This is a genomic window from Agrobacterium sp. M50-1 (genome assembly GCF_049843495.1).
Classification (GTDB): domain Bacteria; phylum Pseudomonadota; class Alphaproteobacteria; order Rhizobiales; family Rhizobiaceae; genus Agrobacterium; species Agrobacterium radiobacter.
This window is the reverse complement of the sequence record NZ_JBBHZH010000007.1, coordinates 115,344-171,288: the sequence shown is the minus strand read 5'-3', so window position 1 is coordinate 171,288 and position 55,945 is coordinate 115,344. Positions and strand designations below refer to the sequence as shown.

The window sequence follows — 55,945 nt, the reverse complement described above, 5'->3', positions numbered from 1 at the left end:
CTCCCACGGATGATCATGGGATCATTGCAACGACGGCTGCGCTCTCCAGCATGCCGTTCCTCCCGGCTCGATCAAAACAGGCGGCCATGCGCTTCCTGCAGTGGCGTGGCGGCGCGCTGATGGGCCGTTTTGGTCTGATGGATTCCTTCGAGCCGTCTACCGGCTGGGTTTCAAAAACGCATCTCGCCATCAATCAGGGCCCGGTGGTTGCGATGATGGAAAACCATCGCAGCGGCCTTATCTGGGATTTGTTCATGAACGCGGCGGAGGTGAGCAGCGGGCTGGTCAAGCTGGGCTTTCGGACGGACAGATACCGGGAAGCAGGCGATCTCCTGGAGGTCCGGTAATCGTCATCCGCCATTTGCGATGACGCCTGCTCAACTTTTTCCAACCCCGACAGATTGATTTTAATCACCTGGTGAGGGTCGTTTCACGCCTCGCTTGACCGCTTCCAGATCAAGGGCTGCCGAAATGTTGTTGCGAACGTTCGGTCTGCCTCACCCCCAGAGAAGAAGCAGATTGCGCAACGCGGTTCGGTGCTCTCATTGTGCAACGACTACCTGCCAGCATCCAAAACGTCTATCGCGGCATTCGAGCAAATCCCTTTGCGAGAATCGGCCCGGTCGGCCTGCCGCTTGGTGAACCACCCGCCTGCTCAAGGGTGATTTCATAAAGCTGATCGCTTCGGGGTGCTGGCAGCGCCGGCCCTTCCAGCTGCGCTGAACGCGTGCCTTCGATCAATCCGAGCGAAACGGGACCAACCTCCTTCGAGGGCAAAGTCCACAGCTGTATCGTCTTGTCTTGCGGAACTGCAAAATCAGCCAGAATCCGAACGGTTGCCTTGTCGTTTCCGAAGTCCTCGACAACCGCCTGGACCTGGCCGCTCTCATCGAGGAGAACAGCGATTACGAGCGGATCGCTCGTGCGCGTAAGACTGAAGGCTAGGCCGGTGGCTAGGAGGAGGCTTGCGGCAATTGCAGAGAGAGCGATGCCACGCCAGCTGTTGGACCTGTTGTCATTTGCCGTCCCGAGCGACGCATCGTGTGCGTCTCTGGTCTGCGGCATCAGGCGAGCCTCAATTTTTCCCCACAGATCGTCTCTGATGACGGCGGGTTCAACGGCAGTATCAAGGGGAAGAAAACGCTCCCGGCTTCTGGAGACTGCCGCCCGCAGAGCAGCATCATGCAGCATTGCAGCGTCAATGGCCTCGGCCTCGTGGGCGTCCAGCAACCCCAGAACGTAATCGTCGGCAAGATCGGGTATGTCTTTGCGGTCAAAGTTCATGCCATGCACTCCCGCAGAGCCATGAGCCCTCGCCTTATCCAGGATTTCGTCGTTCCCAGAGGAATGTGAAGTCTGCCGGCGATTTCACCATGGGAGTATCCCGCCACATAGGCCATCAATATTCCCTGCCGTTTCGTCTCGTCGAGGTTGCCGAGACATTCATAGAGCCGCGAGTTCCTGTCGAGCTTTTGCCATGCGGCAATCACCTCGGTTGCCTCTTCACCATCTCGAAGCCTCTCGACATCCTCAACGGTGATTTCACGTCTCGTATCACGGACAAGATTGAGTGCCCGGTTGCGAACGATCGCGTAAATCCATCCTCGCGCCGATCCCTGGTCGGCCCGGTACTGATGAGCATACGTCCAGATTCGCACAAAGCTCTCCTGAACAACCTCCTCTGCCAACTCGCGCCGTTTGACGATGCGTTGGGCGACGGCAACCAGACGCCCGGCCTCGCGATCGAAAATCAGGCGCAAAGCGTTTCTGTCACCTTTTGCGCAAGCAGCGAGCGCTCTGTCGAGATCGTTCGGCACGGAGCCCATCTGAATCCTTTCCACTCGCGATCGAAAACGCGGCCAGCACCGCATAATACCCAATAGGCAAGTTTATGGATGCAACCTAAAAATTATTTTTCTTTCTGCATCCAAATGCGCTGCCCGCCGTGTCTTGTAGACGGAAGCGTTCAAGCGACGCCATTCCGAATGGTTCAACTCACGGGAGAAACACATGCGCACTATCCGCCTTACTCTGCTCGCCTCCATGGCCCTGACGGCATCTGCAGGCATCGCCGTTTCGGCGCCGGCCCTTGGCCTGACGGGAGACAAGACCCTCGTCATGTTCGATACGCAAAAGCCTGCGGTTACAAAGACAATGGATGTGACCGGCGTAGACAAGCTTGTCGGCATCGACTTCCGTCCGGGTAACAAGACCATCGTCGGCGTAACGCCGGATCATCGCATTGTCACCATCAACCTTGAGACGGGTGCTGCAACCGAGGTGGCCAAGATGGACAAGATGCTGCCCCTTGCCGACGCGCCTGTCGTCGTTGATTTCAACCCCGCCGCCGACCGCCTGCGTTTCATGACGGGCACGACCAATCACCGCGTGCATCCCGACACCGGGGCCGCCACGGTGGATGGCGTACTCGCCTACGAGGATGGCGACATGCACAAGGGTGAAACGCCAAACATCGTCGCCGCGGCCTACAGCAACTCGATCGGCAAGCCCGAGAAAACCGCGATGTACAATATCGATGCCACCATCGGCGCGCTGATCCAGCAGACAAAGCCGAATGACGGAACCCTGAAGGCGATTGGCAAGCTGGGGCTGAAGGAAGCACCGGCAACCTATGCGTTTGATATCCACGGGGAAGAAGGTGGAAAGAACACTGCCTATCTCGCCGCCGGAAAACAGCTTTACACCGTCAATCTGGAAACAGGCGCTGCGACCGAAATCGGCCCCATCACCGGCGTCGAAAGTGATCTACGCGATATTACCATCCTGCCCGCAATGTAATCCTCTGTCGGCAAAGGCACTAAAAGAAAGGGCTGGCTCCGAAATGGAGTCAGCCCTTTTAATTTAGTTGGTCGTAGGGTCACGTTTTCGGAAACAGAACCTTTTCGATGACGTGAATGACGCCGTTTGACGGCTGACGAGCTAAAGACGCCATCGGACGCCCATACCCAGTTCTCGGTACGTCTCAGAAAATTCGCCCGTGCACGCCCTTGAGCGTCAGGCCACCGTGGTTATCTTGCTCCAATTATAGCGGTCACACACGTATTGAGGAGTACGCGGCTGCTTTCGGGGAGGATCTCATGAAGTTTCTGTTGGCCGTTTCGCGCGCCATTGATGCCGCCAATTCAGCCATTGGCAAAGGTATTTCCTGGCTGCTTCTGGCGGCCATCTTAATCAGTGCCATCAATGCCGTCATGCGCAAGGCGTTTTCGATGAGCTCCAACGCCTGGCTTGAATCGCAGTGGTATTTGTTTTCTGCGGTGTTTCTTATCGCTGCCGCCTACACGCTGCTTAACAACGAGCACGTGAAGGTCGATCTGGTCTACGGAAATCTTCCGCGCAAAGGGCAGCTGTGGGTCGACATTCTCGGGACCATCTTCTTTCTCATGCCCTTCTGCCTCATCACAGTCTATCTCTCCTGGCCGGTTTTTCTGCAGAAACTTGCTTCCGGTGAGGTTTCAAACAACACGGGCGGCCTCATTCAATGGCCCGTCTGGGCGCTGATACCGATTGGCTTCAGCCTCCTCGCCGTTCAGGGCGTTTCGGAACTCATCAAGCGTGTCGCGATCCTGCGCGGCGATATTCCCGATCCGGTTGCAGCGGCCGACGCCGCAGCGGCACTGCTCTGATCGAAGGAAAGAACAATAATGGCATTCATTGCGGAAAATCTCGCGCCCATCATGTTTGCGGCGCTCATCATCGTGCTGTTGCTCGGCTATCCCGTGGCTTTTGCTCTGGCCTTTGTCGGCTTTTTCTTCGGCTTTATCGGGATAGAACTCGGCCTGCTGCCAGCAACGCTGTTCCAGGCCATCCCCGATCGCATATTTGGCCAGATGTCGAACGAAACGCTGCTGGCGATACCGTTCTTCACCTTCATGGGGCTCATTCTTGAAAAGAGCGGTATGGCGGAGGACTTGCTGGATACGATCGGCCAGCTGTTTGGCCCGGTCCGCGGCGGCATTGCGTTTGCCGTCATCTTCGTCGGGGCAATTCTGGCCGCCACCACCGGCGTCGTCGCCGCCTCGGTTATCTCGATGGGCCTCATCTCGCTTCCCATCATGTTGCGCTATGGCTATGACCGCAAGGTTGCCGCCGGCACGATCGCGGCTTCCGGCACATTGGCGCAGATCATCCCGCCCAGCCTCGTGTTAATCGTGCTGGCCGACCAGCTCGGTCGTTCGGTGGGCGACATGTACAAGGGCGCGCTGGTCCCGGGTCTCATGCTCGTGGCAGCCTATACGCTCTATATCATCGTGACCTCGATCATCAGCCCCGCGAAAGTCCCGGCCCTGCCGCTGGAGGCGCGGACCCTGCGCGGCACCAAGCTGCTGTTCAAGGTCATCACCTCGCTGGTGCCGCCGCTCGTACTGATATTCCTCGTGCTCGGCACAATCTTCCTCGGTATCGCCACCCCCACGGAAGGCGGCGCCATGGGTGCTGTCGGCGCGCTCGCCCTTGCGCTTGCCAACCGCAAGCTCAATTTCGGTCTGATCCAGCAATCGCTCCACGCCACGGCAAAGCTGTCGTCCTTCGTGCTACTCATCCTGCTCGGCGCGCGCGTCTTTTCCCTGACCTTCTATGGCGTGAACGGCCACGTCTGGGTCGAGCATCTGATGACTTCCATTCCGGGCGGTGAGATCGGCTTCCTGATCGTCGCCAACCTGCTGGTGTTTTTCCTGGCCTTCTTTCTCGACTATTTCGAGCTGGCCTTCATCATCATCCCGCTGCTGGCGCCGGTCGCCGATGCGCTTGGCATCGACCTGATCTGGTTTGGCGTGATGCTGGCGGTCAACATGCAGACGTCGTTCATGCACCCGCCCTTCGGTTTTTCGCTATTCTTCCTGCGATCCGTCGCACCGACGCGGGCCTATAAGGACCGGATCACGGGACAGACGATACAGCCGGTCACCTCGTCCCAGATCTACCTGGGCGCCATTCCCTATCTGTTCATCCAGCTGACCATGGTCGTCATCATCATCACGTTCCCCGGCATCGTGATGCACTACAAGTCAGGCGCCAAGCAGGTCGACCCTTCCGCCGTCCATATCAATGTACCGATGCCCAGCATCGGCACGGACGCCGATCCCTTCGCCAATCCTTTCTCGGCACCCGGCAACAGCGCACCGAGCTTCGGAAAGCCGTCTACCCCATGACAATCGGTCGGGCGCAAAAGCGCCCGCCGCAACAAAAATCGCTGACGTTCAATAGGAGGAGGTAATCTATGAAGGTCAACCCAGGTCGCAGACAACTCTTGTCGGGCGGCGTACTTGCAGGGGCTGCTGCGGCTGCTTCGGCACTTGCGACACCCGCCATAGCCCAGTCTTTGCCAACCGTTCGCTGGCGTCTCACGTCCGGCTTCCCGAACAATCTGGACACGATCTATGGCGGCGCCGTCGTCATGGCCAATGCATTGAAGGCCATTACAGGCGGCAAGTTCGAAATCCAGGTCTTCCAGGCCGGTGAAATCGTTCCCGGCGCCCAGGCCATCGACGCCGTAAAAGCCAATACCGTCGAGATTTCCCATACCTGCGGCTACTATTTCACCGGGAAAGATCCGACATTCGCCATCGGTTCGACCATCCCCTTCGGCCTGAACGCCCGCCAGCAGAACGCATGGCTTTACCACGGCGGCGGCAACGAGGCTTACAATGAATTCCTTTCCGACTACGGCGTCATCGGCATTCCCGGTGGAGCAACGGGCGCCCAGATGGGCGGCTGGTATCGCAAGGAGATCAAGAGCGTCGAGGATATCAAGGGCCTCAAGATGCGTATTGCCGGCGTCGCGGGGCAGGTGCTCGCCAAACTTGGCGCGGTGCCGCAGCAGCTTCCGGGCGGCGACATTTATCCGGCGCTGGAACGGGGCACCATAGATGCCGCAGAGTGGGTCGGTCCCTATGACGACGAAAAGCTCGGCTTCTACCAGATCGCGCCATACTATTATTACCCCGCGTTCTGGGAGGGTGGGTTGACGATCCACTTCTTCGTCAACAAGGACCAATATGCAGCACTGCCTGATGAATACAAGGCAGCGCTCGACACCGCCTGCAAAGCCGCCAACATCAACATGCAGGCGCTTTACGACGTCAAGAACAAGGATGCGATCCGCTCGCTGGTTTCCAAGGGCACGCAGCTTCGTCCGCTGCCCCGCGATGTGCTCGACGCCGCCTATAAGGCGACCTTCGAGCTTTATGACGAGTACACGCAGAAGCATCCCACATGGGCCAAGATCTATCCGGGCTGGAAGAAGTTCCGCGACGAGAGCTTCGAATGGTTCCGCGTTGCCGAGTATACCTATGACAGCTACGGCTATGCCATGCAGACGGCCGGCAAATAAGCCGACATAGAACTTTACCAAGGCCCTTGGATGGCGACATTCAGGGGCCTTTGGCCTTTGCGGCTATTCTTTGATAAGCCCGTTATCGATCGCATAGCGGATGAGACCGGCAGTCGTCGCTATATCCAGCTTCCTCTTGATGTTCTTGCGGTGGGTTTCCATCGTGCGCTCGGCGATGTCGAGCGCAAGCGCAGCGTCACGATTGCTCTTTCCGCGCGCAATCAGCAGCAGAACTTCCTGCTCGCGCGTCGTCAGCGCCTTCAGCCTGCCGGAAGACCCCTCCATCAGCACATCGCGAACACCCGAGGAAAAATAGGTGCCGCCGGCAGCCACCGTTTCGATTGCCGCGACTATTTCTTCGGTCGCCACGTCCTTCAGAATGTAACCGGCCGCACCATACATGACCGAGGTCGATATATATTCCCGGCTGTCATGCATCGACAGCATCAGCACCCGGGCGGAAAGCTGCTTTTCCTTGAAGAGTTCCAGGGCGTCGATGCCATTGATCTGCGGCATGTTGATATCCATCAGCACCACATCGGGCCGCGTGGCGACAGTCGCGTCGATACCGGCCATGGCGGACGCCGCGGTTCCAACGACTGCGAGATGCTCGTACGTCTCGAGCACGGCCCTCAACCCATCCAGAACCAGAGGATGGTTATCGATCAGCAGCACACGAATCGGATGAACGGTCACTCGGCGGCCTCCTGTAAGCCGCTATTGCTGTCCTTCATGGCGGTGATGGGCAGCACCGCCCGCAGAATGGTTCCCCTGGCGGAGCTTTCGACATCCAGCCTGCCCCCGAAATGCGTCAAACGTTCCTGCATGTTTCTCAAACCGAGCCCCTTGCTTGCCGGCATCCCGTTCTCGGTCCTAACCGCCGGAAAGCCGCGGCCATTGTCGCTGACATCCATCTGGACCCGTTCATCGCGACTGGAAAACCTGATGGCGACCTGCGTCGCATCCGCATGGCGCTCGATATTGGTCAACGCCTCCTGTGCGACACGGTAGAGCGCAACCCGTGCCTCCGGGACAAGCATATGCTTGAAGGCCACGGATTCAAGCGTTGCCGCAATTCCCGTGCGTTCGGAAAAACTCGAGATCAGCGATTCCAGAGCTGCTGTCAGCCCCAGATCGTCAAGGACACGCGGGCGAAGATCGTGCGAGATGCGGCGGACTTCCTTGATTGCTTCATTCAGCGCAATGGCGCCTTTGCCGATTGCCTCGACAGCACCGGCATTATCCGGCGTGACCTTGCGTCGCGCCAGATCGATCGCAAAACGCACGCCGACGAGATTTTGGGAAATGCCGTCATGCAGTTCCCGCGCAATGCGCAGGCGCTCCTCCTCCTGGGTATCGATGATCCTTTGCATCAATTCCTTGAGCCGGCCATCCGCCAGCCGCTGCTGACGCAGATTGAGCAGCATACAGGTGGCAAACACCAACAATACGGCGGGAACCGCAAACAGGGCGACGATCAGGAAGTTCCAGGTGATTGAATGCCGCAACTCCTCCTTCGCCGCCGCCGTCGTCGCAAACACGTCGTCGAGGTAAACGCCTGTACCAATCATCCAGCGCCATTTGTCGAGGCCGGCCGCAAAGGAAAGTTTGTCGGCCATTTTTTTGGTGGAAGGCTTTTCCCACTTGTACTGGACCAGCCCTCCCCCCTTTTTCGCCTCGACGATGAGATCATAGATTACCCGGTTACCATCGGGATCATGGAGATCCAGCCAATTGTTCCCCGGACGGAAATTCTGTCGCGGATGGACCACGTTCAGCCCGTCATAGTCATAGACGAAGAAATAGCCGTCAGTACCGTAGTCGAGACCGGTCAGGATGCGCTTGACTTCTTCCTTCGCAGCCTCGTCATCAGGCCCTGCCCGGTCATAGACTGAGCGGATCGCCGAAAGGGCAAGATTGGTGAGGTTGAGGAGTTCAGCCTCCTTTGCAGCAAGCATGTTCCGCTCGAACGCATCGATGCTCGTGCGCGCAAGCGTCATTGACTGCCACGTGATCAACGCGGTGATAATGATAATCACAAGAACAAGAGGCCCGATGGCCAACGCAAGAATCTGGCTCCTGAGTCTCATGCGGCCCCTCCGACACATTCGCTCTCGTGTAGGCTCACCTAACAATACTTCGTGCGGTAAGTCGAGCCTATCGGAACTGGATGGGGTGGGACGTCACCACAGTGGCTGACCCGGCTTCGACGCTGGATTTGGGCAGTACCGAGCAACATGTGGGCATCGCCGTCTCAGTCTCGCGCTCCGTCTATGAATATCGCAACCTGAACACATCCCTTCGGGAACATCGGCAGGGACCAAGGCGAGCGAAGGTGCCGCCCTAGTTCTTCGTCTCCCCAATCGAGACCGTCGCAGTCCGTCCCGCAACCAGCCGAACCGTTGTCGGGGCGTCGTCGATCTCGATCCGCACCGGAATTCTCTGGGCCAGTCGGACCCATGAGAATGTCGGCGCCACGCTTGCCAGCGAGCCGGCAGTATCGCTTCTTTCCCTATCCTCGATCCCCGCAGCAATTCCGGCGACGTGTCCGGTGACCGATTGAGCTTCGCCCATGATATTGATCGTAACTGGATCACCGATGTGGATTCTCGGCAGTTTTGTCTCTTCAAAATACCCTGCAAGGTAGATGGATTCTTTTTCCATAAGGACGCCCACGGCAGTTCCAGCCACGACATAGTTACCCCTGCGCAGGGAAAAATTCGTAATCGCCCCGGATGCCGGCGCCCTCACCGTTGTTCGTTCAAGGTTCAGCTTTGCCAGATCCCGCGCGACCAGTGCAGATCGATAGGCGGCCTCTGCCTGATACATCCGGCTTTCTGCTTGCTGCCGCTCCTTGAGGCTGGCTGCTTCCTTTGAGGCAAGCAGTTGATATCGTTCGAAATCGGTTTTCGCCAGCTCCGCCGCCGCCCTCGTCCCTGTTACCTGCGCTTCTGCCTCGCGCAGCGCAAGTTCGAAGCGATCCGTTTCGATGCGAAACAATGGCGTTCCTTTCTCAACCTGTGCATTGTCGGACACCAGAACCTCGGTGACAGGCCCGGAAACATCCGGTGCAAGCCGAACGATATCCGCCCGGAGATGGGCGTCACGCGTCCATGGCGCTTCCATGTAGAAGGACCACAGGTGCCAGCCCAACACCACAGCGCAACCCGTCATGGACAGGGTCAGAAGGACTTGACCCGCGGTGAACGTCAGATTTTTCATCATCATCAAAACCAGTCGATAGCGGCAGAAAATCCGCCGAAAAGAGTAATGTACAGGGCGAGGTTGAACAGAGAGCGGTGCCAAACCGCCCGGTAAAAACCGATCTTGCCGAGAAGGGAAGCGAGAACGCGTAACCCGACATAAGCAAACAGGGCGAGCGCTGCGGACGACGGCAAAAAGACGCCATAAAGATCGAGTTCTCCCATCATGCAGCGTTCCTTTCCGAAACCGGAATTCCGGGAACAGGCCTGTCAGCCTCCGGAGCTATGCAAAGGCGAAGAGCGACGGCTTGCAGCAGAAGCTCGATATCCATGTCGGTGGTGGCCGTAGTCGAAAGGATCAGATCATCGAGCGCCCGCAAGGCGTTTTCCAGCGAAGCCCCTCGTTCAGCCGGAAGGCCGTCATATAAGGGCGCGACTGCGCGGAAGACCGGTTCCACGGTGAGGCGGAGACCCTCCGAAACTTCTGCAATGAGCTCCTGCATAGCGACCAGATGCAGCCCCACCCGGATATCCCTTAAAAGGTCGCGATCATAGACCTCCGAGGTCGGCGGGAGTCTTGCCGCTCGTGAGGCGAACAGGCCGGCAACGTCAATCATGCGATGTCGCGTGACAAGACCATCGGCGTGTTTGCCAAAAGCGATATTTGCGACATGTCTCCGGGTAACGGAAAAAAGCCGTCTGGCATTTGTTTCGGTTTGCACGGATCGAAAGATGCCGCAGACCGCTATCGTCCAGACCATTGCCAGCATGGTCGCGGCCGCCGCATTCGTGAATGTGGCAAAATCGGATCCTGGATGTGCCTGGAGCGTGAGAAGAAGAGGGAAATTGATGCAGAGCCCCATACCAACCAGCGCAAGCGAGGGCACTGCGAGACATATGCCCGCGGGTATCAAAAACAATCCAAGAGCAGCGACAAGTGGCGCAAAACCGTCGATGAGCGGAAGGATCGCAAAGCCGTAGATGAATGTGGCAATGGCGGCGCCGATCGTCACATTGGCAAATTTGCGCATGGCAGGGACCGGGTCGTCCATCGTGGCAAGGAGGCAGCAAAGGACGCCCGATATCTGGGCGAGGGTCATTCCGTCGGACCAGCCGGTTGCGATCCAGAAGAAGAGTGACGTCGCAACGCAGATCGCGACTGTCAGCGATGACAGCAACGCCATTCCGATATCACGATGCGGTGCGGGCGTTCTCTCAGGAGCGCGGGCCGCTCTTGCTCCACTTTCATCTTCAATGGATTTTCGAAGAGTGAGGCACTCCGCAGAAAGTCGAGAAACAGTCCGCAGCTCGCGGGCATAATTGGCGAGAAGAAGTTTTTCCCATGTCGGAGGCGCGGCGAAAGAGGCGATTGCATCGATCGCGATCGTCCGGGAGGAGCTTTTCGGATCAGAACCCGCCTCCCTGATCATCGCCAATGCCTTTTCGTGGCCGCAGGGGTCTAGCCTGCCCAGTGATCGTCGCAAATCCTCCAGCTCGCTCAGCAACGGGAGGAAGGACACCATCCGATGATGCAGCGACTTCACCAGTGCCACTCTATTTCGGTATCTGGATCCGTCATATTGAAGATGAACCGCAAACGAACGCAGATCGGCCGCCTCCGCAGCCAGTGCGCTGCGCTCCATCCTGCTTTGGCTTCCTTCCAACTCGCCGGCAGTTATCGCTTCGAGGAGCTTCCGCACCCTCGCCATCCAGCCGTCGATCCGGTTGAGAAGAGTTGTTCCTACGTGAACCGGAAAAACAATGTGGCTGACGATCGAGGCGCATATGATCGCGAGCCCGATCTCCTCTGTGCGGGAAACGACAATATCGAAAGCGTTTGCCGGAGTGTTGACCAGCGGCAATCCCGCAAGAAGCACGGTATAGCCCGCCAACAGCGAAACATAACTGCGAGGCGTGCGATCAAGCAGACTGAAGAAGGTGCATGCAGAAACCCATACGACGATCGCGCCGGAGAGCAATATCGGCTCGTTCACAAGGTTCGGGACCATGAGAATTGTCGCGCCACCCCCAATCAGTGTTCCGAGAAGCCGATAGACCGACTTTGACGAGATCGCGCCGGAGAGCGGGTGGGCGACAATATAAACGGTTGCAACTGCCCAGTACGGCCGGTTCAGATCAAAACTGAGGGCTACGAGATATGCCAGCATGGCTGCGCCGAACGTCTTCAGCGAAAAGATCACGTTCCCCCTGGTAACGACTGGTCGGACACTCAAATGTCATCTCCCGGCCTGGAGATGTTCTGCTCCGCGCCTTGTTCATCACAGGTGACGCTGTTCGGCAGGCCATAGATCGCTGGCGAGACATAACAAAAGAACGGTGCGGCGAGGCAGGCGTGCAGGTAGGCTTCGGCCTGGTCCGTGCACGCACCGGTAGACACGGCCCCCGGTTGACGGCCGAGAAGCGCGCGGGCTTTCGAAAGGAGACCGGTCGTGATTCTTTTAAAGCGGCCGGCGCGCGGCGACTTTGTCCGCGTTCGGGGTGGAGTCAAAATGCAAAGACTGCGAGGCTCTTTGAGGGGCAAACGAATTTCAGTCCTGACAATGTCAGACCACCAACGGTCGTCGAATTTTTGAAGTGCCATGATCGTTCTCCAGCCTGTTCGCCGGGTGTGACCCTATCGACAAAGCACGCGGAAGAATTTAGATATACCATCAGATGATCACTAAATTCCACCAGTCGCAAATATCCCTCTCCGGCGCCTTGGCCGACCACGAGCTCGAAAGCTCCCCTGCGCCCGCGCGCGCAGTCAGGATCGACGTGTCGCAAAACGAACGCGAGGCGCCCGAACATCAACACCGCAAGGGCCAGCTCGTCATGCCCCTGCGCGGTGGTGTGACATGCAGGGTTCCGAGCGGCATGTGGATGGTTCCGCCTCACTGCGGCGTCTGGGTGCCAGGAGGCATGCCTCACAGCAATGTCGCCACTGCCAACGCGCGCTTGTTCTTCCTGTTCGTTGAACCGGGGGCTGCCGATCTGCCGAACCGGTGTTGCACGCTTTCCCTCTCGCCACTCGTCAGGGAACTCATCATCGAGATGGCCGATCAGTCCGAGGTTGCGACGGCTCACTCGGAACTCGTGACGACGCTGCTTCTGTCGGCCTTGTCACGGATGCCGGTAGAGTATCTTCATCTGCCGCTGACGGATGAATCGCGGCTTGTGCAGATTGCGTCGGAACTGGCGAATAACCCGTCCGACCGCAGTACGATGGCGCAGTGGGCAACGCGAGTGGCGATGAGCGAGAATTCGCTCGCACGTCTCGTTCAGCAGGAGACCGGCCTTACCTTTGGCCGCTGGCGCCAACAGTTGCAATTGATCGTCGCAATCCGAAGCCTTTCAGCAGGGGCGACAGTACAGCAGGTTTCGGGCGACCTCGGATATGAATCGGTGTCGGCGTTCATTACCATGTTCAAGAAGGCTCTCGGAACGTCACCATCAAGATATCTAAGAAACTTCGACCGCTAAAAGTCACGAAAACGGACGGGCAGTCCAGAGGAGATAAAACATGTTCACCCACGTCATGATCGGCAGCAACGATCTGGAGCGCGCGAGAGATTTCTATGATGCCACCTTCGTCGCTCTGGGCGGCAAGCCCGGCGAGATGGACGCCAGAGGCCGACTGATCTACGCCCATGAAGGAGGGCGGCTGATGATCACGACACCCATTGACGGCAAACCGGCGACCGCTGCCAACGGTGGAACAATCGGTATCGCGGCGACGACCCCCGACCACGTCCTGGCGTGGCACGCCGCCGGTGTCGCACACGGCGGAACGGCAATCGAGAGCCCGCCCACGGCACGTCCGAACGGGGCGTTCGTTGCATATCTTCGTGACCCCGACGGAAATAAACTGACTGCAAGGACGCCTCAGACGCAATGAGGCAGACAGCCCCATACACGGTTGGTTTCATGAAATAGAGTTAATCGGTGGTGGGTCCTGATCGGAATTTAATGGGCCAGTTGATCGCGCAAGCGGGGCGTAATCCAATCCAGGAAGCATCGAACCTTCGTTGGCAATGGATCGGCTGGTCCGTAGACGACATTCACGGGTAGCGGGGCCGGCGCAAACTCCACAAGTACTTCCTGCAGGGCGCCAGAACGTAACTGGTCTGCAATCTGGTAGGAGAGTACGCGGATGATGCCGATACCCGATACGGCCGCCTGAATTGCGGCCTCTGTCGTGTTGACCGCAAGCCTCGGGCGGGGTTCGACATTGAAGGTCGCCCCGTCGCGGCGATAACGCACTTCAGGCGCGGTCGCGAAGCCCTGAAAGCTTATACCGTCGTGCCGGACGAGGTCCTCGGGGTCAAGCGGAACGCCCCGCCGGGTGAGATAGTCAGGGCTGGCGCACACGACCCGGCGGACTGCACCAACACGTGTTGCGATCAGCGCGCTATCGGTCAGATGTCCGATGCGAAGGGCGATATCAACATGGTCGTCCGACAGACTTATCTGGCGGTCCGTCAGCGTCAGCCGCATATCGATTTCGGGTTGCTCCTTGAGGAATTCCAGTGCAATTGGCAAAACGTGACGCTCGCCGAAAATAATTGACGCGGTTACATGCAGCCCTCCGCGCAGCGCGCCGTAGTCGCCGCTGGCCTGCCGCTCTGCCGCCTCCAGTTCCTCCAAAATACGCCGTGACGCGGCGACGTAATTTCGTCCTTCATCCGTCAAGGTCAGGCCGCGGCGCGTACGCAGCACCAGACGGGCGCCAAGGTGCTTTTCGAGGTCGGCGACCTTGCGGCTGACCGTGGCGAGCGGCGCCTGCAAACGCCGTGCCCCCGCCGAGAGGCTGCCGGCGTCGACCACCGCGAGCAGGACTGACATCGCTTCGAACCGATCCATTCTATCCTTCCATAAAATGAGAGGGAATCTCCCAGAATCGCAGGATACCGTATCAGTTTTGGATATCCTAGTTTTCATGATGTCGAGGGACCTTCCCTCATCGCCAGAACAAGGAGAAAGACGTCATGCCCAATCTTTCGCGCCGTGCCTTTGCCAGCGCTCTTCCTTTTGGCCTCCTCGGGGGAGGACTGATCCATGGCGCGCAGGCCCTTGCCGCAACACCGGAACCGGTCACGACGCTGGCCAGCGTAACGCCGCTGGCGCAGATCCGGATCGGCCGCTTCACGGTGACCGCGCTGGCGGACGGCTATGCAGATATGCCCTACACCTTTTTTCCCGGGCGTGACCCGGCCGAGGTGGAACGGCAGGCAGTCGCCCAGTTCACCGCCAGGCCAAGCGGGGTGCGGTTTCTGTTCAACCAGTATCTTGTCGACGATGGCCAACGTCGCATCCTGATTGATGCAGGCGCAGCGGGCTCCATCGGGCAAACCGGCAACCTGCCGCAAGCCCTCGCCAGGCTTGGTCTGCAGCTTGATCGGATCGATGCGGTCATCGTGACGCACATGCATCAGGACCACATGGGCGGCCTGATCGCCGGCGGCAAGAACAATTACCCGAATGCGGAGGTCTATATTGATCGGCGCGACGTCAGGCATTGGACTGACCCCGCCAAGCGCAGCGGCGCACCCGAATTCCTCCAGACGAGCTTTCAGATGGCGGAAGAGGTCGTGCGACTCTACCCCAGACTTCAAGCGATCGATGGAGAGCGTGAAATTATGCCCGGCGTAACGATTGTCGACCTGACCGGCCACACGCCCGGCCATATCGGCGTTCGGGTGGAAGATGAGGGAAAGAGCCTTATCATGGTCTCAGACATGATCTTCCCTGTCGTACATCCAGCAGCGACCGACGTGTTCTTTCTGTTCGAGCAGGACCAGGCAGCCGCCAAGGCAATGCGTGACCGCTTTTTCCCTCGCGCCGCGTCGGAAGGCGCACTGATTGCCGCCACGCACATGCCGTTTCCGGGGTTGGGCCATGTCGTTGCCGACCGTGGACAAATCCGTTGGCAGGTTGCGGATTGGGCTTTGCAAGACTGAGGCCGGTTTCGGCCGCCTGGAGAGGCAGATGGAAAATGAGCAAATATCTTGATATTGCAACAACGTCCTCCGTGGCGGCCGCACAGGATCACTACGGAAGCGCCGAACAATGGGCGCGCATTGCCGCGCGCGGTGGCGCCGATGAGACGCCCGCAAGCCAGCGCCTCGGCCCCGCAGAAGCAGCCTTCATTCGGGAACGCGACGGTTTTTATCTCGCCAGTGTTTCAGAAACGGGCTGGCCTTACGTCCAGTACCGGGGCGGGCCGGCCGGTTTCCTCACCACACTCGACCCGACACTGCTGGGTTTTGCCGACTTTCGCGGTAACCGGCAATATATCACGACGGGCAATGTGCAGGTGAACGATCGCGTCTCGCTGTTTCTGATGGATTACGCGCATCAGCGCCGCCTGAAGATTTTCGCCCGTATGCGGATCATCGACGCAGCAGATGATCCATTGCTGGCAAAGAGGTTGACCATGCCAGACTACCCTGCCCGGGTGGAACGTCTTGTCCTCATCGCCGTGGAGGCATTCGACTGGAACTGCCCCCAGCATATAACGCCGCGCTTCACACTTGCCGAGCTGGAACGTTGGCGCATGGACTGACCAGCGCCGCGTTTTCAGGGCTTCGGGAATTTTGTCGAGCCGACGGGGACGGGACATAACCCGCTTCGTCCATCCCCGCGTGTATGTAGGACGATCCGGTCAGGATTGGACTCACTGGTTTTCCGGAGTTCATGCTGCAGCCTTTGATACGAACGGGAATTCTCTACCGTTCCCCGGACATCCGAGGGGCGCATTTGTTGCCTCGTGCGACATTGAATATCGGTCATGCGCGTCTCGCCCAAGACGCTTTCATGCGATCGTCTAAATACTGAGATAAATATTGACGATTGAGACATTGATGTGGTCTATTCTTCTTTTCGTCGTTAGGTCAAAAAGGGGAACAAAATGACCATTGACACTGCGTATCGTGAGGAAGTGACTTCATCGAGTCCGAGTGAAGTGGATGGAAAGGCCAAGAAGGCGATGCTGGGCGCCGCTATCGGTTATGCGATGGACGGGTTCGATCTGCTGATCCTCGGGTTTATGTTGAAAGCGATTTCGAGCGACCTCTCCCTGAGCCCGGGTCAGGCGGCATCGCTCGTTACCGCGACGCTCATTGGCGCCGTCATCGGGGGCGTTCTGTTTGGCATGCTGTCCGACAGACTGGGCCGTGTTAAAGTTCTGACCTGGACCATCGTGCTTTTTGCCGTCTTCACTGGACTTTGCGCCCTTGCACAGGGCTATTGGGACCTTCTTTTCTACCGGACGATGGCCGGCCTCGGCCTTGGCGGTGAGTTCGGCATCGGGATGGCCTTGGTGGCCGAGGCCTGGCCGGCAAACAAGCGCGCCAGGGCGTCATCCTATGTCGGTCTGGGGTGGCAGCTTGGTGTCCTGGCAGCGGCGATTGTGACGCCAATGCTCTTGCCTGTGATCGGGTGGCGGGGGATGTTCGCGATCGGGATTTTCCCGGCTGTCGTTGCCTATTTCATTCGAAACTCCTTGCACGAGCCCGAGGTTTTTGTCGCAAACAAAGCCGGAAAATCTACCAAATCCTCGCTTCGACTTCTGGTGAAGGACTGGGACACCACAAAACTCAGTATCGGGATGGCTATTCTCTGCTCGGTTCAGAATTTCGGCTATTACGGCGTCATGATCTGGCTCCCGAATTATCTTGCTACCCGGTTTGGCTTTGCACTGACACAATCGGCGATCTGGACGACCGTGACGATTGCGGGGATGGCGCTGGGCATTTTTATGTTTGGTCACATTGCAGACCGGATCGGTCGTCGTCCTGCCTTCTTCGGGTACATGTTCATGGCCGCTGTTATGGTCGTGATCTACTCGCAACTGACCGACCCATATGAATTGCTGGTGGCAGGTGCAGTCATGGGATTCTTCGTCAACGGAATGCTTGGCGGTTACGGCGCCCTTATCAGCGAGCTTTTTCCGACCGCGGCCCGCGCTACCGCACAAAATGTCCTCTTTAATGTCGGACGTGGTGTCGGTGGATTTGGTCCTGTCGTGGTTGGCACTATTGCTTCGTTCTACGGATTTGAACTGGCGATCGCGCTGTTAGCGACGTTGTATATTCTCGACATGGTCGCCATGTGGCTCCTGATCCCGGAACGGCGCGGACGTGAGCTTTCCTGACGATTGAGCGAGCATCAACGGCTGCAAATTCGACACCCTGCCGCAGAACGCGGCAGGGTGAACCCGACTGGCAAGCGGAGCGAAATGCTGAAATGATGCCGCCCATGCGGCGTTTTCGGCGCAACAGGAAGATGCATTGATTTTTTTCGCAGCATAATTCCCGCCTGCCCGTCACTGCAAGGTTCAACGGTCGTCCCATCGAGCGATTGTTTGGCGGTATTTTATCGGGGGGTCTAGAAGTTTAGATTTGTATAAATACCATGCAGGCATTGTGGCATGTTGCCCCGATCCTTCCGGTATGCGAACGGTATCGCTCATGTATTAGTCTTTGAAAGTTGGCGGCGGCATCAGGATGACTGACGAAACTGCATATGATGATGTAATTCGGATCGACGAGATTGGTGCGCGATTGCAGGCCTATCGTATCGGTCACGGTCTTTCGCCGGAGGAAATGGCGAAACGTCTCGGCATTTCCCGTGCCGCCCTTTATCGCGCGGAGAAAGGGGAGATTCTCAAGATAGAGCTGCTCGTCAGCATCACCAAGGTGTTGGGCGTTTCTATCCAGAGCCTCCTTGGCGTTGACATTGAATATATTGACACCGCCGGCTCCTTCTTTGAGCGCATGCGTCAGCTCGAGGAGAAGAGCGAGCAGATCATCGGTTTTTTTGGCCCGATCTCTTATCTGCTGACCTCCGAAGTCTACGATGAGATGCTTCAGGAGGTCTTCCTCGATACAGCTCCCATGGATGACGCGACCAAAGACGCAATCCGCCGGTTGATCGATACGTTGAAGGGACGAAAGAAAAACTACCGATTGCGCCGGCCTTTGCTCGTTAGCCTGATCGCCTCCTCAGATCTTGAGCGTTTCCTTCTCCATGGCCTGATTGGTCGCCAGGATTTGCCGGAAGAAGTTCAGAGGCGCCGCCGTGTCATGGCATGCCGGGAAGTGCGCCACATCAGCAGCCTGTTTCGAAAGCAGCCCCTGGGGGTGCAACTGGGGATTCTTCCGCAATCGGTCCCCTCGACCAGCTTCCAGATTTTTCGTCAGGCCGATCACTCGGTGTTGGCGATCAGTCCGTTCCGTTTGGGGGAGCAGCCAAATATTCGCGTCGGGGTCGGTCTGATAACCACCTCCCAGGACGGCGTGCGACTGCATGAAGACATTTCACGTCAAATGTGGGAGCAGGCGCTGAAGGCGACCGAAGCGGCGGACTTCATCGATAATCTGATAGCCAAATACGGTTTGGACGACGACCGGTAGGGTCGAGTGGAACCTCCGGTCTTTCGACGACGCCGCGTCCCGCGCGGGTTCCTGTCGCGGAGTGGTTTGCATCAGCCACTGTAGTTCTCCGGCGGCTGATGGTCTGTGAACCGATCCGGCAACTGCCGGAGCGCGCAGCTAACGGGAGAAGCCGTCCACAAATGGAGACGGCTTTCAGGGTCAGTTCAGCACAGCCGTGACCGCCTGGACGGGATCCTCGGCGTTATAGATCGCCCGCCCGACGATGGAATAGGTGCCCCCGGCTTGCATAACCTCGTTGTGCTTGCCGCCCTGGGCTCCGACGCCGCAGCAAACGATGACCGGGTCGGGACCAATAATGTCTCTGATTTCTGCGATCCTGTTGGGTCTGTTGCCAGGCGCCTGGGTGCCGTAGACCCCCATGTCAGCTGCAAGCCGGGCCATGTCGTTGGCAATTGGAGCGGTAAATAATTTCCCACCCGGATTCGTCAGTTCCAACTGGACAATGATGCCCACGTTATCGCCGGCGGCCTCCATGCATTCCGAAATCCCGTCGGGACCGACAAAGCCGTGCACCATTACGGCTGAACCGCCGTTGTCCGCCACGATTTTCACGATCTGGGCACTCGTATGCGGAACGTCGGCGACCTTGAGGTCAGCAAACACAGGCTTCCCGTAACGGTCTGCCAGTTTGCGGATCGTTGCAGCGCCCTCCCGCATTACCAGAGGGTTACAGACCTTGATAACATCGACATATTCACTGATGACATCGAGTACCCGGGCATTCTCATCGAAAGAGGGCAAATCCGCCGCGAATATAAGACCGGTGCGTTTTTCTCCCAGAAACTTGCTCATTATTGCAACTCCATTCTCGTGATCAGGTCGTGAAAAAATGCAAGGCCGGATTGCGCGTCGATCAGCCGCGAGAGCGAGAATTCGCATTCCGCGTTCAGCGTGAGCAATTCTCCGTCCGGGCCGTGCGCCACCAGTGCGGCGGGCTGCCTCAGTCGCAAGGTTCGCCAGCGGTCCTCGAGCAGAAGCGTGGCGATCTCGTCGAGTGTCGTTGACCTTAGATGGCCTACCAGGTGGATACGGTCGGGCTCCTCTGCGCAGGGGCGTGGTTCTTCGATTACAAGGCGATCGGATCGATATAGCGTCATGGCCGACCCGTCTCCTCTGCGACAAAGTCCGCAAATATCTGCACAGCCTCTACAGCGCTACGGATCTCGTCTTCACGAGTGAACCGGCTGATGCTGAAGCGGAGGGTGCCGACGTTTCCCAGACCCAGTTCTTCGTGAATTGTCGGGGCACAGTGAAGCCCTCCCCTGGCGATTATGTCCTGGCTGCGCAGAAAGGGAATCCAGTCAGCTTCCGGTGAGCCCGGCAGCTTGCAGGCGACAACGCCTGAACGCTTCTGATAGGGTCGCCGCCCGAGAGGCTGGATGCCGGGAACCGACTGAAGTCCGCTCCACAGCATCTCGGTGAGGTTTTCGATCCGACGGCGAATGTCGTGAGCACCGTCATTCTGCTCTTCAAGTGCTGCGCCCAGTGCAAGTATCGCCGGTAAATTCGGTGTGCCAACCTCAACGAAATTCCCGCCAGTATCGCCGAGCGCGAGTTCAGCTGAGTTGCTGCCTGTACCGCCGAGAATAAACGGAACAAGCCTGCGGCGTGCCACAAGCACGGCCGCACCAGGCATTGAATGCAGATGCTTGTGAGCCGGAAATACGATGAAGTCAGCGTCATCCAGATCGTCAATGGGGCAAAAGCCGACCGATTGTGACGCATCCACGAGCACAGCCGCTTTCGGAAATCGCGAGCGGATGCGCCTGATGAGCGTCGTCACATCGTAAACAGAACCGGTGACGTTACTGGTGTGGGTCAGGCAAACCAGTTTTGGCTCGTCAATGACGTCGAGAAAAGAAAAGTCGGGTTCCTCGTGAAGATCATGAACCCGAGCAACCTGCCAACTTACGCCCGGTATTCCGTTGAGTGTTCTCAGAACCGCGTTGTGCGACCGGTTGTCGGTAACGCAATGGTCTCCCGCGCCGACATATCCCCGGATTACGGCATTAAGCGCCAGCGTCGCATCCGAAAGGAAGAAGAGATGCGTGTGGTCCACTCCCAGCAGCGAGGCTATGCGCCCCCGCACCAGTTCGATTTGCGGCTCAGCGCTGTGACGCACATCCGATGGTATCGATTGCAGCGCCGCGGAATAGGCCTCTACCGCAGAGATGGCCTTTGGATATCCTGTGGTGGCGTTGTTAAGGTAGACTGACATGATACACCGGCTGCGGAGAGGTGAAGGAGGGAACAGCTGATTGCGAAAAACGGTCCTGTAGATCACGCTCACAGTTGCGGCAGTTGACGCACAGCGCCGGATATTCCTTCCATATGTGCGGCATAGGGATGCGATCCAGCGCCCAGGCGGTGACGCACACGGATGAATGGAAAAGCGGCACGAGGCCCTGTGCCTTTACGGCGGCGACGAAGGTATTGAAATCGTCATCCAGCGGGCGCGCAGTGAGACTGGCGTGCACAGGATGAGTATAGGCCGAGTCCTGTTGCTGCGTGGTTGTGTAGAGCATCCCGACACAGATCGCATCGGGTCGTTCCGCCTCCAGAACCTGGAGGACATGATCCAGGTCCTTCAGCGTGGCAGGCAGGAATGGCTTCAGATACATGCAGACGAATACACCGTGCTTGCGCGCCAGGGCGAAATTACGAATTCGATCGGCGACAGGGGCAGCCCGTGGCTCGATTTTGCCAGCCTTGGCGAGTGACGAGAAAGAGGTGAAGAGCACGACCTGATTAGGGTAGGCATGGGTGCTGATCACCTCCAGCGCAGCCTCCGGAACCTTTTCCTTCGTCGGAATCTGTACCGGATTGCCAAGTGAGAGCACTGCGCGCAGCACACAGAGAACCTTCTCTGTCGATCGTTCGTCCTTGAAGGGTTCGGAATCCGGGCAGAGCGAGACGATCGTGCCGTTGCGACCCGGCCGGAAATAGGGGGACTGAAGCAAGGCTTCGGCGCTGTTGGAAAGTGCGGCATCATCGACGAACACCTGGGGTCCCGCCGGGGAGATGATATAGCAATAGGAACAACCGCTACCGCAGCCCCGCGTCGTGATATTGATGAACACCCGGTCACCCGGCTCATCGCCCTGATTGAGAAAATGGATGTGGTCTGGAAAAGGCATTCGCAACTCCTACAAGGCAGATGACCGACTGGCGGTCTGCAAGCGGTTCTTGGATCAGGCGAATAATGGCAAAGATGCCCTCAGAGCCCGCTCGATGCGTGCGGACAGGTCGGACCAGTCAATCTCCGCGTGGGAAAGACAGAAGAAGGATGGGTGCCCCTGAAGGAGCAATATGCCGTGATCGGCAAAGATGCGGGGTATCTTCGCCCGCAGACCGAGATTGTTTTCTATGTCTTCGCTGAAGCGTAATTCAAACAGCGATCCCCCGAGTATCAGCTCGACATAGATCTGGTCTCCAAGGCCGACGTTTGCTGCAGCGTTGGTGAATACATTGACGAAGCGCTCGGAAATTTCTCCAAACATCGAATATCCATGCAGCTCTTCCATGAGCTGATGCGTCGCCGAGGCGGCGAAAACGCCCAAAAGCTCCTTGCAATAGGTTCCGCTTATCTTCGCCTCGAGGTAATCACTGGACATGGATGGCGGGCCGACAAGCAAAGAGACCGGTGCGCCGTTTCCGATTGCCTTGCCAAGCACGACGTAATCCGCGTCAAGACCGACTGCGGCGAGCGCTCCCATAGGTGAGACCCGTCCTGCGGTTTTTGTTTCATCCGCCACGACCTGAACACCACGATCGCGGCAGAGTGCAATCGCTTCGGAGAGATCCGCCGGCGACATCAATGACAACTGATAGGCGTCAAATAACAACGCGGCATAGGTATCGGGCGCATCGTCAAGAATCTGTCTCAGGCTGTCAATCCGCAGATCAATCCAGTTGACCACGGGTTCGCTCTCGCTCATCCCGCGAGTGAAAGAATTGGGGCGGATTTCACTGCGGTGCGGCGATGAAAGCCGCTCGTGCCATCGTGGACTGTTGCCGATCTGTGCGTCGTGCCAGCCTATATAGCCGCATCGGATCAGACCTTTACGGCCGGTTTTCTTGCACGCCAGCCGCGCGGCTGCAGTCATGGCGTCAGAGGAGTGCTTGAAGTAGCCAACGCTGTGATTTTGATAGGCCTCAGGCAGAAAGGCTTCGAGAAAATCGACGTGTTGTCCGGCATAACCCGGGAAGTGTATTGCGCCAGCCGCTTTCTGCTGAAAAATACTTGTGAAATCAGGCCGCGCATGACCCAGCACAACCGGCCCAAAACCCAGGATGAAGTCGTAATAATTGCGGCCCTTGGTGTCTGTAACGAGCGCACCGCTGCCCTCCCTGAAGAGGATCTCCTCCCCGTTTGACAGAAAAAATTGACAAACACCCGATGTTGCAAGCCTTACCATGTCACTCCCTCAATGTGAGTAAATCTCTTGTCGCGTCATCAGGCGAAAATTGCCTGGCGAACGCGCGGTAAATGTTCAGCGAGAATCTTGCGGAAGGTGCGAGATCCACGGCGCTGAATGCGTGCGGATCAACCAGATGGAAGCCACTATTTTTTGCCGGTTCGGCAACGGTCAGGGGACCGGAGCGCCAGCGGCAGATATAAGACACGACAATCCACTTCGCGGATGCTCCCGACGCTCCTTCCCGTTCATGCTGGAGGCGCATGTGAGAAAACCGCTCGATTTCAATTATGGCCGCTGTTCCGACTTCTTCTGCAATTTCCCGGTGCAATGCGTCCCGAAATCGCTCTTCGTCGTGGCATTGCCCCCCAATCCCCTCAAGGAGGCCAATATTGTCACGGCACATCGGTCCCCTCTTGATGAGAACCACTTGCCCTTCATCGTTCAGAACAAGTCCTTCAACGGCAAAATTGGTTGTACTGATATCGATGCCCAGCCGTGAGCGGGTCACAAAGAGTTCCGCAATATCCGTGGGTTCCGGGAAGGATAAAAGTGTAGGCATCAGCGCCCCTGCTCTTGCAGCAAGCGAGCTGAACGGGCAAAGCCTGCGATTGTCTCGCGAAGCCGGTCTCTGTCAGGTCCTGCCGAAAGGATTGACCGGGAGACTGTTGGGATTACACGCGATGCACTTGACCCGAACATTTTATGCGCGTCCTGCATCGTTGCCCCCTGTGCGCCAATACCCGGAGACAGGAAGAGGGATCGGGGCATTGCATCCAGAAGTGTTGCGCTTTCGGCTCCGCCCGTAGCGCCGACGACTGCGCCAACCGGCCCGATAGCGCCCTCATTTTCCAGGGCGTCGTTCCAGGCTGTGATGGATGTTGCGACATCAAGAGCGACGCTGCGCCCCTGCGTCATGGCGGATTGAACGGATGCGCCCTCTGGATTGGACGAGCGGACCACCACAAATACCGCCGTCTCCGTCGAAGCCGCTCGCCGAAACAGGGGCGATAGCGCCGAGGGTCCCAGATAAGGACTGGCGGTGACTGCGTCGGCGCCGAAGGCGCTTTCGGGCCCAAGCCACGCGCTCGCATAGGCTTCCATGCTCGAACCAATATCGCCGCGCTTCGCATCAGCGATAACCAGCAGGTCCCGCGACTTCGCCTCGCTTATGAAACGGGCAAGCACTTGCATGCCTTCGGGCCCAAAGGATTCAAAGAAAGCTACTTGCGGCTTAACGATGCCGGCCAGCCCGTCAAGGGCGTCAAGAAGCACGCGACAGAGCTGTGCCGCTCCCTGTGCATCGGGCGCAAGCCCCCACGATTGAAGAACCGTGGTTGACGGGTCGAACCCGACGCAGAGTGGTGACACCTTTTGAGCGGTTCGCATAAAGCGCGAGGAAAAGTTGGCGGATGACATGAATACCCTTTGTCGTCATTTCGTCTTAATAATGAGATTATGTTCATAAAAAACTCAAGCTAAAATTGTCGATTTTAAATCCGGACGCCGGATGGTGCTCGCGGATTGGATATCTAAGTAAATGTTAAATATAGATATTATTGAAAGTTTTATTTTTCGTCTGACAGAATTTTGAGCGTCGTCAGCGCTAGATTTAGCATCTTGCTTGTCTCAATAAATGTACTAATGTCAGAAAATATCACGATCGAGTTCGCCATCGAGCGACGGCTGCGGAGGAAGTGCGGCTCTTTCGCCATTTCCGCCCCGTGGATCAGGGAGATCGAAGAGCAGCCCTTTGGAAGCAGGCGTCCAAAAACATTCGGATCAGTGTTTGAGCAGAGAACAGGAGCGGGCATTGGCAAGAATTGTAATACTCAACCGGGTTGATCCGGAGCGCATCCGGTACGATCAGGTAATCGACCACGATATGCATGAGGTGACCTATATCGGTCAGTTCCTCGACGGGGTGTCGCCTGCGCGAGCACGGATCATCACCGCCAAACTGTCCGACCTTGATCCGGATGCGCTACCGGCGCTGATAGAAGAGGCATGCGCGAATTGCGACTGCCTGGTTGCACGCGGTGAGCGTGACCTCATTCTCGCCGCCCAAATCCGTGAACGGTTCAATATTCCCGGCGACACGGTCGCAAAGGTGCTTCCGATCCGCGACAAACTGACAATGCGAATGTCAGTCCGTGGATCAACCGTCAGCCAGCCCGCATTCTGGTCGCTTGCAAAATACAAGCGCGCGAGTGGCCGGATACCGCTCCATCAGACACTGGTGCTCAAGCCGCGACTGGATGCGGCCAGCAACGGTATCTGGATCGGTTCACGAAATGAACTTGATGCCCGCGTCGAAACCCTTCGTGAGACAGACTGGCTCGTCGAAGAATATATCCCCGGCGACATCCTTCATCTTGACGGGCTTTTGCAGGGGGGAAAGCTGGACATCCTGCAAGCATCGAAATACGTCAATACGTGTTTTTCCTATGCGGCTGGCTCAGCCCTCGGCTCAACGCAAATCGAAAATCCCGAATGGGCGAGCACGGCTGTAACGGAGCTTTCCCGCCTGCTCAACTATTCCGACGGTGGGTTTCACCTCGAAATGATTGTTGACGGCAATGGTCAACCACATTTTCTGGAATTCGCAGGGCGCATCGGCGGCGCCTATATCGCCGAAGCCTTCGAGTTAAAGACCGGTGTCAATCTCCACCACGCGGATTTGCGTTGTGCGGTTGGCGAAACTGCAAACGTTGTCCTCGGCCGGGGCGCCCAAGACATGTTTGGGTGGTTCCTCTTTCCTTATGGCGCGAACCTCGATTGCGGCTCGGTCAGGCAGACCTTTGACGACCAGTTCGTCCGGTGCCTGATCAACGCGCAACCCACCAGACCGGACGTTCCTTCCTATAGCGAAATCCATTCGCCGTTTTGCGGGATCGTGCGGAAACCGTCGTCTTGCGAGGACGTCATTCATGAAATTGTCCGTCACGTGACCGCAGTACCCGTGGCCAGCGCATCCTGAACCGGGAGAAATTTATGACGAACGAAAAATCGATATCCCCTCAAACACAAACCTGGGAAAAGCGGTTCGCGGACAGAGCCAGGAACATGCATGCATCGGAAATTCGGGATCTGTTCGCTTTGCTGGGAAATCCCGATATCATTTCCTTCGCGGGTGGATTTCCTGACGCTGATCTTTTTGCCTCCCCACAGTTTCTTGACGGCTATCAGAAATACCTTCGGGAGTGCCCGCAGGTCTCCCTGCAATATTGCGCCAGTGAAGGCTATCTGCCGCTACGACGCTGGATCGCCGGTTTCATGCACCGACAGGGCGTCATCTGCAGTTCAGACAACATCCTGATTACGTCGGGAGCGCAGCAGGCCATCGAATTTCTTTCTCGTCTCTTTCTCGAAAAAGGCAGCTCTGTTGCGATCTCAAAGCCGAGCTACCTCGGTGCACTGCAAATCTTCGACGCTTATGAACCCGACTACCGCTTTTTCGACGCGAAAGGGAAAGCTGCAGGGCGCCCGAGCCCAGACGCCGACGACGCCAGTCCCTTGAAGCTCATCTATGCCAATCCGGACTTCTCGAACCCGACGGGTGAAACGATGGGAACATGCGCGCGGCGTCGGCTGCTTGCCCTTGCACGCGATAATGACATTCCCCTGGTCGAGGACGCGGCCTACAGCGCGTTACGATACGAAGGAAGCACGCTTCCTTCAATCATGCAGCTCGATATCGAGGAATGTGGCTCGATCGAAAACTCTCTTGTTGTCTATTGCGGCAGTTTCTCCAAGACAATGACTCCCGGCATGCGGATCGGCTGGATATGTGCTGCAACCCCCCTCATCCAGAAGCTGGTGTTGCTGAAGCAGTCCAGCGACCTCAACAGTTCAACGATCAACCAGATGGTAATGCACCGCGTTGCAGCTGAAATGTTTGACGAGCGTGTGCTTGCCTCGCGGCAGGCCTATCGGCAAAGACGCGACAATCTGATCAGTGCGCTCGAACAATACATGCCCGACAAGGTCTGCTGGCAGAAACCGGAGGGCGGGATGTTCGTCTGGCTGACGCTGCCGGACGGTCTCGACGCCAATGCTCTGCTTGCCAAGGCTATTGCTCTCGAAGGCGTCGCTTTTGTTCCTGGTCGCCCCTTCCACCCCGATGGTTCGGGCCGGAATACGCTTCGCCTCTGCTTCACCTCCTGCCCACCGGAGCGCGCGCAGGAAGGCATCAAGCGACTGAGCCGCCTGATCACCGATGAAATGGCGGATCTCGGTTCAGTCGCGCCGCCGGAAATAGTACCGGTTCCCGGTCTCTGAGAGAGATTTTTCAAGCCTTGTGTGCTGTATGCGGGGCGTTGCAGTGCAGTCTGTCGCTTGCCGTGATTTCTGACGGTTGGGAAGCGTACTGTCCCGCACTAGGCTGGCGGGAGAACCGGGCCGCCAGGGCGGGAGACCAGGGGCGCGAAGGCATGGATATCATGCCTCTCGACTTTCAGGCCGTTCCTCCAGACGGGGTCGCTGCGTCTCAGGTACGTTTGTCTACAGAAAATGCGGGCAGGACGCCTCGGTTGTGTATGACGAACATCGGGAGCGAGAGGCGTTTTCCGGGAAGTGCTTCAAATGCGCAAACCGGTGGCGCCGGCAGGCGCGGGGCGTCTTGTCGTCACGTCTGAAGCGGGCGCAACCAGCTGCCATATCTCACGGAACACCTCTTCCCTTTCCGCTTGTGCCGCCACTATGTTCAGCTCGGGTGCCAGGCTCCTGAAGTTATCCATAACGCGGTTGATGGTCTCGATTGAATTTTCTTCGTGCTTCAGCTTGTCGCCATCGCGCGCCAGCAGCCGTTCCCTGACAATCTCTGCTTTGACGTCGAGATAGATCGCACAGTCTGGCCGGGGAATCCCCTGATTGATCGTCCGGATGAACTCCGGGTCGATCCCCCTGCTCCAAAAAAAGGCGACAGAAGAGAATACATAGCGGTCGCTGATGACTGTCTGGCCACGGGCAAGTGCAGGTATTATGACGTTGCTGCAGTGCCGCACCCTGTCTGCTGCCGCAAACAAAGCGAGTGCGCGGACGGTTTCCGGCGTGCCGCCATTGTTCAGGAACTGCTGGACAAGTTCGCTCTGGCGATACCAGTCCGATGGCTGTCGGGTCAGGACGACATTATGGCCGAGTTCAGCAAGCCGTCTGTGCAGAAGTTCGATCTGTGTCGTTTTGCCTGCGCCGTCGAAGCCCTCGACTGCGATTAACCTTCCAGGCCAGCGTGTTTGCGCCCAGTTGAAGGAATGAGTTTTAGTCATGCGCGTCTCTTTCCGTGGTTGCTTGCCCGACGGCTGCGCCGGCAAAATTGGTGGTGAGATAAATTGCTGCTGCAATTACGACGACACCCAGACCCCAGAAGACATAATGGGTTCGTACGCTTTCCACCCCCGTCAGCGCCGGCATTGAAAATACTATCAGTCCAAAGGCGCTGGTGACCGCCTGGGTATATGTGCGAACCCTGCCGATCGATTCCATGTCAGCCAGCTCTATCATTCGCCCGTCGCACAGGATCTTCGAGAACGAGAATGCAAAGCCCATCAGAAGATACAGACCCGCGACCGACATGGAGTTCAGTGAAAACGATACGATGGCGGTGAAAAGCCCCAGGGCGACGATGGAAAGATACTCGAAGCCACCCAGGCCGGACCGTCTCAACAAACGCGCGACGCAGGCCGCGGCGGCGATACCGCCGACTGACCAAAGTGCATCAATCAGCCCATATAGCTCGCTGCCGCCGTCAAGTTCGTTTTGCACCAGAAGCGGGAGCATAACATTCGACAACTGACCAACAGAAGTGCTTAAGCCAATCAGAAGAGCCAGCCGGCCAAGTTCCGGCTTGCGCAGGAAGAACCGATAGCCTTCCCCCATCTGCGCTAAATAGCTTTTCCGCGCACTGACCGGTGGATTTGCGTCCGGCAGACCGAGCAGGCAGACTACGACGAGAGCGCATAGAGCGGAACCGACGATGAAACCCGCATGGATCGGCAGCCACATCAGAACGACCCCTCCAAGGCCCGCCCCTGCAATCATCGATCCCTGCCGCAGACCGTTGGCAATTGCATTTGTACGCTTAATGTCGCCCTTGTCGACGATGGACTTCTGAATAGCGTCGAGGGCTCCGCCCTGGACAAGCGCCGCTGCGGCAATGCAGGCGGCGATGAGAAGAAGCATCGCATAGGACGGCGCGTAACCGAGCAGATGTGCAAACCAGGGCGTTGCCATCGCGCATCCGAACAACGTCTGTCCGAATATCGCCAACCGTTTTCTGCTGCGCCGGTCGATCAAGGCTCCGACACTTGGTGCCAGGATTACGTTCATGAGATGACCAACCAGAAAAGCTATGCCCACGAGAGCTACCGATCCCCCGATCAGTGCCGATGACCATCCGAGGGTAATCACCCAGAGGCCTCGGGTGACGCCAGCAAGCGTTATCGCCGTAAAATATCGGGAAATCAAAGGCGCGCGCCTCCTCATATTGTGGAAAAGTCTCAAAATTGATATATTACGGAGATTGATCACGCAATATATATTTTGAGGCGTCGGCAGCCTCGCGCTGCGGTTTGCCTCGACACCTCATAGATACGGCGTTTTGACGCAAAATCACTGCAATATTGCATTTTGTGGCACGTTCCGACGTCGCCTTGAACCTCTTGCGCGCCCATCCCACGGTTGTGACGTACGGTTGACAATGAGAAAAGTATAAATAATGATACTTTATTCGCAATCGTAGCCCTAGCAGGTGTCAAATGAATCTTATGCCGGCCACACCATCGACATTCTCGTTTTTAAACGGCCACCTGCGGATTGATCGCGATGAAATACTGGCCCGCTGTCGGCCAGCTGAGGGCGATATCGTCGTTTTGTCGGGGACGCTGGTGGAGGGTATCGGGAACAAGCACTCTGACATCGACGTCTACGTCATATGCGACGAGCTTCCGCCGGTCCGGCACACTGGCGATCACAGTTTCTTCATTGAGCAGAACGGCGGATTACGCACTTTCGTCGACTACATTCGTGAAGATGGCGTGGCTTTTGACGTCGAATATTATACCCGAGCCGAGGTCGAGGCGATGAAGGATGATGTTCTGGCACTTTACCAGCTGGCGCGTCGGGGAACAAAGACCTTGCGCAAAAAGCTTCCCCTTTCGTCCGAAGATGCGCTGCACAAGATGCAGGTCGGCATCACGGTCACGGGCAGCAGCGAATTTGTGCAACTGTTTCCGACGGACTTCTGGGAAAAACTCTCCTTCGTCCAATACCGTAATCGGACCGGTGGCTATCCCGAATTCAAGGATTTGATGGGTACATGGGGTTCCGGCGACTTCGATACCAGCCTCCTCGTCTGTACCATGTTTTTGATGGATCAGGCGGCCGGACTTTGCCATCTCGCCGGGAGCACCAACGCCAAGCCCAAATGGGTCATGCAAAACCTCAAGCGCCTGCCGGAACCGTTGCGTCCCCTTGGTCAGGAAGTTATCGCCTGGTACGGCTCCGCAGGCAGTGCAATATCCGACAGGAAGGCAGCAGTGCTTGCAGCCTGTGAATTGATGACCAAAATCTACGAGGCGAATACTGCACTCCTAAACGCCAGCGGCGATATTTTCTACTCGGCTGAAGAAGCTCTGCGCCTGACGCAGGAGGAATTCATGCGAGAACCTTTCCACGACCCGCAAACGGTCCTGGAGTTCGAATTCCGGCGGCTGCTTTTCAACACCGGCACGCGTTCGGTGCGGGAATTCCTCGTCCAGAACGTATGACTGGCAACAGGATTGCACGAAACGCCACGATCGGGGAAAGGGCGTTATAGCCACAAGCCGGCACGCCGGATGCTGCATCGGTCTGCGATCAGCACCAACGGTCCATAAAAATGTCATCGCCATCGGACGCCAGCGTCGCAGTCGACTGGACCACGGCGCGAGACTGCTGTTTCAGGCGGCTTCTGACCGAACTTGCAAATGTCGGGACAAACGCGGATGTGAGAGTCCGCAGCAACGGACCGTGTCTGGTGATGGGAGCCCGACTGGTCTTGTCCGCTATCAGTTCAGCCGCCCACGCATGGGTGCACGTCGTCGCTGGTTATCGTTTCGCCGACCCTTCGTACATCCCGGCAGTCAGAATCCGCGAAGGAAGACGGCAGAACACCGTGTGCTTCAGGATGACTGGAACCTGCCAACCAGGCGGCGTCTCATCAATTCGACAGCCTCATAAAAAGCCCAGCCGATCAGTGACAAAAGCATGACCATGCCGATGACAACGGATGTGTCGCTGTTTTCCTGACCCGATGACAGAAGATAGCCGATCCCTTCATTTGCGCCCATCAGTTCGCCGATGACAGCTGCCGTTATGGCAAGCGTTGTGGCGACTGCCATGCCTGCGAGGACCGACGGCAACGCAGTTGGCAATTCAATGTGGCGGAACCGCTGCCATGGGCTTAACCTGAGCACCGTTGCGAGATCACGGAAGCTGCTTTCACCATAGCGCAGGCCGGTCATCATGCCGGACATGACCGGAAAGAACGTGACGATCGCGATCAGAACGATCTTCGGAGCCGGCCCGATACCCAGCCACAAAAGCAAAAGCGGGGCGATTGCAATTTTTGGAGCTGTCTGCAGGAGCAGAACGAGCGGCGTGGCAAAACGTTCGACCCGGGGCAGCCGGACAAAGACTGCGCCGGCGAAGACGCCGGCAAGCGTGCCGAGCATGAACCCCGCGACAATTTCAGACAGTGTCACCCATATATGCCGGCCGAGGCTGGCGTTTTTGTACAGGAAACCGAACCTGTGGAATACTTCGACGGGCTCCGGCAAAAGAAACGCCGGCACGTCGAAGAGATAGATGATTGCCGTCCACAGAAAGAAGGTTGCGGTCAGACCCGCCACGCCACGCAGAAGCATCCTTATTGGCCGATCGAATAGGGGTCGATAACGAAATCCGCGGCCTTGGGAGGAGTGTCGATCACCTTGTATTGCGCCAGGATGTCGGCATTCTTCTGCCAGCCCGCCATGTCGGCCGCGCCAAGGCCCTTTTCCCTGGTAAGGGTGCTCTGCCAGACGGAGGGCACGAATGTCTGTTCAAAAGCCGTGGTCAACATGGGCTTTTGATCCCTGGGCCAGGTTGGCGCGTATTTTTCAAGCGCGATATCAAGCGCCTCAGACACGTGGCCGTCTATTACCCATTGGTACGACTGGGTGATTGCAGTGGTGAAGCGCCTGGCAAGATCGGCGTTTTCCGAAAGTTTGCTGTCGCTGGTAACAACCACATTGCCAAAGGAGGGCAGGAAGTCGTTGGACAGAATCATGGTGACCTTGGTGCCGTCGGCTTCCAGATTGTATTTTCGCAGTTCGGAAAAGACTATGGCATCGACCTGATCAGCCTGCAGCGACTGGACGATCGCTCCTGTCGCCACCACTTCGACCGAAACGTCGTCAAGTGTCAGGCCGGCGCGTTGCAAACCAACCTGAAGCTGGAGGTAGTTGGGGCTGGCAAGGCTGGTGACGGCGACCCTCTTGCCTTTCAGGTCCGCGTAAGATCTGATTCCGCTCTCTTCCTTCGCCAACAGCGCGCCGATACCGCGCTGATATGTGGTGTGGATCACCTTGACGGGCAGACCGTTAGCCACAGCGGCAACGACCGCATCACCATTCGGAAAGCCAAAATCGACATTCCCGGCAGCAATGTTGGTGAGAATGTCAGCCGCAGCGGCGTAAATGAATTCAACCTTGATTCCGTTTTTTTCGAAAATCCCTTTCTCCACACCTGCGTAAAGGGGGGCGTAAAACGGTGCGGCAGCACCGTCGATCTGAAGTATCACCTTGTCTGCAGCGCTCGCCGTCATGGCAACAAGTGGCGAAAATGAAACAGCAATAAGACCGGCCGCGGCCGCGCTGGAAATTTTGAACATCGTTTGACCCCTCGGTTGTTTACGGTCTGGAGAAAGCGCGTCCCGCAATGCGCAGAAGATTTCGCTGGGTGGGCTCGTAATCGTCGAGCCATTCATCTGTGGCGCGATTTCCGTGAATTCCGAGGAGGCAACCGGTTTCGAGTCCGATTGCACTTCCGACTGTCAAAAGGATCTCGCTTTCCATTTCGACGCCAATCGCACCCAGAGCCTGGAAGTGGCCGACGAAATTTCCACACACGTCCCGACCGTCGTCGACAGGCCGGTAGCGGCGGTCCTGGCCCAGATAATAGCTGTCGGTCGACGCGACCATGCCGGTGCGACAGGTGATGCCAAGTTCGGAGGCCGCATCGACCAGGCCGGTGACGATACGCGAGGACGCCTTGGCCTTGCCGCCAGCCATGCGGTAGGTGCGCGCAGAGCCGGTATCGCCTACAGCATGGTTTACTGCGACGAAAGAGCCGGGCGCATATTGCGCCGCCAGCGCCGACATGCCTCCGATGCGCACTACCTTCCTGGCGCCGAGCATGGCAAGTTCCACCAGGGCGATTTCAGTCGAGGGGCCGCCAATGCCGGTGGAGCATATGGTCAGTCTCCGGCCCTCGTAGGTGCCGGTTATGACTGCAAACTCCCGCTTGCGACCGAAATCGGTCACGTCCTCCATCATGTCGGCGAGCAAACGGACACGGTCCGGATCGCCAGGCGTTAGAACATTTTCTGCAATGTCGCCGGGCCCGCAGGGCAGATGCGGCGGCCTGCCGTTGTTCCAGGGAAAGGCGGCGCTTGTCATTTCCTCGTCCCCTTCCACGAGAGAAGCCGGTTTTCCAGCGAGGACAAGACGACATGCATCACAAGACCGAGTGCGACGGTCAGCAGAACGGCAGCAAAGAGCAGCGGCGTCTTGTAGGTAGCGGCGGCATAGGTCATCAGGTATCCAAGTCCGAGCTTTCCCGACATCCACTCGGCCAGCACCGCACCAACCAGCGCCTGGACCGCGCCGATCTTCAGGCCGACGAAGATCTCCGGCAGGGCCGACGGAAATTCGATCTGCATAAACCGCTGGATTTTGCCGAGACCCAGAAGTGTCGCCAGGTCCCTCATTTTTGGATCGAGCGTTCGGAACCCTGACAGGGCACCAATAAAGACCGGGAAGAACACAAGCGAGAAGACAAGGATGATTTTGGACAGAACCCCAAAGCCGAACCACACGATGAAGAGGGGCGCGAGCGCAATTTTAGGTGCTGTCTGAAGGATAACGAGCGGGCCGTCCAGCCAGACCGAGAGCTTCGGAAAACGCGTCATCGCGTAGGCCAGAGCGATGCCGGCGATCAGGCCCAGGAAGAGCCCGAGCACGATGTTCTGGATGGTGAAGCCGAGATGCAGCCAGAGATCACCGTTGCTCGCAATGGCGACCAGTGCACCCCAGGTGCGCGCAGGGGAGGGCAGAAGATACGCAGGCATTGCCATCGGACCAGTAGCAAGCCACCAGAGTGCAAGCAGCGCTGCCAGTGACAGGATATAGTCGAGACAGGCGGTGAAGTGCCTTACCATTATTGCGGCTTCCCGTCACGGGTTTCGCCAGGCGTACGTAAATCGCGGCGAAGCCGGGCGACGAGTGAGTGGTAGGCGGGGTCGAGTTTGGTTTCTTCGCCGCGTGGTCGCGCGAGATTGACCTCATGGATAGATTTCAGTTTGCCCGGACGCGCGGTCATCACCATGACCCGGTCAGCGAGATAGACGGCTTCTTCGACGCTGTGGGTAACCAGCAGGATCGTTTTTCCGGTGGCCTGCCAGATCCGCAGCAGTTCATCGTTCAGCGTGTCTCGCGTCAGTAGATCGACCGCGGAGAACGGCTCGTCCATCAACAGGATCGGTGGATCATCCGATAACGAACGGGCGATTGCCGCGCGCTGACGCATTCCACCCGACAGCTCGCGCGGCAAAGCGCCCTCGAAGCCGAAAAGGCCCACCATCTTGATCAGATCGAGTGCAATCCTGTTCGCCGCAGCGCGAGAAACCCCGGCGGTGTCGAGGGGAAACCGGACGTTTTCGAGGGTCGTTTTCCAGGGAAGAAGAACCGGCTCCTGAAAAACGAAGCCTACCGGACGCTTATGGCCGGCAGTGTCGAGCCTTATGGTGCCGCCGCTTGGGTGGTCAAGACCGGAAATCAGGCGGAGGAGCGTCGATTTCCCGCAGCCTGAAGGCCCAACGATCGAGATGAATTCGCCTGGCCTGACGTCAATGGTTAACGGCTCAAGCGCAGTCACTGTCCCGTGGTCAGCGACAAACGTCTTGTGGATGCCTGCGATATCGATCATCGGCACGGATTGCGTCACCCTCATTCTCCGTATCCCGAACAAGAAACCGGCGTCGCCCGACTGCCTTCCCTGTCTGTCAGTTTTAGTCGCGTGAATAGAAAGGTTTCACAAAAAGTTTCACAAAGCAAGCTACGTTCTCAAAGATGATACTTATATCAATAGTATGCTTTTGACCGAAGTGATTCCGGCGTCGGGCAGCTCACAGCGCGTCCCCGCTCGACAGATTTGTACCGAAGTCGCCGGTAAATCCGCCGCAGCCTGATTATTAATGCGATAAATCTCAATTTTGAGAATCTTGTTGACTTTTTATGCGTTGAGGGACATGTTTTGTTTTTGAACGCTGGAGTGCACATGACACTTTGTTGCCTTATCGCCCGACGCTGATCTGGGTTTTGGTCGCGCGATGACGGTTTTTTCCGTCTGCGTACTTTTCTCTCTGTCTATGCTTGCCTCAACAGCGGACTTGGCCCCTGGAGGATAGCCCTTTTTTCCCCGGATTCACGACATGTCAGCCAGTCTTTGTGCTTTTCCAGCTTCTGCTCCTCTTCCACCCCGTCGATCCATTCATGAGGTCGAGACGATCATAAAACGACACGAGCCGGTAAACGGCCAGTACCGCCTGATGGTGCTCTCGGCCCCCGATTCAGTCCTCGATTGCCGGCCGGGCCAGTTCTTTCACATTCTTTGCCCTCAGACGGATCGATTCCAGCCATTTTTCCGTCGACCGATGAGCATCTACTCGTATGACCTGGAAGAAGGAGAGCTTGCCTTCCTCTATAAGGTGGCTGGTGCCGGTACCCGTGCGCTGTCTGAACTGAAGGCAGGCGACACGCTGGATATCGTCGGCCCAATTGGCCAGGGTTTCGAATTAAAGGCTGAATGGCAACGGCCTCTTCTTCTAGCGCGGGGTGTAGGGCTGGCGACGCTTGCGCCGCTTGCCAGGGAATGTGCGTACACGGGGCGGCGACTGACCGCGATTTGCAGCGCACGCTCTCCCGAGCTTCTTATGTCTACAGATCTTTTTCGCGCTTATGGCGCGGAAGTCATCACCGTTACCGATCTGGAAAGCAATTCAGGCGTGGAGAGCCTGACACCGCTAATCGATAAGCTGGTCGAAAGCCACCAGGTCGATTCTCTCTTCACCTGCGGGTCGGCCCGCCTGATGCGCATGGTGCAGGACATCGCTACCAGGCATGCTATTGGGGGTCAGGTTGCACTGGAGCAGCACATGGCGTGCGGCATTGGCATGTGCCAGGCCTGTGTACGACCCTTCAAGCGCTCGGCAGAGGCAGTCAATCTCAGGGTCTGCCGTGAAGGTCCTGTCTTTGACCTCGATGAGGTGCTGTGATGACGGATCTTTCCACGCGGATCGGAACTCTGTCGCTAAAGAACCCGATCATGCCGGCATCCGGTACATTCTCCGAAGAATTGGCGGATGTTTTCGACCTTGACTGCATTGGTGCGCATGTGACCAAGACCATCACCCGAGAAAGGCGTTCAGGCAACCCTGTGCCACGTGTCTGTGAGATCCGTGGTGCAATGCTGAACTCGATCGGGATACCAAGCAAGGGCGCGGAGTGGTTTGTCAGGAACACAATTCCTTTCTACACGCAGTATGAGGCGCCTCTTGTCGTCAGCATATCCGCGGGAACGGCCGACGATTTTGCCCGGTTCTCCGAGGAGATCAGCATTCCAGGTGTTGACGCGATCGAGGTCAATATTTCCTGTCCCAATATTGAAGATCACGGCAAGGCCTTCGCCATGCGTCCCGGTTCGACCGAAAACGTGATTCGAAAAATCCGTGACGCAACGGATCTGCCTCTCTGGGCAAAGCTTTCGCCCAATACAGGTGAAGTCGTGGAGGTGGCGCAGGCGGCCGAAGCGGCAGGTGCCAACGCACTCGTCGCGGCCAATACCATGCTAGCCATGGCCATTGACAGCCGCACCGGCGAGATCCGGCTTGGGAATGTCATGGGCGGCCTGTCGGGCCCGGCCATAAAACCAATCACGCTGCGCATGACGTATCAATGCGCTAACGCGGTTTCCATCCCTGTAATCGGTTGCGGCGGCATCTCTACGGTTGATGACGTCATCGAATATCTGATGGCCGGCGCACGTGCCGTGCAGGTGGGCACCGCCACTTTCATCAGCCCCAATACCATGCCGCGTCTTGTCCGTGAGCTCGAAGCTGCGCTCATTGCCCGCGGCCTCGCCAGTGTGGATGCATTAATCGGCACTGCAAAACTTGCCAGAGAAACAATCGCTCTTGCGGAGTATACCTGATGTCTGCAAGCCTTGCGAACACGGACGAAATCAACGACCTGTCCGGCACAGCCGTCCATCTGTTCAGGCAGGTCGCCAAACAATCCGCCGATCTCGAAGGCGTCAGTCGACCCGCGTTCTCCGATGTCGAAACTGATACGCTGCAGTTCCTGATGGATTTTGCCCGTGCTGAAGGGCTGGCCGCTGTGTGGGATCAAGGTCGCAACGTCGTATTCTCGCTACCCGAACATCAGACGGCCGATCGCTTTGTATTATGTGGTTCACATGTCGACAGCGTTCCTCGCGGAGGGAATTTCGACGGACTGGCCGGGGTTCTGTCAGGTATCATGTGCCTGGTTCGCGCCAGGCGAGAGGGCAACAGCTTCTCCCAACCCGTAAAGGTCATTGCCATGCGCGGCGAGGAAAGCGCATGGTTTGGTCCCTGCTACGTGGGGTCCAAAGCTCTTCTTGGCGTACTTTCACCGGAGGAACTTGCCGCAAGACATCGAGGTGACGGACGGACGCTTTCCAACCATATGGAAGCCGCAGGGATCGACATGGAGCCGATCCGCGCCGGCAGACCGATTATCGACGCGAAACGTGTGAGCGCCTATCTCGAGGTCCACATCGAGCAGGGTCCTGTTTTGGTAGAGCGCAATCTGCCGACCGGGATCGTGTCGGGTATACGCGGTAATTTTCGTTACAGAAAAATCGCCTGTTATGGCGAGGCGGGTCATTCCGGGGCGGTTCCCCTCGCCTATAGACATGACGCGGTGCTCGCCATGGCGGAACTCCTCAACGTTCTTGACGCCGCCTGGCATGAATTTGTCGCCGCCGGCCGTGATCTCGTCATAACCAGTGGCATGGTTTCGACAGATCAACAGAAACATGCATTGACCCGGATCCCCGATTTTATAGAGTTCAGTCTGGATATTCGCAGCCAGGATAGCGGGATGCTTAACAGCATGCATTCGTTTGTTCTTGCCCAGATCGCTCGTATCGAGCGCGAGCGCGCGGTTCGTTTCGACACCGGTGAAGCTTTATGGACGAGCCCGGCGATCTGCGATGAGAAACTCATCGCTCATCTGGAGGAGGCCACGAGGGCGACAGGTTCACCCGTTTGCCTGCTTGCATCAGGTGGCGGCCATGACGCGGCGGTGTTCTCGGAAGCGGGAATTCCATCCGGTATGATCTTTATCCGCAATCGCAACGGATCTCATAATCCGCAAGAAGCGATGACAATGGAGGATTTCGACGTCGCGACGGACATCCTCTATCAGTTTCTGGTCAACCCGGTTGCATTACCTTCGAGGGAGCCCTCCCCTCGGGAAAAAGAAAAGGCGAAGAAACCCATGTTTAAAATGATTACAGATATCATCCGGGAAAAAGGTAACGGCTCTCGGGCTTATCACAGCGCCGCAACCGTGGCCCGGAAGGCCGCGCTGGCGGATCCCGAGCGGGCTGCTGGCTATTTCATTCTTGCGGTGGCAGCCCAGGAGTTTGCCGATCTGCATTATGGCGAGGCCACGCAGGCGGATGTTTTTGACCGCGAACTGGACCGCTTCCAGAATGCCGTAGACACGCTTGACCTGGCATTTGGGGGCTCGGACGCAGACCAGAAGCTGAAGGCTATATCAATGATGGCAATACATTTTATTGCCGGGGAGCAAGGCCAGCAGCTTTAAAAATGCCACCTCGCCTATTGCGCCTTTGGGTGATCGGGGCCGCCCCATAGGAGGCGATGCCGAAGGGATGACGAGCGTCGGGTTTCACCTGATCGACGAACACCGAACCGTTAAAGATCGCCGCATTGATGGATAATGTCGCCGAGCAAATGGCGCGTGAAGGCGTTGAAGCAGCCGTGAAGGGCCATAGCGCCACCCTCGCCGACGACGAAAGGTATGAGGAAGACCAGTATAAATTCAATCCTTTCGGCGTCGTCAGCATTGGCGGCGACAAGCTTTAACGACCCGCGCAGCGGCCTATGCTGCGGGGGCGGGATCGCTCTCGCCGGCCACCAGAAGCATGGGCCATACGCAATGGCGGGCCTGACCGGGATAAAAGGGCGCGTAGGCCGGCATGGTCGATAATAGCGTCTGGGCGACCGTCACGCCGAGATCATGCAGGGACATGCGGAAACTGGTGAGGCGAGGCTCCAGAAACTGGCCGCGCGGGCCATCGCGAAAGCCGATGACGGCGAGATCGCGCCCCGGTTTCAGGCCCGCTTCCGCCAGCCGGCGATAAAGACCGACCGCCATCAGCTCGTAAATCAGCACGATCGCCGTTGGCCGGGGCCGCATCTGCAGCCATTCGCTGGCGGCGTGATATCCCCCCTGCTCGCTCGATTTCGCCCGGATGACCAGAGAGGAATCATAGGCGATGCCATTGCCTTCCAACGCGCGCCTGTATCCTTCCAGAAAAATGTAACCGAGATTGATGTCGCTGTCGGGCACGGCAACCGCGATCGAGCGATGCCCGGCAGCGGCGAGACGGTCCACGGCGCTTTTCGCGACCCCTTCGAAATCGAGGTCGATCCAGGCGTGACTGTCGCTGGAAGCGGTCCGTCCGAGCGACACGAAAGGCAGGCGGGTCTGCTTCAGGAAATCCACACGCTTGTCGGTCCGCCGGGTCGCGGAAATGATCATCGCATCCACCATGCGGCGCGCCACCATGCGCTTCAAATATTCATCCGGATCCTCGTCCCCCGGACAGGGGAGAACGATGAGATCGAGATTATGCTCGGAAAACACGCTTTGCAGACCATCCGTCACACCCAGAAAGAAGTTGTCGGAGTTTTCAACAGTCTGCGCGTCGCTGCCGGTCATCAGGCCGATGACATTGGTGGTTCCCTGGCGCAGGCTCCGGCCGGACTGATTGGCGACATAACCAAGCTTTTCCGCCGCTTCGAGAACACGCCGACGCGTCTCTTCGTTCACATCCGGCTTGCCGTTCAGGGCACGGGAAACAGTGCCTATCGATATCTCCAGATAATCGGCAAGCTGACGAATTCCTTTCATGCACTCCCCTCCCAGGCCCGGCGCGCAATCGGTGCGCCCCTTAACGGTCTTGACATATCTAACATCATTGGCATAGTCTCGTAAACGTTTACGACGCTCTGCGCAAAGAGGAGTTTGCTAAGAGCCCGGGGAGATGAGATGACTTTTAATGCCGTTTTATGCGGGTGCGGAGCTATGGCCAAAGGCTGGTTGCGCGCCATTCAGTCCACGCCGGAAATCGCCGGCGCGATCAAGATCGCCGGCCTGGTGGATCTGAACGAGAACACGGCCCGCGCGCTGGCCGACGAATTCGCCCTCACCGACGCGGTCATTGGCACGGATCTCCGCAAGGTTCTCGCTGAAACGAAAGCCGACATCCTTTTTGATATCGTCATCCCGCAGGCGCGCTTTGCCGTGGTTGAGGCCGGTCTCGAGGCCGGGTGCCATGTGCTCAGCGAAAAGCCGCTTGCCGCCTCGATGGAAGAAGCCGCGACGCTGGTGGAACTGGCGAAGAAATCAGGCAAAATTCATGCTGTGGTGCAAAACCGGCGGTTTGTGGCCGGTATCCGGCGGCTGCGCCGCGCGCTGCAAGACGGCGTTATCGGCGATCTGACGGCAATTCATTGCGATTTCTTCCTTGGTCCGCATTTCGGCGGCTTCCGTGAAGAGATGAGAAACGTTCTGCTTCTCGACATGGCGATCCATACATTCGATGCAGCCCGTTTCGTCGCCAATGAAAAACCCCTCTCCGTCTTCTGCGTCGAGAAGAACCCGGCCGGTTCCTGGTATGCCCATGGGGCGAGCGCCAACGCGATTTTCGAATTCTCCAACGATGTCGTCTTCACCTATCGCGGTTCGTGGTGCGCCGAAGGCGAGCGGACCAGTTGGGAAGCGCGCTGGCGGCTGATCGGCTCCAAGGGCATGATCCTCTGGGACGGGGAAGACAATTTCTCCGCCTCCGTGGCCGGCGACGAACAGGGGCTTCTGCGTGGCTTTAAGACCGTAAACGTTTCCGATACTGTCTCCGCGAAGGATACGCGCGGCCACGCGAGCGTCATTCTCTCGTTCCTCGAATCCATCCGCACCGGCCAGATGCCGGAAACGGCCTCCTTCGACAACATCAACAGCCTTGCCATGGTGATCGGCGCGATTGAAAGCGCCCGCCTCGGCCAGCGTGTTTCAATTGCAGCATAAGGACTGAAAGACGTGAGCAATCCGGCAACATCCATCCGCATCGGCACCATGGTCAGCGCCACCAAGGGACAGGCCGCCGAACGTATCGGCCAGATCGCCGATCTCGGCTTTGAAAGCTTTGAGCCGTTCTTCTGGCAGACCACCAACGGTCAGGACCTCGCCGAACTCGGCAAGCGCTGCCTTGACGTGATCGGCGAGCGCGACATCACCATCAGCACGCTCGGCATGTTCGGCAATCCTCTTGAAGAAACCGCGATCGACCTTGAGACATTGCAGGGCTGGAAAGACTGCATCGACAATGCCCACCATTTCGGCGCGACCTGCGTTGCGGGTTTCACCGGCCGGCTTCGCGGCAGGCCGCTGCCGGAAAGCCTTCCCCGATATAAGGAAATCTGGAGCGAACTTGCAAAACGCGCCGCCGACAAGGGCGTGAAGATCGCCTTTGAAAACTGCGCCATGGACGGCAACTGGCAGACCGGCGACTGGAACATCGCGCACAATCCTGATGCCTGGGAACTGATGTTCAACGAGACCCCGGACGACCATATCGGCATCGAATGGGAACCCTGCCATCAGATGGTCTATCTGATCGACCCGCTGCCGCAGATCCGAAAATGGGCGGACAAGATTTTCCACGTACACGGCAAGGACGCGACAATCCGCTGGGACGTCATTCGCGAGCACGGCATTTTCGGCAAGGAAAAATTCGTCTTCATGCGCACGCCGGGCTTCGGCGACAGCAACTGGACGGACATTGTTTCCGAACTGCGCCTCGCCGGCTGGTCCGGCTCCATCGACATCGAAGGCTGGCATGACCCGGTCTATCGCGATGCGCTGGAAATGACGGGCCAGGTGCATGGCCTGAACTATCTGAAAAAATGCCGCGGCGGCGATTTCGTCGTCGACCCGACATAACGGCAACCTTTTGGGAGAAGGTTTCCGAAAATTGCAGAGAGACGATAACCAAGAGGAGGAGATTATGGGTATCGCGAAATGCATGATGGCCGGCGCAATTTTGCTGGCGGGCGTATCAGCCGGCGCAATCACCGCGCAGGCAGAGGATGTGACTTTGACCCTCTGGTCGCTGGATCGAGATATCCAGCCGGCGCCGAACCTTATCAAAGAGTTCAATTCGCTCAATAACGGCATCAAGATCGAATACCGGCAATTGCAGTTCGATGATGTGGTGAGCGAATCCATGCGCGCCTATTCGACCGGCAATGCGCCCGACATCATCGCCATCGACAACCCCAACCATGCCATGTTCGCCGCACGCGGGGCCTTTCTCGATGTGACCGACATGATCGCCAAGTCTGAAGTCATCAAGACGGAGAATTATTTTCCGGGGCCGCTGAAATCGGTGATGTGGGACGGCAAATATTTCGGCGTGCCGAAGGCGACGAATACGATTGCGCTTTATTATAACAAGGACCTCTTCAAGGCCGCTGGGCTCGACGCGGCAAAACCACCGCAGACCTGGGATGAGCTGGTGGACGCAGCCCGCAAGCTGACCAATCCCGCAAAGAACGTCTATGGCATCAGTTTCAGCGCCAAGGCGAATGAGGAAGGCACCTTCCAGTTCCTGCCCTGGGCGCAGATGGCGGGCGCGACCTACAAGCACATCAACACCGAGGGTGCGGTAAAAGCGCTCGAAACCTGGAGGCTGATGCTGGATGAAAAGCTGGCGTCGCCCGATACACTGACACGCAGCCAGTGGGATTCCACCGCCACCTTCAACGCCGGCAATGCCGCCATGGTCATTTCCGGCCCGTGGGAAATCGACCGCATGCTGAAGGACGCCAGGTTCGACTGGGGCGTGGCCCTGCTGCCGGTGCCCACACCCGACGCCCCACGGTCTTCGGCCATGGGCGACTATAACTGGGCGATCTTCTCCAAGACGAAGCACCCGGAAGAGGCCTTCAAGGCAATCGAATTCTTCGCCTCGAAGGACAAGGACATGTTCAAGAACTTCGGCCAGTTGCCGGCGCGTTCGGATATTCCGGTTCCGCCCACCGGCAATGCGCTGAAGGATGAGGCGCTGAAGACCTTCGTGGAACAGCTGAAATATGCGCAGCCGCGTGGTCCCTCACCCGAATGGCCGAAGATTTCCAAGGCCATTCAGGACGCCATTCAGGGCGCCCTGTCGGGTCAGATGACGCCGAAGGCTGCGCTTGATCAGGCCGCTGAAAAGATAAAGCTGGTCGAAGGCTGATCCGGGCAGGCGGCCGGGGTTTCTCCGGCCTCCACCCAAGGGTTCCTCCCGGTGGGGCTGCCTGTCGCGAAAAGCGGCGGCGGCCCCGACTGGAGCTTGTGAGGATGTTTCATGAAAAAACTGTTTTCCAGCGTCAGTGACGGTCGCGGTTTCGACATCGTCCTTGTCGCCTTTCCTTTGGGCTTCCTGTTCGTCATGGCCGGGCTGCCGCTCATCTACAATATCGTCATGAGCTTTCAGGAAGTCGACATGTTCAGTCTGGGCACATTCGTGCGCCCCTTCGTCGGTTTCAAGAATTACATCGACCTGTTCCGGCAGCCGGAAACATTGCCGATCCTTTTCAACACGGTCACCTTCGTCGTGGCCTCGATTGCCGGGCAGTTCGCGATCGGCTTTGGCCTTGCGCTGTTCTTCTGGGTAAATTTCCCCGGCGCAACCTGGCTGCGCGGCCTGTTCCTCGTCTCCTGGGTCATGCCCGGTCTCGTGGTGGGCGCCATCTGGAACTGGATTCTCTCGGGCGATTTCGGCGTCTTGAATTTCTTCCTGCGGGAAAGCGGCCTGGTATCGGGCAATATCTTCTGGCGCTCGGATGCGAATTTTTCGCTCTGGGCGGTTGTCATCGCCAATATCTGGCTCGGCACCTCCTTCAACATGATCCTGCTTTCGGTGGGCCTCGCCTCCATTCCCGGCGACCTCTACGAAGCCGCGGAACTGGATGGAGCCAATGCCTGGCAGCGCTTCTACACCATCACCCTGCCGATGATGCGCTCCACCATCGGCGCGATCGTCTCGCTCGGCCTGATCTTCACGCTGCAGCAATTCGATCTTTTCGCCGCCATTACCGATGGCGGACCGAACAACAGCTCCAACGTGGCGCAATATTGGGCCTGGGACCTGTCCTTCCGGCAATATGATTTCGGCAAGGGTGCGACGATATCCGTCATCATGATCGTTTTCGTCATGCTGGCCTCCATCGTTTATGTGCGCTCCACACGGCATGAGGTGCGCGGATGAGCATCACCAACCGCAACCGGCTGATGCTGGCAACCGCCATCATTCTCGCCATCATCTACCTCTTCCCGCTTTACTGGATGTATCTGACCTCGCTCAAAAGCGGCTCGGAAATGTTCGCCAATCCGCCCTCCTTCTGGCCCAGCGATCCGCAATGGCAAACCTATGCCTATGTCTGGAACAGCCGCAACATGGGGCGCTACCTGTGGAATTCGGTGCTGATCGCTTCCAGCGCAGTGCTGCTGATCACCGTTCTCGGGGTCGGCTGCGCCTATGTTCTGGCGCGGTATCGCAATGTCTGGGTGGATATCGGCCTGTTCCTCATCCTCATGCTGCAGGTTCTGCCGGCATCGCTGATGATCACGCCGATTTTCGTCGGTTTTTCGCAATTCGGATTGCTGGATTATCCGCGGCTATCGGTCATCCTCGCCATTGCGGCAAAAAGCATGCCCTTCTTTGTCGTGCTGGTGCGCGCCACCTTCATGGCCGTGCCGCAGGAGCTGGAAGAGGCGGCGCTGGTGGATGGCAATTCCCGGGTCGGGGCCTTCTTCAACATCGTGCTGCCGCTTGCCAGGAACGGTATCCTCGTCAGCGCCATCCTCATCTTCATGCAGGCCTTCGGCGAATTCGTCTATTCGAAATCCATCATCCAGGCGGCCGAATTGCAGCCTGCCAGCGTCGGCCTCAACTCCTTCATGGGCCCCAACACCAGCGAATGGAACAACATCATGGCCTATGCGACCATGTATGTGACGCCCATTCTCGCCCTCTTCATTCTCTTGCAGCGCCGCATCGTATCCGGCCTGACCTCGGGAGCGCTCAAATGACCCTTCAGATCGAACTATCAGGCGTCAACAAATATTACGGCGCCTTCCATGCGCTGAAGAACATCAACCTTTCCATCAAGAAGGGCACTTTCGTTGCGCTTGTCGGCCCATCCGGCTGCGGCAAGTCCACTCTTCTGCGCTCGCTCGCAGGCCTGGAGACCATATCGGCCGGCGACATGCGCATTGCCGGCACCCTCATGAACGGCGTGCCGCCACGCAAGCGCGATGTGGCCATGGTGTTCCAGTCCTATGCGCTCTACCCGCATATGACTGTCGAAGAAAACCTCACCTATTCGCTGCGCATGCGTGGCGTGGCCAAGGCCGAGGCCCGCAAGGCGGCGGAAGAGGTTGCCGCCACGACGGGACTTTCCAAGCTGATGAAGCGTTATCCCCGCGAACTCTCCGGCGGCCAGCGCCAGCGCGTGGCCATGAGCCGGGCGATCATCCGCAATCCGCAGGCCTTCCTGTTCGATGAGCCGCTCTCCAACCTCGATGCGGCCCTGCGCGTCCATATGCGCAAGGAAATCCGCGCCCTTCACGACCGCCTGCATGCAACTTCAGTCTACGTCACCCACGACCAGATCGAGGCGATGACCATGGCTGACCATGTCGTCGTCATGCGTGACGGCGTCATCGAACAGCAGGGCACACCGCTGGAACTTTACGACCGCCCGGTCAATCGTTTCGTTGCGGGTTTCATCGGCTCACCGGCCATGAATTTCATTCCGGCGACAGTCAGTCCGGACGGTGCTTCGCTTCTGCTGCGGTTCGGCGAAGGTGATCCACAGCAGCCTATCAGGGCGCCAGCCGCCCTGCCGCCGGGAAAACATGTCATTGTCGGCATCAGGCCTGAACATATCCGCCCGGTGGCGGCAGAGGGGGCGGCATTGACGCTGCCGGTTTCAGCCGTGGAAACAACCGGTTCGGCCACCTTCCTCACGCTTGGCGGCTCCACCGAACTGGTCATCGCGGTACAGGGACGCAGCGCAGTCAAGGCTGGCGAAGTCATTGGCCTCGATATCAACCCGGCCGATATGCACCTCTTCGACGAGGCAACGGGCATTGGCCTTGCGAGACAATAATCCATATCCATAGAAGGGGCTATGCTCGCGGGCCGCATGACGGCCCGCTGTCCTTATCGGGGGCGCCAAACCTGTTCTTACCGGTCCTGCTCTTGCTGTGAGTGGTTTCAGCGCGATTTGAAGATATCGAACAAGCTACGGCGCGCTGTCGCGGAGGTGGCGGTAGCCCGACCAGCCTCGCGGGAGGCGATTGCCGGCGCAGCGGGCCCTTCTATATCCACCCAGCGACCGGCATGATCGGTGGATTGGCGTTTCAGATAGGTATAGGCCGTTTCGTCCCAGCGCAAAACCTTCGCCTTCATATTGTCGAGAATGAAATCTCCCCGATCGGTTCTGACTGTCAGGATGGCGTGGCCCTCTCCCCGTTCGTCCCGCACCACTGTTATCAGGAGATTTGAAACCGCAAAACCGGACTGCATCAGGCGCCTGCGCTTCTCCAGCGCAAGGTCTTCGCAGTCGCCCGCACCCTTGTAGGGATATTCCCAATAATCCTCATAACCCCAAACCTCCATGTCGGTGCGCTGGTCGATCTCGACGTTAACGGCATTGTTCACCGAAACAATCGTTGCCCAGGCATCGGGGGTGAGGGTGAGGGGCGGCGTGGCCGTCACCGGCTGACATTCAAGAGAATGCCGCTGGCAAAAGTCATAGTGGCCGACAGGCTGCGACGTGATCCTGCCAGTCTGCATGAAAGGAGACGCCTGAACCGGCGCAGCCAGGCAGGTCGCAATCAGAATGAAACAGGCTTGCAGCAATTTGATGGGAAGGGTCATGGTCGTCTCCTGACGACAGACCTATCGGCGGCGATTTGCGTTCACATGAAACAAAAAGCTCGATTTTTAACGAACCGGGAATTTCGGTCTCGATCGTGCTGGAGACGAGCGCGCAAATGACATCGATCAGAACGCGCATCAAACGGCCCCCAACGGTAAAGTGAGCGATGCGAACTTGTCAGCTATGGCCAGCCTGCCTATGAAGGAGCCCTCGCCGCGATAACAATCCACGTTACAGAGAACGCTGCATGAGCCTGTTTGCGAAGACCTCCCGCGCAGCCGCCGTCATCCTGGCGCTGGCCTCCCTTCCTTCCTATGCGCTGGCGCAGCAGGTGACCGTCGTTCCCCCCGGAAACCGCTCCGCCGAGCAGCCGGAAATCCCCAGAGCCTCGGCGATCCGCACCAGGGCCTCGTACACGACCTACGACGAAAAGTTTCAGAAGACGGTCGATCTTTTAAACAGCGAGCCCGCCCTTCTCGGCAAGATCAAGAAGGCCGCAGCGGCCTATGGGATTGACCCCATCCATATCGTCGGCGCCATCGTCGGGGAACATACGTTCAACGTCTCGGCCGTGGATCGCCTGCAGACCTACTACATCAAGGCCATTTCCTACGCCGAACTCGATATAAAGTTCAGCTATGACGGTGTTTCCCTGAAGACATTTCTCCAGCGGCCCGAATTCCGGTCCTGCGAAACGCTTGCCACCACGTCGGAACAATGGAGCTGCCGCGATACCGTCTGGGACGAAAGTTTCCGCGGCAAGGTGGTGGATGGTGTGAGCTATGAGGGCATCTCCTTCCAGCGCGCTTTCTTCCAGCCCTTTTATGCCGGGCAGACCTTCGGCCTTGGCCAGATCAGCCCGTTGACGGCCCTGCAGGTGACCGATCTCGTCAACAGGACGAGCGGCCTGCCAAAACTGTCGGCGGACAGGCCGAAAGATATCTACCGTGACGTTATGGATCCCGACCGCAGCATCATCTACATCGCCGCCATCCTCAGGGATTCCATCGATGCCTACAGGGAAAAAGGCTTCGACATTTCCGGCAATCCCGGCATCACTGCCACGCTTTACAATGTCGGCCAGCCAAGGCGTCGCGCCGAACGTCTGCGGACTGCCGTGGATGCAGGGGCAAAAAAACTGCTGCCGGTCGAAAACTATTATGGATGGCTGATCAACGAGCGCCTCGACGTCCTAAAAAGCATTCTCGACGGCAAGGCCATCGACCAGCGGACGACCTCTGATATCGGCGGGAAAAAGCAATAACGGCTTTTTATCGTCAAACAATCAGGCAATCGCCCAGATTGCGCATCGCGTGTATTTCTCGGGAAATAACCGCTTATTTGCGCGCAAGGATTGCTCAAACGCATCGTCATGGCATCAAAAAACCGAAAATCGCTTTTCCAGCGGCCGAAAATTTGTTAGGTCGACCGGCACAAGAATTTACTGATAGTGGGATAAATCAACCCGATGCCTGACGAAGGCGACAGTACAGACGGTAGTCGACACCGAACGAGGCTGGCTCGCGTAACGCGAAGCCAGCCTCGGATTTTCTTGTTTTCATCAACGCGACGACTTTCAGCCTCGGATGTGCAATCCGGGGCTTTGCGCGTTTGCACCCATTCCCATAAAGGCTCCTGAACATGGAATTCCTCGCAGATCCGAACATCTGGATCGGCCTCGTCACCCTTATCGTTCTCGAAGTCGTCCTCGGCATCGACAATCTCGTTTTCATCGCGATCCTTGCCGACAAGCTGCCGCCACACCAGCGCCACAGGGCCCGGATCGTCGGCCTGTCGCTGGCGCTCATCATGCGCCTCCTGCTGCTGTTTTCCATCTCCTGGATCGTCACGCTGACACGGCCGCTTTTCACCGTCGCCGATTTTTCCTTCTCGGGGCGTGATCTCATCCTCATTCTCGGCGGCGCCTTCCTGCTCGCCAAGGGAACCATGGAGCTGCACGAACGGCTGGAAGGTGATCAGAAGCCGAAACAGGGCAAGGTAGTGCATGCGGTCTTCTGGCAGGTCATCGTGCAGATCGTGGTGCTCGATGCCGTGTTCTCGCTCGACAGCGTCATCACCGCTGTCGGCATGGTCAATAATCTCTGGGTGATGATTACCGCTGTCTGCGTGGCCATGGCCGTGATGATGGCAGCATCCAGGCCGCTGATGGCTTTCGTGTCGAAACATCCGACCGTGGTCATTCTCTGCCTCGGTTTTCTCCTGATGATCGGCTTCAGCCTGATTGTCGAGGGTTTCGGCTTCCATCTGCCCAAGGGTTATCTTTACGCCGCCATCGGCTTTTCCGTGCTTATCGAGGCGGCGAACCAGCTTGGCAGGCGCAACCGTGAAAAGCGCATCACCGCCGGCGATATGCGTGAGCGCACCTCCGACGCCATTCTGCGGCTTCTGGGCGGCCGGGTCGGCGAACAACCATCCCTCGGTGAGACTGCCGACGTCATCGCCGCACAGGCGGCACAAAGCGATCTGTTCAAATCCGAGGAGAAGGACATGATCCGCGGCGTGCTCACGCTTGCCGAGCGTCCCGTCGTCTCGATCATGACGCCACGAACGGAGATCGACTGGCTCGATGTCGACGCCGACCACGACACGCTGAGACACCGCCTGCTGGAACTCGACCATTCCCGATTGATGCTGGCGCAGGGCAAGCTGGATTCATTCCTCGGCGTCGCCGCGACAAGGGATCTGCTGCGTGATCTTCTGCACGACGGAAAACTGAACCTTGAGCGCTCGCTGCGTGAGCCCCTCGTGGTGCATGAAAGCGCGACAGCGCTGCAGGTCATGGAACAGCTGCGAAAATCACCCCTGCAGATGGCCGTCATCATTGATGAATATGGCACGTTGCAGGGCATAGCAACGCCGACGGATATTCTCGAGGCGATTGCGGGCGAGTTTCCGGATGAGGGCGAGGAATCGCAGATTTCCGAACGGGCGGAGGATGGTTCCTGGCTGCTGGATGGCGCTGTGGACGTCAGAAGGATATCCTATCTCCTGGATATCGATCTGGTGGACGAGGCCGACCGCTACTCCACAATCGCGGGCTACATCCTCTGGCGTCTCAATCGCCTTCCTGAAGTCGGCGAACATATTGCGGGCGACGGGTTCGAGTTCGAGATCGTCTCGTGCTCCGACAGAAACATCGAAAAGATCCGGGCGTGGAACACCACCCTCTCCGATGGATGATCCGGGCGCGGGAGGCGGCCGGCAGGAGCGCCTCCCGTCCAAATGTTTCGAATGGAATAGGCGACGCCATATAGCCTGTGATATCAGACCATGGTTCGCAACGGGGGAGTTGAATGGCGAGAGGGTTCGTGACAGCCGAAGAGGTGGCGAAAAAGGCCGGGGTCTCGCGTTCCGCCGTCTCGCGCACCTTCACACCCGGCGGCAGCGTATCGAAGGCCGTGCGGCGCAAGGTGCTCAAAGCCGCACAGGAACTCGGCTACCGCGTCAACCGTCTGGCGCAGGGTCTCAACAATGACCGCTCCAATCTCATCGGTGTCGTCGGCGCCAATCTCAGTTCTCCCTTCATTTCAAAGCAGCTCGATTTGCTCAGCATCGGGCTGCTGCGCCGTGGCCTGCAATGCCTGTTGCTGAATGCGGCGGATGCCCGCAAGGATATTGCGCCGCTGATCGAGCGTCTCTTCGAGTTTCGCGCACAGGCCATCGTCGTTCTCTCCGGTGAACCGCCAGCGTCGATTGTCGATGAATGCATCGCCAATGGCGTGCGCCTCATCCTCATCAATCAGCGTCTTGATCGCACCGACACGAACATGGTGCTGAGCGACGATTCCCGCGGCGCCGATCTTGCCGCCATGCGGCTTGTCGAAGCGAAATGCAAAAAGGTCGCGGTCATTTCCAGCGGCAGCCAGACGCCGGCACAGTTGCGCCGCGCCGGCGCCTTCACCCAGCGCATGAGCATCGAAGGCGTCGAGGTCGTGCCATGGTCCGGCGGGCCGACGAGCTATGACAGCGGTTATCAGGCCGGCCGCGAGTTGCTCACGGACAAGACAATAGACGGCGCCTTCTGCGTGACCGATCTGCTGGCGCTTGGTTTCATGGATGCCGCCCGGCTGGAAATGGGGCGCCGGGTGCCGGAAGATATCTCGATTGTCGGTTTCGACGATATTCCGCAGGCCGCCTGGAAAAGCTACCAGCTGACGACCATCGCCCAGTCCTTCGACGCGCTGACCGAGAAGGTCTTGACCGCGCTCGATAGCGATGAGCCGGAAACCCGGCTTCAGGTCGTGCCCGTTTCCATGGTCGAGCGCATCACCGCGCGCTAGACCAAATCTCCTTCCGGGCAAAACTCTTCAGTTCAAACCGCAACGCGTTCATGGTGCGGCGCAAGCCGAAGCTCCAGATCGCGCGGGCTGCCTTCGGCACGCTCAAGAAACAGGCCGAGTGCTCCGAAGAAGATTTCGAGAAAGCTCTCCACCGAGCCATCGTGATGATCCGGCTTACGACCAAAGCGTTCCGCCAGCGTTCGATAAAGGGAAAGCCGTTGCGGCGCGATATGCGGCAGCGAAAGACCTGCGCCCTGGCGCAGGCAATACCAATCGGCAATCAGCTCGAACATCGGCAGGTCTGAGGACAGGATAGCATCATCAGGCGAGGATCGGTCTTCGCCTTCAAGCAGGTCGAGAACGTCCCGAACGCTTTTGTCGGCGATTGCCCTGACGACCGCGGCCGGCCATTCCTTGGCGAAATAGCGATGCCTGATCAGCGCCCTGTTGTGACCCAGCAGAAAATCACCGTAATTGCCCGCCGCGAAAGCCCGGTCGTCTTCCTCACCCGCCAGTGCTGTTTCCTGGGCGTAACCGCTGCAAATGCGGCCATTGACCGGCAGGGCGGCCATCTCCACAGTCTCGACGCGGATTTCCTGAAGCGACGGGTGCACGAGCTTGAAGGCGGGCGGAAAGGCGACGAGCGACGGCACGGCGATATTGGTGAGCGAATTTTCGCCCTCCCCGCGCTTCGTTACGCCTTCCACATGCAGGTGCCCGCTGAAATGGACGGCAAGCCCGGCCTGGCGCAGCGCATCCTCCACCGCCCTGCGCGGCGTGCGGCGCACCACATTGGTTTTTCCGAACAGGGCGCTTTCCGCACCGCTTGCGCCATCGAAAGGATCGAGCGCCGGATAATGGGAAAAGCCGAGCAATGTCTTGCCGAGCGCCTGCGCCCTGCGACGAACATCGGCGATCCAGTCGATGATGAAGGGCTTGCAGCGCAAAAGCGCGTTCCAGCCGCCGGAGGTGCTGTCTGTAAAAGCCGCGTCCTCACCCCTTTCAAACTCACCATCGAGTGGTTCGAAAATATTGGCGTCGATCATCAGGAGCCACAGGCCCGGCTCGGGCTCCACCAGATAGGAAGCATCCATCAGGCGATAGACATTGCGCCCATCGGGTGAGCGCACCTCGTACATCCGGTCTTCCGCCGCATCGGAAAGACCGAAGGGGGTTTCCCAATGCAGATAATCCGGCTGACGGAAGTAACCGAAGGCCGCCATCGGGCCAAGACCCGCCGGATAACCCTCGCAATACATGCGATCGCTGATAATGACGCGCTCGCCGGCCCGCCGTACATCGCTTGAAACGGAAAGGCACCTGCCATTCTCCGTCAGAAATTCCTTGGTGTGGTGCCGGCCAAGCGGGCCGAAAATATCGTGATTTCCGGGCAGCGCATAAAAGGCAGTGCCGTGGGCATGGCTGTGGCGCTGCAGAATGCCCTTCAGCGTCTCAGTCGTTTCCCGCTGGCCGTCATCGGTATAATCGCCAAGCAGCACCACATGGCGAATGCCGCGCTGGCGCACATCTTCGAGCGCCGCATGCAGCGCATCGGTGCTTTCGTTGAAAACCCGGGTGGATTCGCGTGTATCGGACCAGCTGCGCATGGTGATGCGCTGGCCATCAATCTCGACGCCGGGAAACCCGAAATCGGCTGCCGTGTCATGAAAATGCGCGTCGGCGATGACGGCAACGGAGGGAAGCGTGCGTGTCAGCATGAGTGAGCGGTCTTTCTGCCCTCGACCATGTCGATCCAGTCGGAAGCACGGCGAGCGGCGGCATGAAGCATCGGTTTCGGTGTCTCGAACCACTCATCCGGCCGCAATTCCCGTTTCGTGCGGATTACGGCCAGTGCATCGTCGAGGGTGGGATAGAGATCCGGCTGCTGCTTGTGCAGGAAAAGCGCCACCAGTGAAACGGAGCGGCTGCGGCCGCTGCGGCAATTGACGAGCACATTGCCGCCATCGGCAAAGGGATAGGTTTCCCGCTTCGGCATGGTCTGGCGAAGCGCGCCATCGAGAATGTAATAGGCGCCGAGCATCATGGTGTCGGGGCTACCCTCGCCATCGATAAGACCGAGCTTGTAATAACGGATATCGCCATAACCTACCGCGCGCCTGTCGCCCTCTTCCGCTACGGCCTGCACGAGATTGATATCCAGATTGACGGCGCAATTGACCACAATGGTGATGCCATGCCGGCGCAGGAGCCCGAGGTCACCCGCACCATCGCTGCCGCCGATGTAGAGCGCAGCATTGTGCGGGCCCAGCCCTTCCGCAATCAGGCTGATTGCAGGCCGGGCATAAACGGGTCCATCCATTTCATTCCTCCACATGCGCGGAGCCCCCTTTGGGGTCTCCGTCATAAATCATCCCGCCGCAGCTACCGCGCGGCAAGGACTATGTTCGATGCCTGGCTGACGCCTTTGGCAACACCGGCGGCTGCGGCCAGCACCGGCCCGCCATCCCTCAGACTGCCAATCTCCAGAAATGGGCACACGTCGCCGCCAGCTTCGCTGACGAGTAGCAGGCCCGCAAGACAATCCCATGAATTCATATGCAATTCGAGATAGCCGTCGGAACGGCCATCGGCCACATAGGCGAGCGCCAGAGCACCGGAGCCGGCGCGGCGGACATTCGCGCCCATATCGAGCAGCTTCGTGACCACATCGAGATAGGTGGCATTCGCGACCCGGGTGGACCACCCCATCTCGATCGAAGCCGCATCGAAACGCTCCGTTTCCGCCGTCCGGATCGGCTCCCCGTTACGTGTCGCACCTTCGCCGCGGCGGGCGAGATAAAGCTCGCCGAGGGCGGGGTTATAGATCGCTCCGATTTCTGTCCGTCCGTTTTCGACATAGGCGATGGAGATGCAGAAATGCGGAATGCCACGGGCAAAATTGGCGGTGCCGTCAATAGGATCCACCACCCAGACGCGCTCTCCGATCTCGCCGCCGCCTTCTTCGCCGAAAAAACTGTCATCCGGGAAAGCAGCCGAGATCGCGCCGCGAATATGCGCTTCGGAAGCCGCATCCGTCACCGTCAGAAAATCCTGCGGCCCCTTCATCGAAAAACTGCGCGTGGCCTCGCCCTCAAAACCTTTCAGCACCAGCTCCCCGGCGGAAAGGATAACGCTGCGGCACAGTTCGGCTCGCGCCGCCAATGTGTCGGGATAGTGGATTAAATCCATGTGCATGAACCATTCCTCGAATTTTGAACACGCGTTCATAATGCACGCGCGTTCAAACTTTTCAAGGGAATCTAAAAGGGAACTCATGAATATCGAGGGAGAGAAGCCTCATTCTACCTGGTCAATAGATTTTCCACGGCGCATGGCAAGAAGCGAAGGGTTTTCTCGCCCATCGGACATACCAATGCAGGAAACGCTTAATAACGAAAATAATGAAATGTTGCGAAATGCAGCGCCTGCATCTTGCGGTTGATACAGTTTTATGTCGGTTAACCCTGTGCATTTCCAATGATGTAACGGGAATTAAGTTACAAATGCCGCTCTGTACTTGAAGAGCCATAAATGAAATTACTGACCGCCACACAAAAATTGCAGGACTTCGTGTCCGTTCGGTCCGACAATCCTGATCTGCTGAAAGCGCAGTACCGTGCTTTCACCCGA

At 57.9% G+C, this 55,945-nt stretch carries 55 protein-coding genes and 1 pseudogene (2 of these 56 only partly in view); 28 read left to right on the top strand and 28 right to left on the bottom strand.

Annotation, left to right across the window (positions count from 1 at the left end; genetic code table 11):
• On the top strand, positions 1-347 hold the end of the coding sequence (locus tag WDZ78_RS17660; protein WP_425673820.1) for a glucoamylase family protein. The gene continues 805 nt to the left of window position 1, outside the view; only the last 347 of its 1,152 coding nucleotides appear in the window; the start codon falls outside the window, past its left edge; it ends in the stop codon at positions 345-347.
• Positions 348-579: 232 nt separating this feature from the next.
• On the opposite strand, the gene WDZ78_RS17655 is transcribed toward WDZ78_RS17660, so the two are convergent.
• Both WDZ78_RS17655 and WDZ78_RS17650 read right to left on the bottom strand, forming a co-directional pair.
• Positions 580-1,284 carry an anti-sigma factor gene (locus tag WDZ78_RS17655; protein ID WP_425673749.1) on the bottom strand — a complete coding sequence of 235 codons (705 nt, stop codon included), beginning with the start codon at positions 1,282-1,284 and terminating at the stop codon, positions 580-582.
• Complete coding sequence (locus tag WDZ78_RS17650; RefSeq protein WP_425673748.1) at positions 1,281-1,826, bottom strand: sigma-70 family RNA polymerase sigma factor; 546 nt, start codon at positions 1,824-1,826, stop codon at positions 1,281-1,283. The genes WDZ78_RS17655 and WDZ78_RS17650 overlap by 4 nt, the downstream gene beginning before the upstream one ends.
• Before the next feature lie 184 nt (positions 1,827-2,010).
• Here WDZ78_RS17650 and WDZ78_RS17645 point away from each other — a divergent pair, with 184 nt between their 5' ends.
• From WDZ78_RS17645 to WDZ78_RS17630, 4 genes are all read left to right on the top strand, one after another.
• Positions 2,011-2,799: a DUF4394 domain-containing protein gene (locus WDZ78_RS17645; RefSeq protein WP_026363626.1), complete on the top strand. Its 789-nt coding sequence runs from the start codon at positions 2,011-2,013 to the stop codon at positions 2,797-2,799.
• A gap of 299 nt (positions 2,800-3,098) precedes the next feature.
• Positions 3,099-3,647: a TRAP transporter small permease subunit gene (locus tag WDZ78_RS17640; protein WP_020010272.1), complete on the top strand. Its 549-nt coding sequence runs from the start codon at positions 3,099-3,101 to the stop codon at positions 3,645-3,647.
• Between the two features lie 15 nt (positions 3,648-3,662).
• The gene (locus WDZ78_RS17635; protein ID WP_051091639.1) at positions 3,663-5,171 is read left to right on the top strand and encodes a TRAP transporter large permease; all 1,509 of its coding nucleotides are present in this window, start codon (positions 3,663-3,665) and stop codon (positions 5,169-5,171) included.
• A gap of 68 nt (positions 5,172-5,239) precedes the next feature.
• A complete protein-coding gene (locus WDZ78_RS17630; RefSeq protein WP_026363625.1) occupies positions 5,240-6,352 on the top strand; it encodes a TRAP transporter substrate-binding protein in 1,113 nt (370 codons plus the stop codon).
• A 63-nt stretch (positions 6,353-6,415) separates the two neighbouring features.
• On the opposite strand, the gene WDZ78_RS17625 is transcribed toward WDZ78_RS17630, so the two are convergent.
• The 6 genes from WDZ78_RS17625 to WDZ78_RS17600 all read right to left on the bottom strand — a co-directional run bounded on the left by WDZ78_RS17625 (position 6,416) and on the right by WDZ78_RS17600 (position 12,157).
• The gene (locus WDZ78_RS17625) at positions 6,416-7,048 is read right to left on the bottom strand and encodes a response regulator (protein ID WP_026363624.1); all 633 of its coding nucleotides are present in this window, start codon (positions 7,046-7,048) and stop codon (positions 6,416-6,418) included.
• A complete protein-coding gene (locus tag WDZ78_RS17620) occupies positions 7,045-8,442 on the bottom strand; it encodes a cache domain-containing protein (RefSeq protein WP_026363623.1) in 1,398 nt (465 codons plus the stop codon). The genes WDZ78_RS17625 and WDZ78_RS17620 overlap by 4 nt, the downstream gene beginning before the upstream one ends.
• A 253-nt stretch (positions 8,443-8,695) precedes the next feature.
• Positions 8,696-9,574 (bottom strand): efflux RND transporter periplasmic adaptor subunit, encoded by an 879-nt coding sequence (locus WDZ78_RS17615; RefSeq protein ID WP_026363622.1) that lies wholly within the window; start codon positions 9,572-9,574, stop codon positions 8,696-8,698.
• A 5-nt stretch (positions 9,575-9,579) separates the two neighbouring features.
• Positions 9,580-9,783, bottom strand: a complete 204-nt coding sequence (locus tag WDZ78_RS17610) for a DUF1656 domain-containing protein (RefSeq protein WP_026363621.1) — start codon at positions 9,781-9,783, stop codon at positions 9,580-9,582.
• Positions 9,780-11,789 carry an FUSC family protein gene (locus WDZ78_RS17605; protein WP_425673747.1) on the bottom strand — a complete coding sequence of 670 codons (2,010 nt, stop codon included), beginning with the start codon at positions 11,787-11,789 and terminating at the stop codon, positions 9,780-9,782. Before WDZ78_RS17605 ends, WDZ78_RS17610 begins: the two co-directional genes overlap by 4 nt.
• On the bottom strand, positions 11,786-12,157 hold the full coding sequence (locus tag WDZ78_RS17600) for a hypothetical protein (RefSeq protein WP_026363619.1): 372 nt from the start codon (positions 12,155-12,157) through the stop codon (positions 11,786-11,788). The genes WDZ78_RS17605 and WDZ78_RS17600 overlap by 4 nt, the downstream gene beginning before the upstream one ends.
• Before the next feature lie 74 nt (positions 12,158-12,231).
• On the opposite strand from WDZ78_RS17600, the gene WDZ78_RS17595 reads away from it, so the two are divergent.
• Positions 12,232-13,038, top strand: a complete 807-nt coding sequence (locus WDZ78_RS17595) for an AraC family transcriptional regulator (RefSeq protein ID WP_020010264.1) — start codon at positions 12,232-12,234, stop codon at positions 13,036-13,038.
• Positions 13,039-13,078: 40 nt separating this feature from the next.
• Positions 13,079-13,453, top strand: a complete 375-nt coding sequence (locus WDZ78_RS17590) for a VOC family protein (protein WP_026363618.1) — start codon at positions 13,079-13,081, stop codon at positions 13,451-13,453.
• Positions 13,454-13,521: 68 nt separating this feature from the next.
• Here WDZ78_RS17590 and WDZ78_RS17585 read toward each other — a convergent pair whose 3' ends face one another.
• Positions 13,522-14,418, bottom strand: coding sequence for a LysR family transcriptional regulator (locus WDZ78_RS17585; protein WP_425673746.1), 897 nt, complete (start codon positions 14,416-14,418; stop codon positions 13,522-13,524).
• A gap of 125 nt (positions 14,419-14,543) precedes the next feature.
• On the opposite strand from WDZ78_RS17585, the gene WDZ78_RS17580 reads away from it, so the two are divergent.
• From WDZ78_RS17580 to WDZ78_RS17565, 4 genes are all read left to right on the top strand, one after another.
• Positions 14,544-15,515 (top strand): MBL fold metallo-hydrolase, encoded by a 972-nt coding sequence (locus WDZ78_RS17580; protein ID WP_425673745.1) that lies wholly within the window; start codon positions 14,544-14,546, stop codon positions 15,513-15,515.
• Between the two features lie 35 nt (positions 15,516-15,550).
• On the top strand, positions 15,551-16,120 hold the full coding sequence (locus WDZ78_RS17575) for a pyridoxamine 5'-phosphate oxidase family protein (RefSeq protein ID WP_425673744.1): 570 nt from the start codon (positions 15,551-15,553) through the stop codon (positions 16,118-16,120).
• A gap of 345 nt (positions 16,121-16,465) precedes the next feature.
• Positions 16,466-17,710: an MFS transporter gene (locus WDZ78_RS17570; RefSeq protein WP_020010259.1), complete on the top strand. Its 1,245-nt coding sequence runs from the start codon at positions 16,466-16,468 to the stop codon at positions 17,708-17,710.
• A 352-nt stretch (positions 17,711-18,062) separates the two neighbouring features.
• Positions 18,063-18,971 (top strand): helix-turn-helix domain-containing protein, encoded by a 909-nt coding sequence (locus WDZ78_RS17565; protein ID WP_425673743.1) that lies wholly within the window; start codon positions 18,063-18,065, stop codon positions 18,969-18,971.
• A 180-nt stretch (positions 18,972-19,151) separates the two neighbouring features.
• Here WDZ78_RS17565 and pyrF (WDZ78_RS17560) read toward each other — a convergent pair whose 3' ends face one another.
• The 7 genes from pyrF (WDZ78_RS17560) to pyrF (WDZ78_RS17530) are packed head-to-tail and all read right to left on the bottom strand — an operon-like array spanning position 19,152 to position 24,850.
• On the bottom strand, positions 19,152-19,805 hold the full coding sequence (gene pyrF / locus WDZ78_RS17560) for an orotidine-5'-phosphate decarboxylase (protein WP_020010257.1): 654 nt from the start codon (positions 19,803-19,805) through the stop codon (positions 19,152-19,154).
• Positions 19,805-20,110 carry a hypothetical protein gene (locus WDZ78_RS17555; RefSeq protein ID WP_425673742.1) on the bottom strand — a complete coding sequence of 102 codons (306 nt, stop codon included), beginning with the start codon at positions 20,108-20,110 and terminating at the stop codon, positions 19,805-19,807. The genes pyrF (WDZ78_RS17560) and WDZ78_RS17555 overlap by 1 nt, the downstream gene beginning before the upstream one ends.
• Positions 20,107-21,231 carry an aminotransferase class V-fold PLP-dependent enzyme gene (locus WDZ78_RS17550; RefSeq protein ID WP_425673741.1) on the bottom strand — a complete coding sequence of 375 codons (1,125 nt, stop codon included), beginning with the start codon at positions 21,229-21,231 and terminating at the stop codon, positions 20,107-20,109. The genes WDZ78_RS17555 and WDZ78_RS17550 overlap by 4 nt, the downstream gene beginning before the upstream one ends.
• A complete protein-coding gene (locus WDZ78_RS17545; protein WP_080864563.1) occupies positions 21,215-22,150 on the bottom strand; it encodes a hypothetical protein in 936 nt (311 codons plus the stop codon). The genes WDZ78_RS17550 and WDZ78_RS17545 overlap by 17 nt, the downstream gene beginning before the upstream one ends.
• A 54-nt stretch (positions 22,151-22,204) precedes the next feature.
• Entirely contained in the window at positions 22,205-23,431 is a 1,227-nt protein-coding gene (locus tag WDZ78_RS17540; protein WP_425673740.1) for an aminotransferase class III-fold pyridoxal phosphate-dependent enzyme, read from the bottom strand.
• Position 23,432: 1 nt separating this feature from the next.
• Complete coding sequence (locus WDZ78_RS17535) at positions 23,433-23,993, bottom strand: NUDIX hydrolase (protein ID WP_425673739.1); 561 nt, start codon at positions 23,991-23,993, stop codon at positions 23,433-23,435.
• A complete protein-coding gene (pyrF, locus tag WDZ78_RS17530; protein WP_425673738.1) occupies positions 23,993-24,850 on the bottom strand; it encodes an orotidine-5'-phosphate decarboxylase in 858 nt (285 codons plus the stop codon). Before pyrF (WDZ78_RS17530) ends, WDZ78_RS17535 begins: the two co-directional genes overlap by 1 nt.
• Before the next feature lie 394 nt (positions 24,851-25,244).
• On the opposite strand from pyrF (WDZ78_RS17530), the gene WDZ78_RS17525 reads away from it, so the two are divergent.
• Entirely contained in the window at positions 25,245-26,411 is a 1,167-nt protein-coding gene (locus WDZ78_RS17525) for an ATP-grasp domain-containing protein (RefSeq protein ID WP_425673737.1), read from the top strand.
• A 14-nt stretch (positions 26,412-26,425) separates the two neighbouring features.
• The gene (locus WDZ78_RS17520; RefSeq protein WP_425673736.1) at positions 26,426-27,712 is read left to right on the top strand and encodes a PLP-dependent aminotransferase family protein; all 1,287 of its coding nucleotides are present in this window, start codon (positions 26,426-26,428) and stop codon (positions 27,710-27,712) included.
• Positions 27,713-28,011: 299 nt separating this feature from the next.
• On the opposite strand, the gene tmk is transcribed toward WDZ78_RS17520, so the two are convergent.
• Positions 28,012-28,698 (bottom strand): dTMP kinase, encoded by a 687-nt coding sequence (gene tmk / locus WDZ78_RS17515; protein ID WP_020010247.1) that lies wholly within the window; start codon positions 28,696-28,698, stop codon positions 28,012-28,014.
• Positions 28,691-29,914, bottom strand: coding sequence for an MFS transporter (locus WDZ78_RS17510; protein ID WP_425673819.1), 1,224 nt, complete (start codon positions 29,912-29,914; stop codon positions 28,691-28,693). The genes tmk and WDZ78_RS17510 overlap by 8 nt, the downstream gene beginning before the upstream one ends.
• 272 nt (positions 29,915-30,186) lie before the next feature.
• Between WDZ78_RS17510 and WDZ78_RS17505 the strand changes: the two genes are divergently transcribed.
• Positions 30,187-31,197, top strand: coding sequence for a hypothetical protein (locus tag WDZ78_RS17505; RefSeq protein WP_020010245.1), 1,011 nt, complete (start codon positions 30,187-30,189; stop codon positions 31,195-31,197).
• Between the two features lie 393 nt (positions 31,198-31,590).
• On the opposite strand, the gene WDZ78_RS17500 is transcribed toward WDZ78_RS17505, so the two are convergent.
• Genes WDZ78_RS17500 through WDZ78_RS17480 form a run of 5 tightly spaced genes read right to left on the bottom strand, consistent with a single transcriptional unit; the run spans position 31,591 to position 35,680 of the window.
• Positions 31,591-32,334: an ABC transporter permease gene (locus WDZ78_RS17500; protein WP_020010244.1), complete on the bottom strand. Its 744-nt coding sequence runs from the start codon at positions 32,332-32,334 to the stop codon at positions 31,591-31,593.
• 2 nt (positions 32,335-32,336) lie between these two features.
• A complete protein-coding gene (locus WDZ78_RS17495) occupies positions 32,337-33,341 on the bottom strand; it encodes an ABC transporter substrate-binding protein (RefSeq protein WP_425673735.1) in 1,005 nt (334 codons plus the stop codon).
• A gap of 19 nt (positions 33,342-33,360) precedes the next feature.
• Positions 33,361-34,128, bottom strand: a complete 768-nt coding sequence (locus WDZ78_RS17490) for a nucleoside phosphorylase (protein WP_425673734.1) — start codon at positions 34,126-34,128, stop codon at positions 33,361-33,363.
• Entirely contained in the window at positions 34,125-34,889 is a 765-nt protein-coding gene (locus WDZ78_RS17485; RefSeq protein WP_425673733.1) for an ABC transporter permease, read from the bottom strand. The genes WDZ78_RS17490 and WDZ78_RS17485 overlap by 4 nt, the downstream gene beginning before the upstream one ends.
• A complete protein-coding gene (locus WDZ78_RS17480) occupies positions 34,889-35,680 on the bottom strand; it encodes an ABC transporter ATP-binding protein (RefSeq protein WP_425673732.1) in 792 nt (263 codons plus the stop codon). The genes WDZ78_RS17485 and WDZ78_RS17480 overlap by 1 nt, the downstream gene beginning before the upstream one ends.
• A 481-nt stretch (positions 35,681-36,161) precedes the next feature.
• Between WDZ78_RS17480 and WDZ78_RS17475 the strand changes: the two genes are divergently transcribed.
• The 4 genes and pseudogenes from WDZ78_RS17475 to WDZ78_RS17460 form a co-directional block, all read left to right on the top strand.
• Positions 36,162-37,004 carry a dihydroorotate dehydrogenase electron transfer subunit gene (locus tag WDZ78_RS17475; protein ID WP_425673731.1) on the top strand — a complete coding sequence of 281 codons (843 nt, stop codon included), beginning with the start codon at positions 36,162-36,164 and terminating at the stop codon, positions 37,002-37,004.
• Positions 37,004-37,939, top strand: coding sequence for a dihydroorotate dehydrogenase (locus WDZ78_RS17470; RefSeq protein ID WP_425673730.1), 936 nt, complete (start codon positions 37,004-37,006; stop codon positions 37,937-37,939). The genes WDZ78_RS17475 and WDZ78_RS17470 overlap by 1 nt, the downstream gene beginning before the upstream one ends.
• Complete coding sequence (locus WDZ78_RS17465) at positions 37,939-39,603, top strand: Zn-dependent hydrolase (protein WP_425673729.1); 1,665 nt, start codon at positions 37,939-37,941, stop codon at positions 39,601-39,603. Before WDZ78_RS17470 ends, WDZ78_RS17465 begins: the two co-directional genes overlap by 1 nt.
• Before the next feature lie 40 nt (positions 39,604-39,643).
• A pseudogene (locus WDZ78_RS17460) lies at positions 39,644-39,884 on the top strand (hypothetical protein); the annotation flags it as partial.
• Between the two features lie 16 nt (positions 39,885-39,900).
• Here WDZ78_RS17460 and WDZ78_RS17455 read toward each other — a convergent pair.
• Positions 39,901-40,935, bottom strand: a complete 1,035-nt coding sequence (locus tag WDZ78_RS17455) for a LacI family DNA-binding transcriptional regulator (protein WP_020010235.1) — start codon at positions 40,933-40,935, stop codon at positions 39,901-39,903.
• A gap of 138 nt (positions 40,936-41,073) precedes the next feature.
• On the opposite strand from WDZ78_RS17455, the gene WDZ78_RS17450 reads away from it, so the two are divergent.
• From WDZ78_RS17450 to WDZ78_RS17425, 6 genes are all read left to right on the top strand, one after another.
• Positions 41,074-42,108, top strand: a complete 1,035-nt coding sequence (locus WDZ78_RS17450; protein ID WP_026363612.1) for a Gfo/Idh/MocA family protein — start codon at positions 41,074-41,076, stop codon at positions 42,106-42,108.
• A 12-nt stretch (positions 42,109-42,120) separates the two neighbouring features.
• A complete protein-coding gene (locus tag WDZ78_RS17445; RefSeq protein WP_425673728.1) occupies positions 42,121-43,023 on the top strand; it encodes a sugar phosphate isomerase/epimerase family protein in 903 nt (300 codons plus the stop codon).
• 64 nt (positions 43,024-43,087) lie between these two features.
• Positions 43,088-44,320: an ABC transporter substrate-binding protein gene (locus WDZ78_RS17440; protein WP_425673727.1), complete on the top strand. Its 1,233-nt coding sequence runs from the start codon at positions 43,088-43,090 to the stop codon at positions 44,318-44,320.
• A gap of 111 nt (positions 44,321-44,431) precedes the next feature.
• Positions 44,432-45,334: a carbohydrate ABC transporter permease gene (locus WDZ78_RS17435; RefSeq protein ID WP_020010231.1), complete on the top strand. Its 903-nt coding sequence runs from the start codon at positions 44,432-44,434 to the stop codon at positions 45,332-45,334.
• Positions 45,331-46,158 (top strand): carbohydrate ABC transporter permease, encoded by an 828-nt coding sequence (locus tag WDZ78_RS17430; RefSeq protein ID WP_425673726.1) that lies wholly within the window; start codon positions 45,331-45,333, stop codon positions 46,156-46,158. Before WDZ78_RS17435 ends, WDZ78_RS17430 begins: the two co-directional genes overlap by 4 nt.
• Complete coding sequence (locus WDZ78_RS17425; RefSeq protein WP_425673725.1) at positions 46,155-47,240, top strand: ABC transporter ATP-binding protein; 1,086 nt, start codon at positions 46,155-46,157, stop codon at positions 47,238-47,240. Before WDZ78_RS17430 ends, WDZ78_RS17425 begins: the two co-directional genes overlap by 4 nt.
• A 107-nt stretch (positions 47,241-47,347) precedes the next feature.
• Here WDZ78_RS17425 and WDZ78_RS17420 read toward each other — a convergent pair whose 3' ends face one another.
• Positions 47,348-48,013, bottom strand: coding sequence for a transglutaminase-like cysteine peptidase (locus WDZ78_RS17420; protein ID WP_425673724.1), 666 nt, complete (start codon positions 48,011-48,013; stop codon positions 47,348-47,350).
• Between the two features lie 248 nt (positions 48,014-48,261).
• On the opposite strand from WDZ78_RS17420, the gene WDZ78_RS17415 reads away from it, so the two are divergent.
• The 3 genes from WDZ78_RS17415 to WDZ78_RS17405 all read left to right on the top strand — a co-directional run bounded on the left by WDZ78_RS17415 (position 48,262) and on the right by WDZ78_RS17405 (position 52,315).
• Positions 48,262-49,278 (top strand): DUF1402 family protein, encoded by a 1,017-nt coding sequence (locus tag WDZ78_RS17415; RefSeq protein WP_425673723.1) that lies wholly within the window; start codon positions 48,262-48,264, stop codon positions 49,276-49,278.
• A 377-nt stretch (positions 49,279-49,655) separates the two neighbouring features.
• The gene (locus WDZ78_RS17410) at positions 49,656-51,215 is read left to right on the top strand and encodes a TerC family protein (protein ID WP_425673722.1); all 1,560 of its coding nucleotides are present in this window, start codon (positions 49,656-49,658) and stop codon (positions 51,213-51,215) included.
• 113 nt (positions 51,216-51,328) lie between these two features.
• Positions 51,329-52,315 carry a LacI family DNA-binding transcriptional regulator gene (locus tag WDZ78_RS17405; protein WP_425673721.1) on the top strand — a complete coding sequence of 329 codons (987 nt, stop codon included), beginning with the start codon at positions 51,329-51,331 and terminating at the stop codon, positions 52,313-52,315.
• 32 nt (positions 52,316-52,347) lie between these two features.
• Here the strand turns inward: WDZ78_RS17405 and WDZ78_RS17400 are convergent, their stop codons facing one another.
• The 3 genes from WDZ78_RS17400 to WDZ78_RS17390 form a co-directional block, all read right to left on the bottom strand.
• Positions 52,348-54,033, bottom strand: a complete 1,686-nt coding sequence (locus WDZ78_RS17400; RefSeq protein ID WP_425673720.1) for a metallophosphoesterase family protein — start codon at positions 54,031-54,033, stop codon at positions 52,348-52,350.
• On the bottom strand, positions 54,027-54,635 hold the full coding sequence (locus tag WDZ78_RS17395; protein WP_020010223.1) for a dual specificity protein phosphatase family protein: 609 nt from the start codon (positions 54,633-54,635) through the stop codon (positions 54,027-54,029). The genes WDZ78_RS17400 and WDZ78_RS17395 overlap by 7 nt, the downstream gene beginning before the upstream one ends.
• 62 nt (positions 54,636-54,697) lie before the next feature.
• A complete protein-coding gene (locus WDZ78_RS17390) occupies positions 54,698-55,504 on the bottom strand; it encodes an inositol monophosphatase family protein (protein ID WP_060726727.1) in 807 nt (268 codons plus the stop codon).
• 342 nt (positions 55,505-55,846) lie between these two features.
• Between WDZ78_RS17390 and WDZ78_RS17385 the strand changes: the two genes are divergently transcribed.
• On the top strand, positions 55,847-55,945 hold the beginning of the coding sequence (locus WDZ78_RS17385) for a putative bifunctional diguanylate cyclase/phosphodiesterase (protein WP_425673719.1). Its footprint extends 1,878 nt past the window's final position; the window shows 99 of its 1,977 coding nt (coding positions 1-99); the start codon lies at positions 55,847-55,849; its stop codon lies beyond the right edge, outside the window.

Excerpts from the sequence above, each read along its gene's own strand:
- WDZ78_RS17655 (WP_425673749.1), bottom strand. The coding sequence starts at position 1,284 with ATGAACTTTGACCGCAAAGACATACCCGATCTTGCCGACGATTACGTT.
- WDZ78_RS17650 (WP_425673748.1), bottom strand. The coding sequence starts at position 1,826 with ATGGGCTCCGTGCCGAACGATCTCGACAGAGCGCTCGCTGCTTGCGCA.
- WDZ78_RS17645 (WP_026363626.1), top strand. The coding sequence starts at position 2,011 with ATGCGCACTATCCGCCTTACTCTGCTCGCCTCCATGGCCCTGACGGCA.
- WDZ78_RS17640 (WP_020010272.1), top strand. The coding sequence starts at position 3,099 with ATGAAGTTTCTGTTGGCCGTTTCGCGCGCCATTGATGCCGCCAATTCA.
- WDZ78_RS17630 (WP_026363625.1), top strand. The coding sequence starts at position 5,240 with ATGAAGGTCAACCCAGGTCGCAGACAACTCTTGTCGGGCGGCGTACTT.
- WDZ78_RS17620 (WP_026363623.1), bottom strand. The coding sequence starts at position 8,442 with ATGAGACTCAGGAGCCAGATTCTTGCGTTGGCCATCGGGCCTCTTGTT.
- WDZ78_RS17615 (WP_026363622.1), bottom strand. The coding sequence starts at position 9,574 with ATGAAAAATCTGACGTTCACCGCGGGTCAAGTCCTTCTGACCCTGTCC.
- WDZ78_RS17610 (WP_026363621.1), bottom strand. The coding sequence starts at position 9,783 with ATGATGGGAGAACTCGATCTTTATGGCGTCTTTTTGCCGTCGTCCGCA.
- WDZ78_RS17600 (WP_026363619.1), bottom strand. The coding sequence starts at position 12,157 with ATGGCACTTCAAAAATTCGACGACCGTTGGTGGTCTGACATTGTCAGG.
- WDZ78_RS17595 (WP_020010264.1), top strand. The coding sequence starts at position 12,232 with ATGATCACTAAATTCCACCAGTCGCAAATATCCCTCTCCGGCGCCTTG.
- WDZ78_RS17590 (WP_026363618.1), top strand. The coding sequence starts at position 13,079 with ATGTTCACCCACGTCATGATCGGCAGCAACGATCTGGAGCGCGCGAGA.
- WDZ78_RS17585 (WP_425673746.1), bottom strand. The coding sequence starts at position 14,418 with ATGGATCGGTTCGAAGCGATGTCAGTCCTGCTCGCGGTGGTCGACGCC.
- WDZ78_RS17580 (WP_425673745.1), top strand. The coding sequence starts at position 14,544 with ATGCCCAATCTTTCGCGCCGTGCCTTTGCCAGCGCTCTTCCTTTTGGC.
- WDZ78_RS17575 (WP_425673744.1), top strand. The coding sequence starts at position 15,551 with ATGAGCAAATATCTTGATATTGCAACAACGTCCTCCGTGGCGGCCGCA.
- WDZ78_RS17570 (WP_020010259.1), top strand. The coding sequence starts at position 16,466 with ATGACCATTGACACTGCGTATCGTGAGGAAGTGACTTCATCGAGTCCG.
- WDZ78_RS17565 (WP_425673743.1), top strand. The coding sequence starts at position 18,063 with ATGACTGACGAAACTGCATATGATGATGTAATTCGGATCGACGAGATT.
- pyrF (WP_020010257.1), bottom strand. The coding sequence starts at position 19,805 with ATGAGCAAGTTTCTGGGAGAAAAACGCACCGGTCTTATATTCGCGGCG.
- WDZ78_RS17555 (WP_425673742.1), bottom strand. The coding sequence starts at position 20,110 with ATGACGCTATATCGATCCGATCGCCTTGTAATCGAAGAACCACGCCCC.
- WDZ78_RS17550 (WP_425673741.1), bottom strand. The coding sequence starts at position 21,231 with ATGTCAGTCTACCTTAACAACGCCACCACAGGATATCCAAAGGCCATC.
- WDZ78_RS17545 (WP_080864563.1), bottom strand. The coding sequence starts at position 22,150 with ATGCCTTTTCCAGACCACATCCATTTTCTCAATCAGGGCGATGAGCCG.
- WDZ78_RS17540 (WP_425673740.1), bottom strand. The coding sequence starts at position 23,431 with ATGGTAAGGCTTGCAACATCGGGTGTTTGTCAATTTTTTCTGTCAAAC.
- WDZ78_RS17535 (WP_425673739.1), bottom strand. The coding sequence starts at position 23,993 with ATGCCTACACTTTTATCCTTCCCGGAACCCACGGATATTGCGGAACTC.
- pyrF (WP_425673738.1), bottom strand. The coding sequence starts at position 24,850 with ATGTCATCCGCCAACTTTTCCTCGCGCTTTATGCGAACCGCTCAAAAG.
- WDZ78_RS17520 (WP_425673736.1), top strand. The coding sequence starts at position 26,426 with ATGACGAACGAAAAATCGATATCCCCTCAAACACAAACCTGGGAAAAG.
- tmk (WP_020010247.1), bottom strand. The coding sequence starts at position 28,698 with ATGACTAAAACTCATTCCTTCAACTGGGCGCAAACACGCTGGCCTGGA.
- WDZ78_RS17510 (WP_425673819.1), bottom strand. The coding sequence starts at position 29,914 with ATGAGGAGGCGCGCGCCTTTGATTTCCCGATATTTTACGGCGATAACG.
- WDZ78_RS17505 (WP_020010245.1), top strand. The coding sequence starts at position 30,187 with ATGAATCTTATGCCGGCCACACCATCGACATTCTCGTTTTTAAACGGC.
- WDZ78_RS17500 (WP_020010244.1), bottom strand. The coding sequence starts at position 32,334 with ATGCTTCTGCGTGGCGTGGCGGGTCTGACCGCAACCTTCTTTCTGTGG.
- WDZ78_RS17495 (WP_425673735.1), bottom strand. The coding sequence starts at position 33,341 with ATGTTCAAAATTTCCAGCGCGGCCGCGGCCGGTCTTATTGCTGTTTCA.
- WDZ78_RS17490 (WP_425673734.1), bottom strand. The coding sequence starts at position 34,128 with ATGACAAGCGCCGCCTTTCCCTGGAACAACGGCAGGCCGCCGCATCTG.
- WDZ78_RS17485 (WP_425673733.1), bottom strand. The coding sequence starts at position 34,889 with ATGGTAAGGCACTTCACCGCCTGTCTCGACTATATCCTGTCACTGGCA.
- WDZ78_RS17480 (WP_425673732.1), bottom strand. The coding sequence starts at position 35,680 with ATGAGGGTGACGCAATCCGTGCCGATGATCGATATCGCAGGCATCCAC.
- WDZ78_RS17475 (WP_425673731.1), top strand. The coding sequence starts at position 36,162 with ATGTCAGCCAGTCTTTGTGCTTTTCCAGCTTCTGCTCCTCTTCCACCC.
- WDZ78_RS17470 (WP_425673730.1), top strand. The coding sequence starts at position 37,004 with ATGACGGATCTTTCCACGCGGATCGGAACTCTGTCGCTAAAGAACCCG.
- WDZ78_RS17465 (WP_425673729.1), top strand. The coding sequence starts at position 37,939 with ATGTCTGCAAGCCTTGCGAACACGGACGAAATCAACGACCTGTCCGGC.
- WDZ78_RS17455 (WP_020010235.1), bottom strand. The coding sequence starts at position 40,935 with ATGAAAGGAATTCGTCAGCTTGCCGATTATCTGGAGATATCGATAGGC.
- WDZ78_RS17450 (WP_026363612.1), top strand. The coding sequence starts at position 41,074 with ATGACTTTTAATGCCGTTTTATGCGGGTGCGGAGCTATGGCCAAAGGC.
- WDZ78_RS17440 (WP_425673727.1), top strand. The coding sequence starts at position 43,088 with ATGGGTATCGCGAAATGCATGATGGCCGGCGCAATTTTGCTGGCGGGC.
- WDZ78_RS17435 (WP_020010231.1), top strand. The coding sequence starts at position 44,432 with ATGAAAAAACTGTTTTCCAGCGTCAGTGACGGTCGCGGTTTCGACATC.
- WDZ78_RS17430 (WP_425673726.1), top strand. The coding sequence starts at position 45,331 with ATGAGCATCACCAACCGCAACCGGCTGATGCTGGCAACCGCCATCATT.
- WDZ78_RS17425 (WP_425673725.1), top strand. The coding sequence starts at position 46,155 with ATGACCCTTCAGATCGAACTATCAGGCGTCAACAAATATTACGGCGCC.
- WDZ78_RS17420 (WP_425673724.1), bottom strand. The coding sequence starts at position 48,013 with ATGACCCTTCCCATCAAATTGCTGCAAGCCTGTTTCATTCTGATTGCG.
- WDZ78_RS17415 (WP_425673723.1), top strand. The coding sequence starts at position 48,262 with ATGAGCCTGTTTGCGAAGACCTCCCGCGCAGCCGCCGTCATCCTGGCG.
- WDZ78_RS17410 (WP_425673722.1), top strand. The coding sequence starts at position 49,656 with ATGGAATTCCTCGCAGATCCGAACATCTGGATCGGCCTCGTCACCCTT.
- WDZ78_RS17405 (WP_425673721.1), top strand. The coding sequence starts at position 51,329 with ATGGCGAGAGGGTTCGTGACAGCCGAAGAGGTGGCGAAAAAGGCCGGG.
- WDZ78_RS17400 (WP_425673720.1), bottom strand. The coding sequence starts at position 54,033 with ATGCTGACACGCACGCTTCCCTCCGTTGCCGTCATCGCCGACGCGCAT.
- WDZ78_RS17395 (WP_020010223.1), bottom strand. The coding sequence starts at position 54,635 with ATGGATGGACCCGTTTATGCCCGGCCTGCAATCAGCCTGATTGCGGAA.
- WDZ78_RS17390 (WP_060726727.1), bottom strand. The coding sequence starts at position 55,504 with ATGGATTTAATCCACTATCCCGACACATTGGCGGCGCGAGCCGAACTG.